Annotated in this window: 38 protein-coding genes and 1 tRNA gene; 7 read left to right on the top strand and 32 right to left on the bottom strand. The window is 63.4% G+C overall.

Annotation, left to right across the window (positions count from 1 at the left end):
- Positions 1-148: 148 nt before the first annotated feature.
- On the bottom strand, positions 149-1,480 hold the full coding sequence (locus ACX80E_RS13675) for a PhoH family protein (RefSeq protein ID WP_459302553.1): 1,332 nt from the start codon (positions 1,478-1,480) through the stop codon (positions 149-151).
- 172 nt (positions 1,481-1,652) lie between these two features.
- Complete coding sequence (locus ACX80E_RS13670) at positions 1,653-2,435, bottom strand: isoprenyl transferase (RefSeq protein WP_459302551.1); 783 nt, start codon at positions 2,433-2,435, stop codon at positions 1,653-1,655.
- A gap of 154 nt (positions 2,436-2,589) precedes the next feature.
- Here ACX80E_RS13670 and trhA point away from each other — a divergent pair, with 154 nt between their 5' ends.
- Positions 2,590-3,237 carry a PAQR family membrane homeostasis protein TrhA gene (trhA, locus tag ACX80E_RS13665; RefSeq protein ID WP_459302550.1) on the top strand — a complete coding sequence of 216 codons (648 nt, stop codon included), beginning with the start codon at positions 2,590-2,592 and terminating at the stop codon, positions 3,235-3,237.
- The gene (locus ACX80E_RS13660; protein WP_459302549.1) at positions 3,230-3,790 is read left to right on the top strand and encodes a GNAT family N-acetyltransferase; all 561 of its coding nucleotides are present in this window, start codon (positions 3,230-3,232) and stop codon (positions 3,788-3,790) included. Before trhA ends, ACX80E_RS13660 begins: the two co-directional genes overlap by 8 nt.
- Here ACX80E_RS13660 and ACX80E_RS13655 read toward each other — a convergent pair.
- The 6 genes from ACX80E_RS13655 to mca all read right to left on the bottom strand — a co-directional run bounded on the left by ACX80E_RS13655 (position 3,787) and on the right by mca (position 10,539).
- Positions 3,787-4,992, bottom strand: a complete 1,206-nt coding sequence (locus ACX80E_RS13655) for an ABC transporter permease (protein ID WP_459302548.1) — start codon at positions 4,990-4,992, stop codon at positions 3,787-3,789. The genes ACX80E_RS13660 and ACX80E_RS13655 overlap by 4 nt on opposite strands.
- Positions 4,989-5,783, bottom strand: coding sequence for an ABC transporter ATP-binding protein (locus ACX80E_RS13650; RefSeq protein WP_459302547.1), 795 nt, complete (start codon positions 5,781-5,783; stop codon positions 4,989-4,991). The genes ACX80E_RS13655 and ACX80E_RS13650 overlap by 4 nt, the downstream gene beginning before the upstream one ends.
- 2 nt (positions 5,784-5,785) lie before the next feature.
- On the bottom strand, positions 5,786-6,847 hold the full coding sequence (locus tag ACX80E_RS13645; RefSeq protein ID WP_459302546.1) for an efflux RND transporter periplasmic adaptor subunit: 1,062 nt from the start codon (positions 6,845-6,847) through the stop codon (positions 5,786-5,788).
- 161 nt (positions 6,848-7,008) lie between these two features.
- A complete protein-coding gene (locus tag ACX80E_RS13640; protein WP_459302545.1) occupies positions 7,009-9,204 on the bottom strand; it encodes a thioredoxin domain-containing protein in 2,196 nt (731 codons plus the stop codon).
- Positions 9,205-9,213: 9 nt separating this feature from the next.
- Positions 9,214-9,573, bottom strand: a complete 360-nt coding sequence (locus ACX80E_RS13635) for a hypothetical protein (protein WP_459302544.1) — start codon at positions 9,571-9,573, stop codon at positions 9,214-9,216.
- Between the two features lie 57 nt (positions 9,574-9,630).
- Positions 9,631-10,539, bottom strand: a complete 909-nt coding sequence (gene mca / locus ACX80E_RS13630; RefSeq protein WP_459302543.1) for a mycothiol conjugate amidase Mca — start codon at positions 10,537-10,539, stop codon at positions 9,631-9,633.
- A gap of 117 nt (positions 10,540-10,656) precedes the next feature.
- Here mca and ACX80E_RS13625 point away from each other — a divergent pair, with 117 nt between their 5' ends.
- Positions 10,657-11,112 (top strand): DUF4307 domain-containing protein, encoded by a 456-nt coding sequence (locus tag ACX80E_RS13625; protein WP_459302542.1) that lies wholly within the window; start codon positions 10,657-10,659, stop codon positions 11,110-11,112.
- 151 nt (positions 11,113-11,263) lie between these two features.
- On the top strand, positions 11,264-11,758 hold the full coding sequence (greA, locus tag ACX80E_RS13620) for a transcription elongation factor GreA (RefSeq protein WP_459302541.1): 495 nt from the start codon (positions 11,264-11,266) through the stop codon (positions 11,756-11,758).
- 134 nt (positions 11,759-11,892) lie between these two features.
- Here greA and ACX80E_RS13615 read toward each other — a convergent pair whose 3' ends face one another.
- From ACX80E_RS13615 to ACX80E_RS13600, 4 genes are all read right to left on the bottom strand, one after another.
- Entirely contained in the window at positions 11,893-13,113 is a 1,221-nt protein-coding gene (locus tag ACX80E_RS13615; RefSeq protein WP_459302540.1) for a hypothetical protein, read from the bottom strand.
- A 240-nt stretch (positions 13,114-13,353) separates the two neighbouring features.
- Complete coding sequence (gene ilvA, locus ACX80E_RS13610) at positions 13,354-14,592, bottom strand: threonine ammonia-lyase (protein ID WP_459302539.1); 1,239 nt, start codon at positions 14,590-14,592, stop codon at positions 13,354-13,356.
- A 72-nt stretch (positions 14,593-14,664) separates the two neighbouring features.
- On the bottom strand, positions 14,665-15,846 hold the full coding sequence (locus ACX80E_RS13605; protein WP_459302538.1) for an AI-2E family transporter: 1,182 nt from the start codon (positions 15,844-15,846) through the stop codon (positions 14,665-14,667).
- Positions 15,847-15,960: 114 nt separating this feature from the next.
- The gene (locus ACX80E_RS13600) at positions 15,961-16,896 is read right to left on the bottom strand and encodes an aldose 1-epimerase family protein (RefSeq protein WP_459302537.1); all 936 of its coding nucleotides are present in this window, start codon (positions 16,894-16,896) and stop codon (positions 15,961-15,963) included.
- 134 nt (positions 16,897-17,030) lie between these two features.
- On the opposite strand from ACX80E_RS13600, the gene ACX80E_RS13595 reads away from it, so the two are divergent.
- From ACX80E_RS13595 to galK, 3 genes are read left to right on the top strand one after another with little or no spacing between them, the layout of a single operon-like run.
- On the top strand, positions 17,031-17,861 hold the full coding sequence (locus tag ACX80E_RS13595; protein ID WP_459302535.1) for a DeoR/GlpR family DNA-binding transcription regulator: 831 nt from the start codon (positions 17,031-17,033) through the stop codon (positions 17,859-17,861).
- A complete protein-coding gene (galT, locus tag ACX80E_RS13590) occupies positions 17,858-18,976 on the top strand; it encodes a galactose-1-phosphate uridylyltransferase (RefSeq protein ID WP_459302534.1) in 1,119 nt (372 codons plus the stop codon). Before ACX80E_RS13595 ends, galT begins: the two co-directional genes overlap by 4 nt.
- Entirely contained in the window at positions 18,973-20,133 is a 1,161-nt protein-coding gene (gene galK / locus ACX80E_RS13585) for a galactokinase (RefSeq protein ID WP_459302533.1), read from the top strand. The genes galT and galK overlap by 4 nt, the downstream gene beginning before the upstream one ends.
- An 87-nt stretch (positions 20,134-20,220) precedes the next feature.
- On the opposite strand, the gene ACX80E_RS13580 is transcribed toward galK, so the two are convergent.
- From ACX80E_RS13580 to ACX80E_RS13485, 20 genes are all read right to left on the bottom strand, one after another.
- Positions 20,221-21,408: a TerC family protein gene (locus ACX80E_RS13580; RefSeq protein ID WP_459302532.1), complete on the bottom strand. Its 1,188-nt coding sequence runs from the start codon at positions 21,406-21,408 to the stop codon at positions 20,221-20,223.
- 123 nt (positions 21,409-21,531) lie between these two features.
- On the bottom strand, positions 21,532-22,377 hold the full coding sequence (locus tag ACX80E_RS13575) for a Bax inhibitor-1/YccA family protein (protein ID WP_459302531.1): 846 nt from the start codon (positions 22,375-22,377) through the stop codon (positions 21,532-21,534).
- 125 nt (positions 22,378-22,502) lie between these two features.
- A tRNA-Leu gene (locus ACX80E_RS13570) sits at positions 22,503-22,575 on the bottom strand.
- A gap of 69 nt (positions 22,576-22,644) precedes the next feature.
- On the bottom strand, positions 22,645-23,145 hold the full coding sequence (locus ACX80E_RS13565; protein ID WP_459302530.1) for a GNAT family N-acetyltransferase: 501 nt from the start codon (positions 23,143-23,145) through the stop codon (positions 22,645-22,647).
- A 155-nt stretch (positions 23,146-23,300) separates the two neighbouring features.
- Positions 23,301-24,737, bottom strand: coding sequence for an NAD(P)/FAD-dependent oxidoreductase (locus tag ACX80E_RS13560; RefSeq protein WP_459302529.1), 1,437 nt, complete (start codon positions 24,735-24,737; stop codon positions 23,301-23,303).
- Positions 24,738-24,955: 218 nt separating this feature from the next.
- On the bottom strand, positions 24,956-26,455 hold the full coding sequence (locus ACX80E_RS13555; protein WP_459302528.1) for a S8 family serine peptidase: 1,500 nt from the start codon (positions 26,453-26,455) through the stop codon (positions 24,956-24,958).
- Between the two features lie 28 nt (positions 26,456-26,483).
- The gene (locus ACX80E_RS13550; protein ID WP_459302527.1) at positions 26,484-27,437 is read right to left on the bottom strand and encodes a Ppx/GppA phosphatase family protein; all 954 of its coding nucleotides are present in this window, start codon (positions 27,435-27,437) and stop codon (positions 26,484-26,486) included.
- 49 nt (positions 27,438-27,486) lie between these two features.
- Complete coding sequence (locus tag ACX80E_RS13545) at positions 27,487-28,134, bottom strand: DUF501 domain-containing protein (protein WP_459302526.1); 648 nt, start codon at positions 28,132-28,134, stop codon at positions 27,487-27,489.
- 135 nt (positions 28,135-28,269) lie between these two features.
- On the bottom strand, positions 28,270-28,956 hold the full coding sequence (locus ACX80E_RS13540; RefSeq protein ID WP_459302525.1) for an FtsB family cell division protein: 687 nt from the start codon (positions 28,954-28,956) through the stop codon (positions 28,270-28,272).
- A gap of 212 nt (positions 28,957-29,168) precedes the next feature.
- Positions 29,169-30,449, bottom strand: a complete 1,281-nt coding sequence (gene eno, locus ACX80E_RS13535; RefSeq protein ID WP_459302524.1) for a phosphopyruvate hydratase — start codon at positions 30,447-30,449, stop codon at positions 29,169-29,171.
- Between the two features lie 267 nt (positions 30,450-30,716).
- Positions 30,717-31,448: a MazG nucleotide pyrophosphohydrolase domain-containing protein gene (locus tag ACX80E_RS13530; protein ID WP_459302523.1), complete on the bottom strand. Its 732-nt coding sequence runs from the start codon at positions 31,446-31,448 to the stop codon at positions 30,717-30,719.
- Entirely contained in the window at positions 31,438-32,664 is a 1,227-nt protein-coding gene (locus ACX80E_RS13525; protein WP_459302522.1) for an adenosine deaminase, read from the bottom strand. Before ACX80E_RS13525 ends, ACX80E_RS13530 begins: the two co-directional genes overlap by 11 nt.
- Positions 32,665-32,697: 33 nt before the next feature.
- Positions 32,698-33,642 (bottom strand): DedA family protein, encoded by a 945-nt coding sequence (locus tag ACX80E_RS13520; protein ID WP_459302552.1) that lies wholly within the window; start codon positions 33,640-33,642, stop codon positions 32,698-32,700.
- 175 nt (positions 33,643-33,817) lie between these two features.
- A complete protein-coding gene (locus ACX80E_RS13515; protein ID WP_459302521.1) occupies positions 33,818-35,134 on the bottom strand; it encodes a thymidine phosphorylase in 1,317 nt (438 codons plus the stop codon).
- Positions 35,131-35,541, bottom strand: coding sequence for a cytidine deaminase (locus ACX80E_RS13510; protein ID WP_459302520.1), 411 nt, complete (start codon positions 35,539-35,541; stop codon positions 35,131-35,133). Before ACX80E_RS13510 ends, ACX80E_RS13515 begins: the two co-directional genes overlap by 4 nt.
- A gap of 4 nt (positions 35,542-35,545) precedes the next feature.
- Complete coding sequence (locus ACX80E_RS13505) at positions 35,546-36,841, bottom strand: ABC transporter permease (protein WP_459302519.1); 1,296 nt, start codon at positions 36,839-36,841, stop codon at positions 35,546-35,548.
- Complete coding sequence (locus ACX80E_RS13500) at positions 36,838-38,082, bottom strand: ABC transporter permease (RefSeq protein ID WP_459302518.1); 1,245 nt, start codon at positions 38,080-38,082, stop codon at positions 36,838-36,840. Before ACX80E_RS13500 ends, ACX80E_RS13505 begins: the two co-directional genes overlap by 4 nt.
- Positions 38,079-39,659: an ABC transporter ATP-binding protein gene (locus ACX80E_RS13495; RefSeq protein ID WP_459302517.1), complete on the bottom strand. Its 1,581-nt coding sequence runs from the start codon at positions 39,657-39,659 to the stop codon at positions 38,079-38,081. Before ACX80E_RS13495 ends, ACX80E_RS13500 begins: the two co-directional genes overlap by 4 nt.
- A gap of 176 nt (positions 39,660-39,835) precedes the next feature.
- A complete protein-coding gene (locus ACX80E_RS13490) occupies positions 39,836-40,945 on the bottom strand; it encodes a BMP family lipoprotein (RefSeq protein ID WP_459302516.1) in 1,110 nt (369 codons plus the stop codon).
- Positions 40,946-41,272: 327 nt separating this feature from the next.
- Positions 41,273-42,481, bottom strand: coding sequence for an amidohydrolase (locus ACX80E_RS13485; protein ID WP_459302514.1), 1,209 nt, complete (start codon positions 42,479-42,481; stop codon positions 41,273-41,275).
- Between the last annotated feature and the right edge of the window lie 278 nt (positions 42,482-42,759).

The raw sequence follows: 42,759 nt of genomic DNA, 5'->3' as shown, positions 1-42,759 counted from the left end.
TCAACGCACGCCCCCGCAAGTCACTCGGCTGGAAAACACCAGCCGAAGTATTCCGTGATCTACTGATACCAAGCTAACCACCCAGTGTTGCAACCACCCCTAAAATTCAAGTTCCGGTCCAACAACTGCCACACAGATGAAGAGGGGGTTAGATTTCGGCCCGCTCCAACATTTCGGTGACGAGTGCCGCAATGGGGGATCGTTCCGAGCGGGTCAGGGTGACGTGGCCAAAGAGCGGGTGGCCCTTGAGCGTTTCCACAACGGCCACGACGCCGTCGTGCCGGCCGACGCGCAGATTATCACGCTGCGCCACGTCGTGGGTGAGCACTATCTTGGAGCGCTGGCCGATGCGGCTCATGACAGTCAACAACACGTTCTTCTCCAGTGACTGTGCCTCGTCAACAATGACGAAGGAATCATGCAGGGACCGGCCACGAATATGGGTCAGCGGCAGCACCTCCAGCAGGCCCCTGGCCATGATCTCGTCCATGACGGTTTCGGAGACCACCGAACCGAGCGTGTCAAAGACCGCCTGCGCCCACGGGTTCATCTTCTCGCCTTCGGAACCGGGCAGGAAGCCCAACTCCTGGCCACCCACCGCGTACAGGGGCCTAAAGACGACAACCTTCTTGTGTTCGTTGCGTTCCAGGACCGCTTCCAGCCCGGCACACAGTGCCAACGCGCTCTTGCCCGTACCGGCCCGCCCGCCGAGGGACACGATGCCCACCTCCGGGTCCATGAGCAGATCCAGGGCGAGGCGCTGTTCGGCCGAGCGGCCGTGCAGGCCAAAGACGTCCCTGTCCCCACGCACCAGGCGCACGTTCTGGTCGGCGCCAACCCTGCCCAGCGCCGATCCCCTGTTGCTGGTGATGACCAGGGAGGTGTTCACCGGCAGGGCCGCCGCCTCGGGAATGGCCACCGCCTCGTGGTTGTACAGGGCAGCCATCTCGAAGTCCGTGGCATGAATTTCGTCAACACCTGTCCACCCCGAATCGTGGACCAGCTCGTTGCGGTACTCCTCCGCGGCCAGGCCCATGGCTGACGCCTTCACACGCATGGGGACATCCTTGGACACCACTGTGACGTTGTGGCCCTCATTGGCAAGGTTCTTGGCCACGGCCAGGATGCGCGAATCATTGTCACCGCCGCGCATGCCCGCCGGAAGCACCTCCAGCGACACGTGGTTGAGCTCCACCCGGAAGGTCCCGCCGTCGTGCCCCAAGGGAACAGGCTCACTCAAGCCGCCGTTCTGGGTGCTCAGATCATCGAGCAGGCGCAGGGCTGTGCGGGCAAAGTAGCCCAGTTCGGGGTCGTGGCGTTTGGCTTCCAGCTCCGAAATGACAACAATCGGCACAATCACCTGATGTTCGGCAAAACGCGTGATGGCTCGCGGATCTGCCAACAAAACTGAGGTGTCAATGACGTAACTGCGCAGTTTCGCCGCTACTGGCGCGCTTGCTGAATGCTGCTCAAGGTTCAATGCTTCAACCACGTCGACTCCAGCCCTCCGGAGCGTCACAAGGCGTCCGGATTCTATTCGGTACGGCGAGCGGAGTTGCCCTCCGTTATGCCTAAACTACGCCGCCAAACGGTCTTGTGGTGGCGGCGCGCCGACCCTGCGGATTAACGCTTGGCAAACTGTTCGCGCAACCCTAACTGCCAAATCGGCGGCTGCGGCCGGCGTAGTCGCGCAGGGCGCGCAAGAAGTCGATTTTTCGAAACGCCGGCCAGAGGGCCTCGCAGAAGTAAAACTCGCTGTAGGCGCTTTGCCACATCAAAAAACCCGAAAGGCGCTGCTCCCCGGACGTGCGGATCACCAGGTCCGGGTCGGGCTGGCCGCGGGTGTACAGGAACCTGGAAATGTCATCCACTGTCAGCGACTGGGCAACCTCCGCCATGGCACGGCCCTGGGCGTCGGCGTCAAGGAGCAGTTCACGGACGGCGTCAACAATTTCGCGCCGGCCGCCGTAGCCGATGGCCATGTTGACGTGGATGCGTTCCTTCGCCGGCGTGCGTGCTGTCAGGGAGGAGAGCCGTGCGGCCAGATAGTCCGGAAGGAGTTCGGGGGCGCCCATGGCGTGCACGCTGATGTCCACGTCGGCGTCGAGCAGGTCCAAGGTGTTGGCGATGATGCCCATGAGCTCATCAAGCTCTTCCTGGGAGCGGTTCATATTGTCGGTGGAGAGCATGTAGAGCGTGACAACTTTGATGCCCAAGTCCTGGCACCAGCCCAGGAATTCCAGAATCTTGTCGGCGCCGGCCTGATGGCCCTCACCGGTGGGTGCGTTGAATTGCTTGGCCCACCGGCGGTTGCCGTCAACCATGACACCAATGTGTCCGGGCACGCTGTTGGCATCGAGGGACTTGGCCAAGCGCCGCTCGTAGTAGTTGTACAGCAGCTTGGGCATCCGCACCGAATCGGTAAACAGTCGCATGAGTGTGCACCGGGCCTTTGCGAATAGTGGCCCTGCGGCCTGCGAATCTTGCTAGCTCTAGATTACCTGCAGGTGCCGCCAATTCTCACCAGGCGCAGCCAACGCTCATGTTACTGGCTAGTAACCACGGCGGGGGCTGCGATATGCTTTTTTCATGATTCCCGTTGCTGGCGAAGACCTCAAACCGTCCTGGCGGGGCTGGCTTCACGCCGGAACCGCTCCAGTGGTATTCCTGGCCGGGATCACCCTGGTGCTGTTGGCGCCCAGCCGGCCCGCCCAGCTTGCCTGCGCAATCTACGTGGCATCCGGCGTCATGCTTTTTGGCACAAGCGCGCTATATCATCGGGGGAATTGGTCACCAAAAACCAGGGCCCTGCTCAAACGCTTGGACCACAGCAACATCATGATAGTCATTGCCGGTTCCTACACACCGTTGTCGGCGTTGATGCTGCCACGACCCACCGCCACTGTGCTGCTCTGGATGATCTGGCTCGGCGCCATCGCGGGCGTCTTGTTCCGCGTGGTGTGGGTCAACGCCCCGCGCTGGTTGTACGTTCCCATCTACGTTCTGCTGGGCATCACGGCACTGTTCTTCCTCCCGCAGTTCTGGGCGGCCGGGCCCGTCCCGACCCTGTTGATCTGCCTCGGTGGCGCCCTGTACATTGCCGGTGCAGTGATTTACGGGATCAAGCGGCCCAACTTCAGCCACCGGCACTTTGGCTTCCACGAGCTCTTCCACTCCCTCACCGTGGCAGCGTTTGCCACGCACTTTGTGGCTGTGGTCCTCGTTGTTTTTGACTAGCAGTTTCGCCGGCCACGCCCCACCCGCCCTGTGGGCGGAGGTGTCCATGCTCTTTAGCGCAACCTTTTCTGCGGATCCCTACCTTGAGGACCCGGCGGAGTTGGTCACCATCACCGGCTGGGGTCCAGTTCAACTGGCCCAGCCGGGCGGGCGGCTGGTAGTGGTCCACAGCGATGGCATCCTGGCAGCCTTCGCCTTGTCCCACGGGCTGGCGGAGGATGCCCCGTGGCAGCAAATAGTGGCTGATGCCGTGACGCCAGACTCCCAGTACCGGACAGCCTGCCCGGAAAACATTGTGGTGATCCAGGAGCTGGCTGTGGCCGCCCCGCACCGCGGCAGGGGCCTGGCCAGGGAGTGCGTGCGCAGGCTCCTGGCCAACAGGCCCGAAACCCACGTGATGCTGGGCGTCTACGACCAGGCCACCCCGGCCCGCGCCCTGTACAGGAAGTGGGGCTTCGAGGAGCTCGGCACAACAACCGCTGCCGGATCCCCCATCACGCTGCGGGTTCTGGGCCATCCGTTACCGTGGCCGGCCCAGAACCCTGTGAGCTAGAACCTGATGGCGTCAATGACCTTGACCCGGATCGCCACAAGGGCCGGTATGGCGCCTGCGAGCGCGCCCACCAGCACTGCCGAGCCCAGCCCCAACAGGGCAGCTTCCACCGGAAAAGCCGGATAGGCATCCAGGCCCGGCGCCACTTTCGACTCCACAAACGGGTTCTTAACCACTGCCACCGCCAGCATGACACCGACGGCGCCGGCCACTGTGGTGCCCACCACCGACTCCATCATGACGCCCGTGAAGATGCGTCCCGAGGTGGCCCCGAAGCTGCGCCGGATGCCGATTTCGCGCACCCTGTAGCGCACCGTGACCATGGAGATGTTCAGCAGCCCCACGGCTCCGAGCACCAGGATTAAGGCAGCAATGCCGGAGACCATGAGCTGCACCATGGCGAACGGGTCGCCTTGGGCGGCGTAGTCGCTGCGGTTCACGATCACTTCCGCCCCGGGGAGCTGCTGCGCCAAGTCGGCGTTCAACGCCGGTGCCAGCTCCTCAGCCATGCCGGCAGGCACCCAGATCCTCAGTTCCTGCCCCATGCCGCCTTGGTCCTGTGCCGCACCGATGGCCTGCGCCGCCGACGTCAGCATGAACGCTTGCGGCGCTTCCTCGGGGTACTGATTGGGCATCACGCCGATGATCACCGCCGTTGCGCTGTTCGAACCCAGCACAGTGATTTGCGGAGCAGTGGTGAGGTTGGGCGCTCCGGCGGCTGCATAAAACGCTTCATTGACGACGACGGCGGGAGCCAACCTTTCGGCGTCGTCCGCGGCAAACCAGCCTCCCTGGGCAACCTCGACCCGGTGAATAGCCCCGTACTGCGGGTCAACCACTGTCAGCTGCACACTCTGGACCCCGGTGGGGAACTGAAATCTGCCCTCCGTCTGCGTGAGGCGGGAGGCATGCGTGAAGCCATAGCGTTCCACAGTTGCGTCCAAAACCTTCGCCGTCCTGTCCGCATCCGGCGCCTGGGCCGTGGCCGGGTCCGCATAGATGGACACGCTTAGGGTTGCTTCCCGGCCGCCGTAGCGCTCGGAATCGAGCCGCATGCCTTCCCGGGCCAGATTGCCCACGCCCACCACAGTGGTCAGGACGGCAACGGACAGGGCAACACCAACCAGGGCCAACAGCACCCGCGTCTTGTGGATCCGCAGCTCTGACCAGGCTTCCACCATGGCCGAAATCAGTGCAGTCATGCGCCGGCCCCCAGAAGGACATCTGCCGTGGCAATACCCTCGGTGACCGTGAGGACACCGGCGTCCAGCCGGTACCTGGTGCGGGCCCGTGCGGCGACGTTGAGGTCGTGGGTGATGGTCACCAGGGCTGCCCCGGATTCGGTGGCAATGGTGTCCAGCAAATCCATGACGGCCTGGCCTGTCTCCACATCCAGGGCACCCGTTGGCTCATCCGCCAGGATCAGCCGGGGCCGGCGCACCAGGGCACGGGCAATGGCCACACGTTGTTGTTCACCACCGGAGAGCATGTGCGGTTGTGTGCCGGCCCGCGCGGCGAGCCCCACCCTGTCCAGCATCTCCAGCCCGAGTGTGTTGCGGCGCCAGAATTCCTTCCGGCCGGCATACATCAGCGGTGTCACCACGTTCTCCAACGCCGTGCGTCCGGGCAGCAGGTTGAACTGTTGGAAGACAAAACCGATGCTGGAACCACGCAGTTTTGCCCGGGTGTTGTTGCGCAGTCTTTCCACAGGGGTCCCATCAAAGAGCATCTGGCCGCTGCTGGGCACATCGAGCAGGCCAAGAATGTTCAGCAGGGTTGATTTTCCACAGCCTGAGCGTCCCACTATGGCTGTATGGTCACCCACCCGGACTTGCAAGTCAACGCCGCGCAGAATATGCAGCTGTTCGTCGTCGGGCAACACCACGCTGCGCGTGACTTTGCGCAAGTCCACCAGCGGTGCGCTGGCGTCACGGCTGGTTTTTGCACCGTCTGGGGCGGCACTGTCATCGCCAGGAGGGAAGATGATCGTCATCGTCAGCCGCCCATCTGGCCGAAACCGGCCATCTGCCCGGCCGGGACCACGGCGTCGGCCCCCGGCACAAACTCCAGCACGTGGTCGCCGTCGACCAGTCCGGAGCTGATCTCCACCTTGTCCCCGTCGTTGAGCCCCAACACCACCTTGCGCTCCTCCGGTTCCCCGCTTCCGTCCACCGTGGGAACCCAGACCACGCCGTTTTGGACACTGCCCTTGACGGCAGTCAGCGGCAAAGTCAGCACGTCCTTCGCTTCACCGGCCGTGAGGGTGATGGTTGCCCCGAGCCCGGGGAAAACGGTCGTCGCGGCAGGCACGGCACAACTGACCTGCCCGGTGCTGCCGTCTGTTGGCGGGGCGGCCTCCTGTGCACCGGGCACGGCCGCAGCGTCGGCAGGGGCGTCATCGTCAGCGGGTTTGTTGCTCATGTGAACGTTGTTGCACGTGAACGGTGCCGGGCCGTTGGTGATGGTGCCGGTGGCGGAACTTGGCTTGCCCAGGAGGCGGAATTGTTGCGCAGTGGTCAGGGACGCAGTGATGGAGAATGTGCCCGGGCTGACGGAGCCAGTGTTGTCCCCAACACTGATTTCCTGGTTCAACAACACTGAGAGCGTGTCCAAGGTGCCGGCCACCGGGGCCAGCACCTTGGTGAAGGCATAGACAGGTGCCGTCGGGGCCTGCGCAGTGTCCGCCGATTCGTCGTCGTCCGCGGGAGCCACAGCGGTGTCGGGATCGGGCACTACCTCGCTGCGAACCTGAAAGACTCGATCCCCTGCGGCCAGCTGCGCACCCTTCTCAACGAAGAGGAACACCACCTTGCCCGCCGCCGTGGAGCGTACCGGCGTGGCAGCATCACTTTGCACCGTGCCGGCCACTTCGACGGTGTTGGTCACCGTGGCCCGGTTGACGGCAATGACGGGTGCTGCAACCTGGGCTTGGGGCACCGGCTGCTCTCCGTCGTCCTTGAGCCCGTCAATGAAGGCCAGTTTGACCAAAGCCACGGCTATGACCGCGAAAACCAACACCCACACAATTGGAAAAATGACACGGCGCAGTACACGCATTTTTGTTTCCTTCTTCGAATCTCCCCACAGATCCCCGGACGGAGACGTGTTCGAGAACAATCTAGCCGAGCCCAGCGGATTGCGTGAAATGACTCTCAGAAACAGCAAAAACACGTGGGCGCGGCCATCGGCAAGCCGCCGCCATCGCCGCCGCCGCCGCTTCAGGACAGCAGGTGTTGGAGTTCCTGCGGTGTTTCCACGGGCCGCGCACACACCATGTTCTTGCAGACGTAGGCCAGCGGCACCACCGAAGCAGCGCCCATCCCGCCAGCTTGGGCACGCTCGCCGAGGGCACGCTCGCCGAGGGAGCGGCCGGCCATGAGCGGCACGGGCACCGGACCCAGGCCGTCCCACACTGCTATGGCCGCACCCGGGGCGTTGGCCAACCAGGCCTGCCGCACCAAGGCAGCGCGTGCCTCACCGGCCGGCCCCACCACGGCAATCTCCAGTGGCCCGGCTGCACACGCCAGTGCGGCAGCCAAAACCCCACCCACCGACCGTGGCGCCCTGCGCGCCAGTTCGGGCACCGTTGCCAACAGATTCTCAACGATCCGCCTATGCCGCTCCGACCCCGTGTAGCAGGCCCAGGCGGTGAAGGCTTCGGCGAGCATGGCCACACCGCTTGCCGTGGCATTGTCGAAGGGATCGGCAAAGCGTGATCCGTACCGGGCGCCCCGCGTTCCACTCCGGGTGCCCTGGTTGAACACCACCGAATCTGCAATGAAGTCCTGCTCGAGGGCAGCAATGAGTTGGCCGGCAAACTCAAACCAGCGCCTGTCCCCCGTGGCCGCATACAGTGTCAGGTACGCCTTGGCGCAGGCGGCATAGTCCTCGAGTAGTCCCTGGATGCCCCGTGCCTGACCGGCGTGGGAAACCCTCGACAGCTGCCCATCCCAGTGCACTGCCCGCAAGTACTCGCCCAGTTGCACAGCGCGCCTCAGGTGGGCGGGCTCCCCCAGCACCATGGCCGCCTCCGCCAGCGCCCCCATGAGCATGGCATTCCACGCCGCCACCACTTTCTCATCCCGGGCCGGCAGGGTGCGCAGTTGGCGCTGGCGCACCAGGGCGGGGCGGATCAAGCCCCAGGCGTGACGCTCGCCGGGCCCCAGGGGGCGGCCCGGATGGAAAGGTGCCTTTCCGGTGCCGGGGATGTTCATGAACCCTGCAACGAAGGATGCGAGTTTCTCGGCCTCATCACTGCCGGTCAATGCGCCCGTTGCCTCCGCGGCTGCCGCGTTCAGCTCAGCCATGCCCCACTGGTAGCTGGCTCCCTCGTGGTGCACGCCGTCTATCACTGTGTCGGCATCCAGGGATGAGGCGAAGGCGCCGCCGGGCAGCCGCAATTCTTCCACGAGCCAGGAAATCGTCGCGTCCGCAGCGGCGCGGGCATCCTCAACACTGAGCGCTTGCCCTTCTTGCTGACCGGCCCCTGGCTGCGCCTGGGCCAATCTGATCCAATGCACCAATGCCTGCAGCAGGCCAGCGTTGTCGTACAGCATTTTCTCGTAGTGCGGCTCTGACCAGTCTGCGCTGACGCTGTACCGGGCAAAGCCGCCGGCCACTTGGTCAAAAAGGGCCGAGTTGACCAGTGCGCCGAGGGTTCGCCCGGCAAGGCCTTGCGCGTCCCTGCCCGTGCCAGCCGCGTCACCGGCGGCACAACGGATCAGGAATTCCAGGGCCGGGGTGGGTGGAAACTTTGGGGCCGTGCCAAATCCGCCGTGCTCGGGATCCTCGGCACCGGCCATCGCGGCGACGGCGTCCCGCGCCGCAGCACCCCAATCTGTTGTTGGCGCCGGAGAAAGTTCGACGGCGGATGACTCACCCGCCGCAGCTGGCCTGCCCGCCGCACGGATCTGCCACAGCGGCTGCGACAGAGCCTGCGCGAGGTCGTTGGCGCTCTGCTCCACCGCGTCCCGGCGTTCACTCCACGCCTCCTGGACTGCTGCAAGGAGCTGCCGGAAGGAGGGCCGCCCCGGGCTTGGTTGGGGCGGAAAATAGGTCCCGGCATGAAAAGCGCGCCCGTCGGGGGTCAGAAACACGCTCATGGGCCAGCCCCCTTGGCCGCTCAGAGCTTGAGTGGCCGCCATGTAGGCGTCGTCCACGTCGGGGCGTTCCTCGCGGTCCACCTTGATGGCGACAAAGTGCTGGTTCAGATACGCACCCACTACGGGGTCCTCAAAGGACTCCCCCGCCATGACATGACACCAGTGGCACGCGGCGTAGCCCACCGACAAGAAAATGGGTACATCACGTGCCAGCGCTTCGGCAAAGGCGGCGTCGTCAAACGGCTGCCAGGCCACAGGATTGTGGGCGTGCTGGCGAAGGTAAGCACTTGGTTCATCCGCCAGCCTGTTCATGGCTAAAGGCTACTTCGCATCCGTTTCGGGTGCGGTGGTGGCGTCTGCTTCCTTGACCACAGCGGAATCGGGGGCGGGCGCTGGGACACTAGTCCCGGCGTCGTCCCTCATGATGGGGATGCCCATGAATTCGGCATCCGGGCCATGGGAGCCGCCGGCCCGGCCTTCCTCAACCTGGGCCCGGTACCGGACGCGGCGAATGCGCTTGACCATGTCGCGGATCAGGAAGAACATGATGATCACGATGCTGAAGGTCACAACGAACCCCAGCAGGCCGGGGGTGATCTGGTCCTCGGTCAGCCCGGGGCGCAGGCCGCCGGGCGTGGGAACTGCGGGGTCAGTGGTGGCAAGCAAAATCAAAGTGTGCACTATCCGTCTTTCGTTTCATCCCCGGCAGGCGTGGTGCCAGCGGGAAACGTCCACTATCTATCGTAGGCCAGCGAAGAGGTCGTTTTCGGGCACAGTGGTGGGTACGCGGGAGCTAATCAAGGAATAGTCCTCCCACGGCCACACTTTTCGCTGCATGGCCGGGCTGACGGCAAAGAAGAAACCGCCCGGATCCACCTGGGTTGCGTGCGCGCGCAAGGCGTCGTCGCGGCTTTCAAAAAAGTCGCCGCAGTCGATTTGCGTGGTGGTGGGGTGCTTGCTGACGGGCATGGTGTGGCCCTCGGAGTCGGCTTCAAGCCAGGCGGCGAGCCGTTCGGCGTACGGCGAGGTCAGCCCCGCCTCCTCCAAGGCGAAGTGCAGGGCCCGGAAGCGTTGCGGGTTGAAGGCCAAATCGTAGTAGAGCTTGGACGGCTCCCATGCCTGCCCGGTGCCAGGGTAGCGTTCGGGGTCCCCGGCCGCGGTGAACGCCTCCACGGCGATTTTGTGCGCCATGATGTGGTCCGGGTGGGGGTAGCCGCCGTTCTCGTCGTAGGAGATGATGACGTGCGGGCGGAAACGGCGCACCAGCCGAATCAGCGGCGCCGCCGCGATCTCCAGGGGTTTGAGCGCGAAGCTATTGGCCGGCAGCTCCGGCAGGGGGTCCCCTTCGGGCAGGCCGGAGTCAGTGAATCCCAGCCATTGCTGGGAGATGCCCAGGATCGTGGCCGCCTTGGCCATTTCCAGCCTGCGCGCACCACCCATGTCACGGTCGGAATGGGGGTCACCGATCAGGGCCGGGTTTTGAATGTCACCGCGCTCCCCACCTGTGCAGGTGGCAACCATGACCTCAACCCCGGCAGCAGCATAGGAGGCCATCGTGGCGGCACCCTTGCTCGCCTCGTCGTCGGGGTGGGCATGAACTGCCAAAAGTCGCAGCGGCTGCGCAACTGTGCTCTCATTACCGTTCATGGGGCTACCTTCAATCCTGTGAAAACTATGGGACAAAATTCTTGGGCTCAAATAAACGCTAAACTTATCTGAGTCCAACGCCTTCATCGACTGTGGGCGGCCAGGCCACGGAACCCCGTGGAACAGACACAAGTGGATGCAGTGACAAACTCAGATTCTCCAGCAGCTACAAGCCTAACCAATCGTTACGGCACACCCAAGCGGGCCCTGTCCAAGCGAAACAAACTCGTTCTGCTCATCATGGCAGGCGTGCTCGCCCTGACGTGGATTCTGTGGGTTGTTATTGGCGGAAACACTGGAGTTTCCCAAAAAATCCTCAGCTACAACGTCGCCGACGGCACCATGACGACTGTGGACCTGGCTGTGAGCAAGGACCCCTCCGCGACAGCCCGCTGCGCGCTGAAGGCCATGAATGACAGCTACGCGGTGGTGGGCTGGAATGTTGTCACGGTGGGCCCCAACGGCGAGGATGTTGGTGCCGAAAATGGCCGCACCACCACCGTGCGTGGTGAGATTAGAACCGATTCACTGGCCGTCACCGGCGTGGTGGAAAACTGTTGGATCGTGAAGTAGCCGTAACACGCACCGCCTCGATTCTTGGGTTTATCTCCCTTTTTGACTAAACTAGTCCCTATTACCTTCTGCCCCGCTTGGTGAACCAGTGATTTTTTCGCTGCCGCGCCTGCTGCGGGGCCTTTGCTTTTGTACATTCAAGGAGAACTTCGTGGCTACTACTAACAGCGCGCCCCCCTCTGCATGGCTGACCCAGGAAGCTTTTGACCGCCTCCAGGGCGAGCTGGCTCAGCTCTCCGGCCCCGGCCGCGCGGAGATCGTCAGCAAGATCGAACAAGCTCGCCAGGAAGGCGACCTAAAGGAAAACGGCGGCTACCACGCAGCCAAGGACGAACAGGGCAAGATCGAAGCCCGCATCCGCCAGCTCAGCGAAATGCTGCGCTACGCCCGCGTGGGCCAGGCGCCTGCCGACGACGGCATCGTGGAGCAGGGCATGGTGGTGGTTGCCACCATCGCCGGGGATGAAACCACTTTCCTGCTGGGCAGCCGTGAGGTGGGTGCCGGGGACCTTGACGTGTTCAGTGAACGCTCAGCCCTGGGCGAAGCCATCGTGGGCAAGAAGATCGGTGACAAGGTCACCTACATCGCCCCCAACGGCAAGAGCATTGATGTGGAAATCCTCTCCGCCAAGCCGTACGTGGGCTAATCGCCGCGCCGTCGCAACTGACCCGCAGAAAACGCCGAAAAAGTCACGGAAACCGTGAATTTTCGGCGTTTTCTGCGGGTCAGTTACTTAAGCGGCGGACTCGAAACGCTGGGCTTGCCGTGAGAGTACAGTTCTCATCCGCGCAGACGACGCCGGAACGTGAGCCCCAGCGCCCCGGCGCCAAGCAACAGTCCACCAATGGCGCCGGGAAGGGCTATGCCGGCACCCGTTTCCGCCAGCACTAGCGCTGTCTTGGGCTTCACCTCCGCGACAGGTGCCGCCATGATGGTGGCGGCCGCGGACCCAGTGGCGGAAGCTGTTGCCGTGGACGTTTGTGCCACCTCCGTGGCGGCAACCGTGACCTCGATGCCAGCGCCCCGGCTCACTCCGCCGTCCATCAGGCTCCTCTGGACAGGAGTGAGCGTGTGCTTGCCGGCACCCAGTGGCCTCACGGCCGTGCAGGCAAACATCCCATGGTCCCCGGTCGTGGCCGTGCACACTGTGCTGCCGGTGCCGTCGAGGATGTCCACGTTTGTGTAGAGCCCCGCGGTTCCTTCAATCACTGTCTTTGCCGCGACCAAGCTCCCGTTGACGGGGCTGGTAATGGCCGGTGTGACAGCAACGGTGATGGTGACGGCTTCGCCCGTGACCTGGCCTCCACGGTTTTTCGACAGGGCGGGAACAAAGCTCTTCGTCCCCACCGACAGTAGGCGAAGCGGTGTGCAGCTGTAGCTCCCGTCAGCTGCAACCGTGGCGGAACATATTGATAGGCCGCTCTGCCCACCGAGGATATCAATATCCGCACCCGGTTCGCCCCTGCCGGTAAACACCGGCAAGTCGTCCACCACGGCGCCGGACAGTGGGCTCGCCACTGTAGGCCGGGCGGTGACAGTGAAATGGTAGGGCCCGGTGGTCTCCACCGTTCCGTCGCTGCTGGTGAGTTCGGCAGTAACTGTCAGGGGCCCAAGGTCAAAAGGCGCTTGCGGCGCGCAGGAAAGTATCCAGTCCTCATCCGTTGCTGCGGAACAGACAAGTGTGCCGTCCTGGTGGAGTATCTTCATGACCTGTCCCGCGAAGCCTCCGCCGCTAAACATCTGCTGCGCTGTAATCACGTCCCCGTCGAGGGGATACGCGAATGGGACCCTCGCCGCGGGGGCAACACCGTCCGAGGTTTCAACCGCGGCCGGGCTGCCGCTTGGACTGTCGGAGCCGGGGGCGGCCTGCGCCGGGAGCCCGGACAGTCCAACCATGCCCAGCACCACAACGAAGGCGCCAATGCCCGCCACCATCCGCCACAGGCGCCCACTATTTTCCACAAGACCGCCCACGGCAATGTCCCCCACGTTTGTAGACACTTATTATGGTTCACCTCTGAACCAAGAGAAGTATTCACCAGTTTGGCTGGAAATGGAACAACCCTCCCCTTCATGACGCGAGGGGCCGCAAATCTCACGCGCACCGGCACCACGCAACCACGCAACCTACGCAACCTACGCACCTATGCATCTGACCCGCAGAAAACGCCCGAAATTAGCGTTTTTGACGTGATTTTCGGCGTTTTCTGCGGGTCAGGTGCGCAAAGGCGGGTGTGGGGTCTAGTGGACCACTATCGGCTGGAAGCCTTCTGCCCGCAGGGCCGTCAACACCAGCTCGCAGTGTTCGTGCCCCTTCGTCTCCAGGTTCACGGTGATGGAGACATCACCCATGGAGATGGAACCACCCACGCGGGTGTGGTCCACTCCCGTGACGTTGGCGTCGTTTTCGGCGATGATGCGCGAGATGGTGGCGAGCGAGCCCGGCCTGTCGTTGAGCATGATGCGCACCGTCAGGAAACGCCCGGCGGCTGCCAGACCGCGCTGGATGACCTTGAGCATGAGCATTGGGTCAATGTTGCCGCCGGAGAGGATGATGACAGTGGTGCCGGGGTTCTCGATCTTGCCTTCCATGAGCGCGGCAACACCCACGGCGCCAGCCGGCTCCACCACCATTTTGGAGCGCTCCAACAAGAAGATCAAGGCCCGTGCCAGGGCGTCCTCACTGACGGTGACGACGTCGTCCACGAGTTCGCGGATGATCGAGAACGGCAGCTGACCTGGCCGGCCCACGGCAATGCCGTCGGCCATGGTGGAGACCTTCTTCAAGGGCACCAGGGCATCGGCGGCGAGCGACGGCGGGTACGCGGCAGCATTCTCCGCCTGGACGCCAATGACACGGATTTCCCTGCCGAGTTCCTTGGCCCGGGCCTTCACAGCCACGGCAACGCCGGCCAGCAACCCGCCGCCACCAACACCCATGATGATGGTGTCCACGTTCGGCACTTGGTCAAGGATTTCCAAGCCGATGGTGCCTTGTCCGGCCACCACATCAACATTGTTGAACGGGTGTACAAACACCGCGCCAGTCTCATTGGCGAAGCGTTCAGCCTCGGCCAGGGACTCGTCGACGTTGAAGCCGTGCAGCACCACCTCAGCACCGTGTCCGCGGGTTGCGGCAAGTTTGGGCAGGGCCACGCCCACAGGCATGTAGATCCGGGCCTTGATGCCCAGCGCCTTGGCCGCCACAGCAACGCCTTGTGCGTGATTTCCGGCCGAGGCCGCAACTACACCGCGCGCCCGTTCCTCCGGCGACAACCGTGCCATGCGGACGTAGGCGCCCCGGACCTTGAAGGACCCGGCACGTTGGAGATTCTCGCACTTGAAAAACACCTCGGAGCCGGTCAACCGGCCCAGAGCCCGCGAACTTTCAATGGGTGTGAGCGCAGTAATCTCCGCCAACAACTCCCTTGCCTGTTCTATCTGTGCCAGGGTGACGGGAAGATCGCTGGGTGCGTTCACGGTTCTTTTCTCTTTCTCTGCGGAAATTCGATGGTGCAAAAGCGTGGTGCGCGCCGGGGCCACCGGCGGCGCCTATGGTTTGACTGGGCCGTTCTCGGCCTCGGGTGAGTCGGCAGGTCCCGCCGGGACGGGGGTGAGCCCGTAAATATCGGGCAGCAGGGGATCGTTCTCCCAACCTCTTTCGGCAACGTAGCGGATAAAGGAATTGGTCACTGCCAGGAGCGGGACGGCGAACAGTGCGCCCAAGATCCCGCCAACACCGGCACCTGCAGCAACAGCCAAGATCACAGCCACCGGGTGCAAGGACACTGCCCTGCCCATAATGAACGGTTGCAGGAGATGGCTTTCCAACTGCTGAACGGCCAACACAATGCCGAGCATGATCAAGGCGTTCACCCAGCCATTGGCCACCAGTGCCAGCAACACGGCCACGGCCCCCGTCACCAGGGCGCCCACGACGGGAATGAACGAGCCCACAAACACCAGCACGCCCAGGGGCAGGGCCAGCGGGACTTGGATGATGGCGGCACCAACACCAATGCCGACGGCGTCAACGGCTGCCACAAGTATTTGCACCCGCGCATAGTTGCCCAGCGAGCGCCAGCCACGACGGCCAGCACCATCAACGGCGGGGCGGGCACGGCGCGGAAAGAACTTCACAATGAAGGCCCAAATATCCGGGCCCTCCAAAAGGAAGAACAGCAAGATGAACAGTGTCAGGAGCAGTCCGGCAGCGAAATGGCCGAAGCTGCTGCCAACGCCCAGGGCGCTGGAGAGAATGACGCTGGTATTGTTTTGCACCGCCTCAAGGGCCTCGTTGAGGTATTTGTTGATCTGATCATTGCTGATGCCCAGCGGACCGGACGTCAACCATTCCTGGATCTGAATCACGCCCGTGATGGCTTGCTCGCTCAAGGCGGAGAAACCAGCCACCATCTGACGGCCCACCAGAAACAACCCGCCCAAGACAATGACGATCATGCCCACTTCGGCGATGGCCACACTCAGGCCTTGTGGGACACCTACTTTCTTTAAACCATTGACCACCGGTCGCAACAATGCTGCAAGGATTGCTGCCAGCATGACGGGGACAATCAAGATGGTGATTTGACCAAGCAACCACACGAGCATGGCCGAGACAAGCAGGACAGCGCCCACCCGCCAGGACCAGGCACCGGCCACCCGCATGCCAAAGGGGACCACCGAAGCGTCCTGTTGTGAGTAGCGCTCTTGTTCGTGCTGTGAGGGCGTCATAAACCAATAATTCCCTATGGGGCAAAAATTCGTTAAACGGTGTCCATTGTCAGCGTGGCGCGGCGCCAGTGCCGGGCGCCTAAACGGGGATGAAACGGGCGCCTAAGCGGGCGGCTAAACGGCCAGCTGGGAGTCAATCCCCCAGTTCATGGTGAAGGACTCCCCGGCCGCCAGCCATCTCAGGCCGTCGCCGGAATTAAACGCATTGGCCGGCCCGGACATCGGCTCCATGGCCACCGCGAGTGAGCGCCCCGGGAAGTTGTCGGTGATGTACACATGCACGTGGGTGACGGTGCCGTCGTGGAACAAACTTACGCTGCGACCGTCCGCAGCGCTCAGCGTGTGCCGGGCAACGCCGTCGTCAGTCACCAACTCCGTGAAGCACGTGTCCATCATCGAAACCGGGACTGCCTTGCCGGCACGCAGATCATAACGCCCGGTGACCTGCGCGGTGCCGGTGGGAATCATGCGGCTGTTGGCGCTCAGGTAGCTGGCCGCTTTGACGGTGATGCTCAACTGCTCCGGAGCCACCGTGCCAAGGGTGAGATACGGGTGGGCGCCCAGAACACAGGGTGCCGGCCTGGCGGAATCGTTGATGAGCGTCTGGGCAACACGGAGTTCCCCGGCCCCGCCCAGCTCATAGCGGACCTGGTGCCGGGCCAGGAACGGGTAGCCGTGCTGGGGGTGGATGGTGGCTTCCAGGAGCACATGCGTCGGGGTGTGCTCCAACGCCGTGTAGCCCATGTTGCGCAACAACCCGTGAATGGCGTTGTTGCGCGGAACCTCGGTGATGTCCAGCTGCTGTGCCACGCCGTCGAGCTCCCACAGCCCGCCATCCACCCGATTCGCGAACGGCGCCAACGTGATTCCGGCGGCACCGGGCGCTATGGCATCGAGCGGATAGCTCTCCACCAGAGCCACCCCACCCTTGTCATAGTGGCGCAGTCCGGCCGCCAGGGAGGTAATAATGGCCGTAGCATCACCACGCACCAAGGTGAACTGTGATCCTGTGGCCGCCCGGAGTCCCGTGGTTTGAATGGGAGTTGTCATGGGGAATAGATTACCGCCTCGGCCGCGGAGAACTTACCGGATTTCTTGCCGGGTGACTGCACAAACAACCCACGCTAATGTAAGATTTTGTTTGAAAACTACTTATTTTGATCACTTTTATCGGGAGGTCTCCTATGCTGGCACCGGAACGTCAGGCACGCATCCTGAAGGAGCTGCAACTTCATGAGGCTGTGCGCGTTGCAGATATTGCGGCAACGCTCAACGTGAGTGAGATGACCATCCGGCGCGACATCGAGGCCCTGGATCAGAACGGACTGGCCCGCAAGATTCACGGCGGAGCCATGCGCCTGGCCCGCCTGAGCGCACTGGAGCCCGGCTTTCTGCTCAACGTTGACAAGCAGCTTGAGGGCAAGCTGGCCATCGCCACGCAGGCGTTGGCCCTCATCCAGCCCGGCATGACCTTGGCCATGACCGGCGGCACCACCACGTACCAGCTGTCCGTGCTGCTGGGCCACGAACTGGAACGGCTGCGTACTCTCACAGTGGTCACCAACTCCTTGAAAGTTGCCGATCTTCTATACCGCCAACAAGGCACCTCGGATTTGAAGGTCATTGTCACAGGCGGTGAGCGTACGCCGTCGGAGGCGCTCGTGGGCCCCGTGGCCCGCCTGGCGCTGGGCAGCCTGAACACAGATATTTGCTTCATGGGCGTGCACGGTCTGGATGCCGATCGTGGCCTGAGCAGCCCCAACTGGTTGGAGGCGGAGACCAATGCGGCGTTCATCGACGGCGCCGCGCGTTTGGTCATTCTGGCCGACAGCACCAAATTCCACGTCCGTTCCCTTGCTGCCATAGCGCCCCTGAGTGCCGTGGACACCATCATCACCGACGACGCCGTCAACGCACTGACCGCCGAGCAGTTCACCCCGCTCGTACAACACTTCATCAAGGCCCCGCCAGCGGCGGCGCAGCCCGCCACCGCTCCCCTCAGGAAGTCCTCATGACCATTGCCACCACCACGCTTCTCGCCGATGGCCGGGAGCTCATTTACTTCGACGACGGCGGATTGGCCAAGGAGCATGTTGGCGTCGACAGCCGTCCACTGGATGCCCGTTCGCAGGAGAACACGGGCGAGCTGCGTTTCGACGCCCTCACCGGCGACTGGGTGGCCATTGCCGCACACCGCCAGACCCGCACCTACCTGCCCCCTGCCGACCAGTGCCCGCTCTGCCCCACCACGGGGGCAAACCTCTCCGAGATCCCGGACTCGGCGTATGACGTGGCAGTGTTTGAGAACCGTTTCCCGTCCCTGGGTCCGGCCGTTGGTGCCATACCGGCCAGCCCCGGCTGGGGAACCACGGGACGGGCCTTTGGCCGGTGCGAGGTGGTTGCGTTCACCCCTGAGCACACGGGCTCCTTTGGCGGACTGTCCGCCGAGCGTGCCCGCACAGTCATCGACGCGTGGGCGCACAGGACGGAGGCACTCAGTGCACTCCCCGGTGTCAAGCAAGTTTTCCCCTTTGAAAACCGCGGCCAGGACATTGGTGTGACCTTGCACCACCCGCACGGCCAAATCTACGCGTACTCCTATGTGCCGCCGCGCAGCGAGGTCATGGCCACGGCGGCCCGGACGTTCTTTGACGCGCACAACGGCCGGGCCACCTTGCTCGGTGACATTGTGGCCAAGGAGTCCGAATCCGGTGAGCGGATGATCGCCCAGGGCGAGCACTTCAGCGCCTACGTGCCCTTTGCCGCGCACATGCCCCTGGAAATCCACCTGACCCCGCACCGCCACGTCCCGGACTTTACCGCCCTCAGCGACGCCGAACGGGACGAATTGGCGCTCATGTACCTTGACGTGCTGCGGCGCCTGGACAACCTGTACGACACGCCCACCCCGTACATTGCCGCCTGGCACCAGGCACCCTTGGACGCACAACTGCGCCCCGCCGGCCGGTTCCATCTGGAGCTCACCTCACCGCGCCGGGCAGCTGACAAGCTGAAGTTCCTGGCCGGCTCCGAGGCCGCCATGGGCGCCTTCATCAACGACACCACACCGGAGCAAACCGCCGCAGTACTGCGCAACACCTCCACAGCAACGAAAGCAGGAGTGGCATGAGTGCCTCGATCGACGCGGCCCAGGTGGCTCAGGCCTTCCAGGACACGTTTGGCGCGGCCCCAGACGGAGTTTGGGCGGCGCCCGGCCGGGTCAATCTCATTGGCGAGCACACCGACTACAACGAAGGTTTTGTGCTCCCCTTCGCCATTGACCGTGCCGCGGTAGTGGCCATCCGTTTGCGTGATGACAACGTTGCCCGGCTGCGGTCCAGCATTGGTGAGCAGATAACCATCAGCGTTGACTTGAACGCCCTGTCGCACGACACCATGAGCGGCTGGACGGCATACCCGCTGGGCGTGGTGTGGGTCATGCGCCAGATGGGCATCGCGATTGGCGGCTTTGACCTGTACCTGCATTCATCGGTGCCCTCCGGGGCCGGCCTGTCCTCCTCGGCGGCCATCGAGTGCGCGGTTGCCACCGCGTTCAACGAGCTTGAGTCGGCGGGGCTGAGCCCCAATGAGCTGGTGCTGGTGGGCCAGCGTGCCGAGAACGAGGTGGTGGGTGCCCCGACAGGCATCCTTGACCAGTCGGCGTCGTTGTTATCCACCGACGGCCATGCCGTGTTCCTGGACTGCCGCACGCAGGAATCCACGCTGGTGCCGCTGGACTTGGCTGCCGCCGGGCTGCTCATCCTGGTGGTGGATACCCGGGTCAGCCACGCGCACGCAACAGGCGGCTATGCTGCCCGCCGCGCCTCCTGCGAGCTGGGCGCGCAGGTGCTCGGCGTTGCCGCCCTGCGCGACGTTGTTGCGGCCGACCTGCCCGAGGCCGCGGGGCTTTTGGACGACGAGACGTACAGGCGAATCCGCCACATCATCACGGAGAACCAGCGCGTGTTGGACACTGTTGAGGTATTGGACGACGCCGGTCCGGCCGCCATTGGTGCGCTGCTCACCGCCAGTCATGTGTCGATGCGCGATGACTTTGAGATCTCCTGCCCGGAGCTGGATCTTGCCGTGGACACTGCCCTGGCCCAAGGCGCCCTCGGGGCACGCATGACCGGCGGCGGCTTTGGCGGATCCGCCATCGCGCTGATCCCGGCCACGGCGGAGGCCACGGTCCGCGCCAATGTGGGGCAGGCCTTTGCCGACGCTGGTTTCACCGCACCGGACATCTTTGCCGTCTCCCCGGCCCCCGGGGCACGCCGGGTCCGCTAACCACAACTGGCCCGCAGTAAACGGCGAAAATTCACGAATTCGTGGGTATTTTCGCCGTTTTCTGCGGGCCAGTTGTTTAAGCGGGGGCTACTTGCCCAGGAAGTCCTGGTGCAGCTCGTGCGTTTTGGCGATCTGCTCGAGGATCTCTTCGGAGTCCTTGTGCTTGTCGCGGTACTTCGGCTCCATGGTCTGGATGGTCTTTTCCTCGACCATGAGCAGGCTGTACACGCGCTCACGCTCGGCCGGATCAGCCGTGTATTCCAGGTTCGAGTAGCTTTCAGCATGGCGACGGGCGTTGTTGAGGACCGTCTGGGCCTTGCCGGACTTGCTCACCAGGGAAGCCACCACCGTGACGACCAGGACCCCGATGATGACCGTCAGGGAAAGGCTCGTGGAGATCTCAAAGACGTTTACGTGCTCGCCGTTGTTGATGAACGGCAAGTTGTTCTCGTGCAAGGCGTGCAGCACCAGCTTCACACCGATGAAGGCCAGAATAGCGGCCAGGCCGTAGGAGAGGTAGATCAAGCGATCCAGCAATCCATCCAGCAGGAAGTACAGCTGGCGCAGACCCATCAGGGAGAACGCCGTTGCCGTGAAGACAATGTAAACGTTCTGGGTCAGCCCGAAGATGGCCGGAATGGAGTCCAGGGCGAAGAGCAGGTCGGTGCCACCAATGGCGACCATGACCAGCAGCATCGGGGTAAGGACCTTCTTGCCATCGATCTTGGTGACGAGCTTGTCGCCATCGTAGTGCTCGGAGGTATTGAAGAGGCGCTTAGCCAACTTGATGATGAAGTTATCGGCGCCTTCATCGCTGCCGTCTTCTTCCTTGAGCAGGTTGCCTGCCGTGATGAGCAAGATGATGCCAAAGATGTAGAACATCCAGGACCAGGTGTTGATCAACGCGGCACCGGCAAAGATGAAACCGGTGCGTGCGATCAGGGCGAAGACAATGCCGAAGAGCAGAACCTTCTGCTGATCCTCGCGGGGAACCTTGAAGCTGGCCATGATGACCAAGAAGACAAACAGGTTGTCAACGCTCAATGCCTTTTCGGTGATATAGCCGGCAAAGTACTCGCCACCCATGGTGGCGCCACCGAAGACAAACACAGCGATGCCGAAAACAACGGCAAGGCCAACGTAGATGGAGGACCAGATGGCTGCTTCGCGCAGGGTGGGAATATGCGCCTTGCGGATGTGGAAGAAGTAGTCAAAGGCCAATAGGGCCAAAATGACCACAATGGTAATGCCCCAAATCAGGGGTGAAACAGTCATGAGGTACTTTCGCTAGTGACGTGGGGCAAGTTCTGCCATATTCCTGAAAAAATTTGAACAGTGCCCGGCCCCTGCAGCCAGGGGTCGGGCAACTGCCGGTGTTATGAAGGGCCTGGGCCGGATTTAGTCGTTGCCTCGCAGGATGGCCAGCAGGCGCAGGATCTCCACGTACAGCCACACAAGAGTCACTGTCAGGCCAAAGGCTGCCGTCCAGGAGTATTTAGAAGGCAAGCCGTTTTGGACACCCTTTTCGATGGACGTGAAGTCCACGATGAGCGAGAAGGCAGCCAGACCAATGGCCAGCAGGCCAATCACCACACCGAAGGGGATGTTGGTGCCGGGAATGTCCATGCCGTTCATGCCCCACGGGGTGGTGGTGACATTGAACATCATGAGGAAGAAGTTGACCAGCGAGAACAGCGCGTAGCCAGCCATGGCGATGATGAAGAAACGCATCATCTTCGGAGTGGCGCGGACCTTGGCGTTGCGGAACAGCACCAGGGTCACCAGGAACACGCTGAGCGTGCCCAGCAGGGCCTGAATGGCAATACCGGGGAATTGTGCTTCAAGCACACCGGTCAGGGCGCCCAGGAACATGCCCTCGAACACGGCATAGCCCAGAATCAGGGCCGGTGATGGTTCCTTCTTGAAGGCGTTCACCAATCCCAACACCAGGCCAACGATCATGCCCGGCCACATCAGCACCGGCACCATCCAGCCCAAGGCTGCGCCAACCAGCACCAGGCCAAGGGTGAGGACTGTCTTCATGATGACGTCGTCATAGCTCATGCGACCCGTTTGCGAGGCATTCGCGGCAGGCTTGTTATACATGTCTTGCAACTGTTCAGCGGAGAACTGCGCCTGCGCGGCCATGGTGTCGGCCCCGCCGTTGACGTAGCCGCGCTGTCCCGACGGCGTGTCCTTGAAGTTCTTGTTGTTGGCAAAAACCGGATTTCCACCAAGTGCCATTGTTCTGATTCCTTACGAATGAGTGGTCAAAAAACGTTCTCTAGCAGTACTTAGTAATACGTTCGAACTACCGTTTTTGTTCCCGGATTCCTGTGGAAACCACCATGGACGGCGTGGTGTGTAGGTACCCCAGGTCGGACTCGAACCGACACTGAACAGATTTTAAGTCTGGTGCCTCTGCCATTGGGCTACTGGGGCCTAGCTGGTCTGGACGCTCCAGCTGCTATCAACATTACTGGATGGGCCGCCCGCTAAAGAAACTGGGGCTCAAAGGGCGTTGAAGGGCTTTGCGTATTTGAAGTGTCCATGCAAACCGGCTGTGAAAGCATTCAGCGCCAGGGCCATGAAGTGTGATCCCCACGATGGGTCCGGGGAGATGATGCCCAGGGAATCTGCGGGCACGAAACCAAAGCGGGGATAGTAGTCCGTGCTGCCCAGCAGTACCAGGGTCGATTCCCCCATGGTGTTTGCTTGGGCGATGGTGGCGTTCATCAAGGCCGATCCGATTCCTTGACCCTGATACGCCGGCAGCACCGCTATGGGACCCAAACCCAGCGACGGCGCCGCCCCAATCCAGCCACGGGTGGTGATCACGTGACCTAGAACCTCACCCCTGTCCGACTCCGCCACGAGCGATAAGTCCGGGATGTACTCCCGTGCGGCAAACAGCTCGCGGAGCAGCTTGGCCTCGACAGGTTCGGGAAAGGCGGCCTCGACCAGGGCCAAGATTTCGGGCCTGTCCCCGGCATGCTCGCGTCTGATGATCATCAAAGCAGTCTAGTGCCCCCGCCTGAGCGAGAACCGGGACGTCAGAGCGTCACGGGCCGGTGAGCACACGAAAACGGCCCGCCCCGCAGCTGTGGTGCAAGCTGTGGTGCGGGCCGCCGCGGTGCCCGGGCCATGACTGGCCCGGGCGGTGTTTGCTACTTGGCGGCAGTAGCCTCTTCCTTGACCGGCTCGGCTACCGGGGCCGTCTCGGCCGGCTTGGCGGCAGGCTTCGGGGCCGGGTTGGCTGCCGTGACGAAGGCGCGGCGCGGGTTGTCCAAGAATTCGAGCTGGGCCAGGTCGCGGCCGGCGAAGAACGCAACGAACCAGTCCATGATCACGCGGAACTTGCGCTCAAACGTGGGCATGGCCAGGCCGTGGTAGCCGCGGTGCGCCAACCAGGCCAGGGGGCCCTTGAGCTGGATGCCCATGATCTTGGCAACACCCTTCCACTCGCCGAAGCCGGCCACGGCACCAAGGTTCTTGTGCTTGTAGCCGGTCAGCGGCTTGTTGAAACGGCTCGCCCACAGGTTCTTTGCAAGGCGCTTGGCCTGGCGCAGGGCGTGCTGGGCGTTGGGGACACAGGTGCCATCGGGCAGGCCGCCTGTGACGTCCGGCACTGCAGCAACGTCGCCGGCAGCCCAGGCGTTCGGGATGACACCGAATTCGCCGGTGATCTGCAGGTTGACGTTGACCGAAACGCGGCCGCGAGGCTCGATCGGGAAGTCAGTGGAGCGCACCATGGGGTTGGCCATGACGCCTGCCGTCCAGATGAGCGTGTCGGCATCAAATTCCTGGGCGATGGACTTGTCCGGCAGGTTGATGAGCTTGAGGTTGTTGTTCTCAGCGTTGTCCAGCGAGGTGTTCAACAGAACCTCAACGCCGCGGCTGCGCAAGTGCTCCACAACCCACAGGGCCTGGGACTCGGTGACCTCGGGCATGATCCGGCCCATGGCCTCAACCAGCACAAAGCGCAGCTCGGACAGCTCAACGCGGTTGTTCAGCTTGACGGCCGCGCGGGCCATGTCCTCGAGCTCGGCGATGGTTTCAATGCCGGCGAAGCCGCCACCCACCACAACGAACGTCAGATGACGCTTACGCAGCTCGGGATCAGTTTCCGTGGAAGCCTGTTCGATGAGGGAGAGTACCTGGTTGCGCAGGGCAACAGCTTCTTCAATGGTCTTCAAGCCAATGCCCGACTCGGCCAGGCCCTTGATCGGGAAGGTGCGGGTGACGGCACCGGCTGCAATGACCACGTCGTGGTAGGGCAGTTCGAACGGGGTGGCACCGTCAACCGGAGCAATGACTGCTGTGCGGTTCTCGTGGTCGATGCTGGTCACGGAGCCCTGGATGAGCTCGGTTTCCTTCAGGTGCATGCGGTGGGACACCACCGCGTGGCGGGCCTCAATGTTGCCGCCGGCCACCTCGGGCAGGAACGGCTGGTACGTCATGTAGGGCAGCGGATCAACGAGGGTGACAATGCCACCGGACTTCGCGATCTTCTTCTGCAGGTTGAGCGCCGCGTAAAGGCCGACGTAGCCGCCGCCAACTACGAGGACGCGCGGACGTGCTGAAAAGGTGGGTGTGATTGCCATAGAACCATAATAGCGCTGTTTGTGAAAATATTCACTAACCCGCTTCACGACGGCGTAACGGACTCGTGCCCGGACCGGGGAGTGTGCCACAATCCCACCCCGTGAACGTACAGATAATGCTGATGTTGAGAGCAAACATCAGCATCTACTGTACGTTCACGGGGCAGGAGCAGGAGCAGGTGAAGGCGAAGGGGAAGGAGCAAGCACGAGCAGGCGGGCTAGTGTTTGTGGCCCGTTCGGACGTCTCGTCTATGAGGCAAGGATTCACCGTGGGCGGCCTGTGCGCCCGCGCCCGCACCGGAATCGTCGGAATCGTCGGAATCGTGGGCGTGGGCGCCCCAGGCACCCGCGCCGGAATCGGCACCCCCGGCAGCCTGGGCCACCGTCAGCCGACGCCGGGCCAGGAACAGATGGGTGCCACCGGCTGCCGCAATGACGACGAACAGGCCCAGAGAACCCAGCACCAAGACCCGTGGCGCAGCACTTGAAAGCTCCGCGGCAGGGAGGGCAACTGGAGCGTTGTGCTCGGACAACGTTGGCTTGGGCTGGGGCACCGAGGTGGCTGGGTGACCGTTGGTGGGTTGCACCACCGCGCCACGCCGGTGCACACGAATCCACTCGGCAAGGCTGCCCAGCGGGTTCTTCTCCACCACGGGCACCTCCTCGCTCAGGGCGGCCTTCGCATCAAGAATCCCGTAACCGTAGATGGCGTTAGGCAGGCCCTCGCCCTTGGGCTTGGCGGTGGTGATGATGCGGTTGATGACTTGGGCTGCTGACATGTCAGGGTACTTTGCCCTGATCAAGGCGGCCACACCCGAGACTATGGGCGCAGCACCGCTGGTGCCGTTCCAGTGCGCGTAGCCGCCGCCCGGCAGCCCACCCACCAGGTCCTCGGCCGGAGCGCTGACACCGATGCTGATGCCTTGTGAGGACGAATCGATACTGGCCGTGCCGTCCTTGTCCAAACCGCCCACAGCCAGGATCCCGGGAATGGTGGCCGGAGCCCCCACCTGTTCGCTGCCGGATTTGCGGTTGCCGGCCGCCGCCACAATGACAACGTCCTTGGCTTCGGCGTAGGCAAACGCCTCATCCCAGCTTTGCGGCCAGGATGTTGAGGTGCTGCCCAGGGACATGTTGATGACCTTGGCACCTTGGTCTACAGCCCACCGGACTGCTGCCGGAATCTGGTCGTCAATGGTCTTTCCGGAGGGGTTTTCGCTGCCCAACCAGACAGATACGCTGAGCAGTTCGGCCTGGGGCGCCACACCAATCACCCCGTCGGGGCCTGCACCCACCGCGTCCTTAGCCGGTGCCGTGCTGCTCGGTTTGGCGCCCTTGCTGGGCTTGGCCGAGGCGGTGCTGGAACTGTGGCCACGCCCGGCCAGCATGCTGGCCACCAGTGTGCCGTGCTCGGGCTCGGCACCCACGCCCTTGCTGCCGTCGGCGGATCCTGCCCCGGAAATGTCCGTGCCGCCCACCACAGCCCCCGCAAGGTCTTTGTGGGATTTGTCGATGCCGCTGTCGATGATGGCAATTTTCACTCCCGCGCCCTGGGATACCTCCCAGGCCTTCTTCACCCCTGACTGTGCCAACCAGTATTGCCGGTTGCGAATGTCATCAGCCGATGCTGCCGGGGCCGCCATGAGCGCCAAGGAACCAGCCAAGGCAAGGGTCATGAGCGCGGCAGTAACGGTCCGTAACCGGGGGGCAGACTCCATGAATACTCGATTCCTGTAAGGGGAGGGGTCAGTTTTTAGCAGCACCCAGGGCAATTCCGTCAAGAATATCGTGTTCGCTGGTGGTTACCGATTCCAGCCGCCCGGCGTTGAGCGCTGCCACCCTGCGCAGCACGGTGCGCCAAATGAGCGCGCCGGCCCCAATGACGTCCACCCGGCCCGGATGCATGAAGCCAAGCTCAGCCCGCTGGGCGCGTGTCATGGCGAGCAACTCCGAGGCTGCGGCGTCGATCCTCTCAAGAGGTACGACGGCGGCATGAATCACCTCGCTCTGGTAGCTCGCCAACCCGAGCGCGTGGGCCGTGATGGTGGTGATGGACCCTGCCACTCCCACCACCTCATCGACCTGGTCGAGGGCGATGGCGGCGATCACCTCATCAAGTTTTTCTTCGATGGCGTGCTGCGCCGCAGCGATTTGGGTGGCCGTGGGCGGGTCGCTTTGCAGGTACCTTTCGGTGAAACGCACGCAGCCCATGTCTGTGCTGAGTGCGCCGCCGACACCTGCTGAGTTGCCAATGACGAACTCGGTGCTGCCACCGCCAAGGTCCACCACAAGAATGTTCCGGTTCGCCGCAGTCGGCAGGACACTGGCTGCCCCGGCAAAGGACAGGCCCGCCTCCTCGGCGCCGCTGACAACTTCCGGAGCCACACCCAGCCGGGTCTGGATCCCGGCCGTAAAAACGTCCCTGTTGCCGGCGTCACGCGTGGCACTGGTTGCCACGAAACGCACCCGTTCCACGGCATTGGCGGCAATCAAGGCGGCGTAATCTTCAGTCGCCGCGAAGGTGCGCTCCAGCGCTTCCTCGGCAAGCATGCCGCTCACATCCACGCCCTGGCCGAGCCGGACCACGCGCATTTCACGGTGCACATCATCGAGCACCACACCGCCGTGGTTATCCGGGACAACGTCTGCAATGAGCAGGCGGATGGAGTTGGTTCCGCAGTCAATGGCGGCAACACGCATGGAATGGCCTTTCAGGGGTTTGTCACGGACGGCTTCGATGCTGCCGGCCCTACCGCTCAGTGGTGCTGGCGTTGACCGCGTCGTTCTTGAGCTGATTCAAGTGCTTGACGTGCCGGCTCAGGTCCTTGTGCGGCACGGGCGCCTGGTGGTCCCAGGCACCGTCGCAGTAGCAGCGCTCAGCCGTCCACCATTCCGCAACAGCGGCAAGGACTTCATCGCCCAGGGGGTTCACGCCGGGACCGGCAGCCAGCGCGTGCCCAATCAACACGTGCAGGCATTTCACGCGGGTCGGCATGCCGCCGGCGGAAATTCCCGCCGTCTCCGGGACCGGGCCGGTGCCGGCGCGTTCGCCGATGGCTTCGCGGGCGGCAAGGTACGCCTCATGGGCGTGCTGGTAGGCGGCAGCCAACTCCGTGTCGACGGCCAGCCTTTCGGTCATTTCATTCATCAGCCCGGCGGCTTCCAACCGGGAGGCCGCCGCCGTGAGCACCGGGTGCGTGAGGTAAAAAGTGGTGGGGAACGGGATGCCGTTGCTCAGCCGCGGCGCAGTGGCGGCCACCAACGGGTTGCCGCACACGCAGCGGGCCGGGATCTCCACGACGTCGCGCACAGGCCTGTTGAGTTGGCGGCTAAGGGTGTCCAGATCCTGGGCAGTGGGGACGCGCCCGTCCGTGGCGGAGCTTTCTGATGCGGGCACGATTTGGCCTTTCATGGAACTGTTTCAATGCTGGCGGCAGTGGTTGACACGTGCGCGCCGAACGTCGTGGTGCGGTGGGGTTCAACCATCCACTTTAGCGTGAAGGAGTCCACGCCATAGTATTTGCCAAAACACTCACGGCGTCGGCTTGGCGGCGGGGGCCACGGCCTTGGGTGCTTGGACTTCCGCTGACTTTTGCACAGCCCCCCACAAGGCATCCACCCACGGTTCGACAGTGACCTCCGTGGCCTTCTTGGCTGTGGTGGCTTGTACGGCTGCAGCCTTGGCGGCGTCCACCGAATCCTGGGTGGCTGCAACACCGTTGGCACCGTAAACCCAGTACCCCGTCTCCCCCGGCATCAGCATGCTCACCCGGTCCCGGGCCTGCTGCTTGATGTAGGCGGGGTCGTCCCAGCGCAGCAATTCGGCGCTATAGGCGCCCTGCTGGGCTTCCTTGGCCGCAATGTCAGCGCGCAGCGCCGAAATCTCGGCCCGTTGCTGCAGGTAGGTGTGCACATTGGGGGCCAGGAGCACCGTGACAACACCCATGGTCAGGCCCAGCACCAACAGCCGACCGGAGAATCTGCGCGCAGGCACCGGGCTGTTGCCGGCCGTGTAGATGACACCGTCCCGGCGGTTGCGGCTGTTCGGTGCTGAGGCGCGTTGCCGGGTGTGGGGCTCACTTGAACCGGGCGCCCGCGTGGCCGGTGACTCGGCCGGGCCGGAGTCCTGGGCAGCCACGGGCGTGGCCGTCGGTTCCGGGGTACCGCCCATACCGGCGGTGAACTGTGCGTTAGGCACTGAGGGCCGTCGCGTGGCCATGCTTCTCCTAAACGTCGCCCAATCATGAACTGCTGCACCCCAGTCTAAGCGCTGCAGACAGCCAGTGCGGGAAGCCACCGCCGTGCGGTGGGGACGGCGCCGGGGATGGTGCCGGGATGGTGCCGGGGACGGCGCCGGAGACAGCAAAGCCGCGGTGGCCGCTGCGGGAAAGGGTTCTTTCCGTCAGCGGCCACCGCGGCCGGTGCAGCTAGTTAGCCCTTGAAACGCGGGAACGCGCTGCGGCCTGCGTAGCGTGCCGCGTCATCGAGTTCTTCTTCGATGCGCAGGAGCTGGTTGTACTTGGCAACGCGCTCGGAGCGGGCCGGGGCACCTGTCTTGATCTGACCGGCGTTGGTGGCAACGCAAATGTCGGCAATGGTGGTGTCCTCGGTTTCGCCTGAGCGGTGCGAGGTGATGGTGGTGTAGCCGGCGCGCTGGGCCATGGACACAGCGTCCAGGGTTTCCGTCAGGGAACCGATCTGGTTGACCTTGACCAGCAGCGAGTTGGCCGTCTTGGTCTCGATGCCGCGGGAGAGGCGTTCGGGGTTGGTGACGAACAAGTCATCGCCAACAATCTGCACCTTCTCGCCAATAGCGTCGGTCAGCGTCTTCCAGCCTTCCCAGTCGTCCTCATCCAGGGGATCCTCGATGGAAACGAGCGGGTAGTCGGCGACGAGCTCGGCGTAGTAGGCGCTCATCTGGGCGGCAGTCAGGGCCTTGCCCTCGAACTGGTAGGCACCCTCCTTGTAAAACTCGGAGGAGGCAACGTCCAGGGCCAGGCCAATGTCGGTTCCTGCCTCGTAGCCTGCACGCTTGATCGCTTCCAGGATCAAGTCAAGGGCTGCACGGTTGGAGGGCAGGTTCGGCGCGAAGCCACCCTCGTCACCCAAACCGGTGGAGAGGCCCTTTTCCTGCAGCACAGCCTTGAGGTTGTGGTAGACCTCAACACCCCAGCGCAGACCCTCGGAGAACGTGGCTGCACCCAGGGGCACAATCATGAATTCCTGGATGTCCACATCGGAGTCGGCGTGTGAGCCGCCGTTGAGGATGTTCATCAACGGAACAGGCAGTACGTGCGCGTTGGGGCCGCCCAGGTAGCGGTACAGCGGCAGGCCGGCGGACTCGGCTGCGGCGCTGGCCACGGCCAGGGAAACACCCAAGATGGCGTTGGCGCCAAGCTTGCCCTTGTTGTCGGTGCCGTCAAGTTCCAACATCATGGAGTCGATCAGGCGCTGATCGGTGGCATCGATGCCCTCAAGTTCCGGGGCGATGACCTCCAAAACAGCCTCGACTGCCTGAAGAACACCCTTGCCCTGGTAACGGCCCTTGTCGCCGTCACGGAGCTCCACTGCCTCGAAGGCGCCGGTGGAGGCACCGGAGGGAACACCGGCACGGCCCATCGCGCCGTCGGTGAGGAGAACCTCAACCTCGACTGTGGGGTTTCCCCGGGAATCCAAAATTTCGCGTGCATGAATGGCTTCAATAAGTGCCACGTATTGCTCCTAAAAGTCAGCTTTGTACAGTACCGGTTCGACCACGCTGTCGCCTCAATCGTAGCCGACGGCGTGACGGGGCACTCTTTGCTACGCTCACGGCGGCACTGAGGCGGTGAAATCCTCACGAATTTGGGCCCCGCAGCACCAACCGCCACTTCACTTTGCTTCAGCGCACCGTCAGCGCCGTAGCTTGCGCCAGTGTCACACTGGCGCAGCCCACGGCCGCCAACGCAGCGCAGAAGTCGAAGTCAGCAAGGATGCTGGCTAGTTTTCTTCCTGAAAAGCTCGTACGGCACGCCGCAACGCCCGTTCGGCGTCCAATCCGCGCTCTTGGGCTGCCTGCACGACGCCGAACAGCACCTTCCCGAGCTCCTCCTCAGTGTCAATGTGCTCACCCGGGTTCATAGCCGATGGCACAACGCCACGTCCGGCCCGAGCAGCCCGTTCCAGCGACTTCTGCGCCATGGCCAGCGCCGGCAACGACCGCGGAATCCCGGCGAAGGGCCCGGCAGCTTCGGCCGAAGTCGCCGATGTCGCCAAAATCGCCGCTCCAGCGTCACCGGCGCCGGCCCGTTCTTCGGCCTTGACCCGCTCCCAGCTAGCCTCGATTTCGGCGAGGCCGGCCGGAAAAGTACTCTGCAGGGTGCCGTCGGCGTGGAAGACGTGCGGGCTGCGGCGGATCATTTTGTCGCTGAGCCCGCGGGCAACGTCGGCCAGCTCAAACTGCCCGGCCTCCTGGGCCAGCCGGGCATGGAGCACCACCTGGAGCAGAATGTCCCCGAGTTCGCCGGATATTTGATCGCTGTGGCCGGTTTCAATGGCCTCGATGAGTTCGTACGACTCCTCCAGCAGGTACGTGGTGAGCGCATCGTGGGTCAGCGCGGCCGTCCAGGGGCAATGCTCGCGCAGGGCGGCAATCACGCCAACAAGGCGGGCCATTTCCAGCTGGGTGGAGGCGGCCCGCCTGTCAGCAGTGGGAGCGGAACTAGTCGTCAATCTCGTCATCGTCCGCTTCGAATCCCTCGGACCCGTCGAAGCCCTCGAAGTCGTCGGAGTCCTCAAAGTCCGCCATCTCATCCATGGCGTCCTCGTAGTGCTCGATGATGAAATCTGCCAGTTGTTCGCGGGCCTCAATGGGCAAGAACGTTGCGTGCACGGCGTTCAACGTCAACTCCAGCACCGTGTCCAGTCCGTAGCCGAACGTCTCCACCAGGAGCCCAAATTCGGCTGTCAGGGAGGTGCCGCCCATGAGCCTGTTGTCGGTGTTGACGGTGATGTTGAAGCCCAGCTGGTGCAGCAGGTCGATCGGGTGTTCGGCGATGGTGGTGCCAAAGGCTGCGATGGCGCCTGTCTGCAGGTTCGAGGACGGGCACAGTTCCAGCGGGATCTGCCGGTCACGCACCCACTGCGCCAAATCGCCCAAGGTGACGGTGCCGACGTCGTGCCCGTCCTCCTGTTGGACGTCCAGGTGAATGTCCTCGGCAATGCGCACGCCGTGGCCCAGGCGCAGGGCGCGGCCGTGGACCAGCGCGTCCTGGATGCTGACCAGGCCGGCGCCCTCACCGGCGTGGACGGTGACGGGGAAGTTGTTCTCGGCCAAATAAGTGAAAGCGTCGGCGAAGCGTGAGGCCAGGAACCCGTCCTCGGCGCCGGCAATGTCAAAACCCACCACGCCGTTGTCACGGTGGCGGACGGCGAGCTGGGCAATTTCGGCGCCCCTGTCGGCGTGGCGCATGGCTGTGACGATCTGGCCCACCTCAATGTAGCCACCGGCCTCGTCCACGGCATCCATGCCCTCTTCCAGGCCAACCTGGACGGCCTCGACGGCCTCATCAAGGCTCAACCCGGCCCGCAGGTGCTGCTCAGGAGCCCAGCGCACCTCCCCGTACACGACGCCGTCCTCGGCCAGGTCTTCAACAAATTCCCGGGCCACCCGGACCAGGGCGGAGTGAGTCTGCATGAGCGCAACAGTGTGCTCAAACGTTTCAAGGTAGCTTTCCAGGGAACCGGTGCTGGCCTGACGCACAAACCAGTCGCGTAGTTCCGCCGGGTCAGTGGCTGGCAGCGTATGACCCACGTGGGCTGCTAGCTCAATGATGGTCTCCGGGCGCAGACCGCCGTCCAGATGATCGTGCAGGGACACCTTTGGCAACGATTTGAGGTCCACAACGGGGATGGGCTGGGCTGCTTGCTCTGAAGTTGAGTTAGTCACAATCCCCACTCTAGGGATGAGACGGGCGCTGCGCTAGTTGGGGCCGTCGCCGGATGCGTCGGCCACAGCACCGACGGTGACGTCCCGGCTGGCGAGAACTCGCGGCTGCACCACGTGCCCGGCAGCCCGAGCCCGCGTGTCCGGGATGTCAGCTTCAGTCTCCGCCTCCGTTGCCGGCTCGGTTGCCGGCTCGGCAACCGGCGCTGCCGCAGGCTCGGTGGCAGGCGCTGCCGCAGGCTCCTCTGCCGGTTCGGCTGCTTCGGAAACGTGCGCTTCAAGCTGGGCTTGGGCTTCCGCCAGCGCCTGGACACGCTGCGCGTGCTGGGCTGCGGCCAGGCCGGGCTCCGGGCGAGGCGCCACTTTTCCGCGCTTTTCCAGGACGTGGTGAAGATACTTCATGGCGTGGTCCACCACGAACCCGATGACGACGGCGAAGGTGATGGCAATGCCCACCCCCAGCAGCGGGTTGTCATGGACCCAGCCACCGGCAAACGTCCCGACGGCCACTGAGTAGCCCGCCCACGTCACCACGGCAATGCTGTCCAGCAACGCGAAGCGGCGCCACGGGAAGTAGGTGGCCCCGGCGGTGAAATTCACGGCAATTCTGCCCACCGGAATGTAGCGGGCGGTGAAAATCAAGATGGCGCCACGCTTTTCCAGTTCCTTGCCGGCCCAGGCAAACGCCCTGGCCCCGCGCGGCCGGCGCATCCAATTGAAGCGTGTGGTGCCGAGCTTGCGGCCCAGGAAATACGCAATGTTGTCGCCAATGATGGCGCCAATGGACGCACCAAGCATCAACAACCAAATATTGGGGTACCCGGTTTTGGCCGAAACGGAGGCGAGTGCCACAATGGCAGTCTCGCTGGGTAAGAAGAGGAAGAATCCGTCGATGAGGCAAAACAAGCTCACTAGCGGGATCACCCACCATTGGGCTGCCGAATGATCGATCACATTGTTGATCTGCCCCACGACGTGCATGAAATCCACAGCGAATGGTTCCTCTCCTGTGGTAGTTGTCTGCCCTAAGTTTGCCACGACCGCGTCCGCTCTGGTATCCACCCGAAGGACTAGATCTGACCGCGATGCTCACACCATGGGACTACAGACCATGAGACAGTTCCGGTCTTGGTGGTGCCCGCCGGGAAGCGTCACCTCAAGCAATCCTGTCAATGATCAGGCTGCCGGGCACGTGGGAATCCGCCGCGGCGATCGTCACGGCGCCCGTCAACGCCTCCTTGGCCCGGTCAAATTTTTCCGGTGTGTCAGTGAGCAGTGTCATCAGCGGCTGGCCCGCCCGCACCTGCGTGCCGGGCTTGGCGTGCAGCCGCACCCCGGCCCCCGCCTGAACAATGTCTTCGCGTCGGCTGCGCCCGGCGCCGAGGCGCCACGCGGCAACACCGACAGCCATGGCGTCCATGCTCTGCACCACACCGCTGGATTCGGCGTACATGACCTCGGATTCCCGGGCCACGGGCAGTGCCGCGTGCGGGTCCCCACCCTGGGCGCGAATCATGCGCCGCCACACGTCCATGGCCCGGCCATCCTTGAGGGCAGCCCCCGGATCGGTGCCCCGAATACCTGCCGCGTCCAGCATTTCCACGGCCAGCTGCACCGTCAGCTGCACGACGTCGTCCGGGCCGCCACCGGCCAACACCTCCACGGCCTCCTGAACTTCGATGGCGTTGCCAGCGGTCAAGCCCAGGGGTGTGCTCATATCGGTCAACAGCGCCACGGTGTTGACGCCCGCATCCTGGCCCAGGGCCACCATGGTCCGGGCCAGTTCCCTGGCCGTTTCGACATTTTTCATGAACGCACCGGAGCCAACCTTGACGTCCAGGACCAGTGCCTGGGTGCCTTCGGCAATCTTCTTGCTCATGATCGAGGAGGCGATGAGCGGGATGGATTCGACAGTGCCCGTGACATCGCGCAGGGCGTACAGCTTTTTGTCGGCCGGGGCCAGCCCGTCACCGGCGGCACAGATCACGGCGCCCACGTCGGAGAGTTGGCGCATCATCTCGGCATTGCTCACACTGGCCCGCCATCCGGGGATGGCCTCCAACTTATCCAACGTGCCGCCGGTGTGCCCCAGGCCCCGCCCGGACAACTGCGGGACGGCTGCACCAAAGACCGCCACCAGGGGCGCCAGCGGCAAGGTGATCTTATCCCCCACCCCACCGGTGGAGTGCTTGTCGGTGGTGCGCAGGCGCTCCCCCGACGGGGTGCGGAGGGCGGAAAAGTCCAGCCGCTCGCCCGAGTCAATCATGGCGGCAGTCCACTGCGAGGTTTCGGTCCTGTCCATGCCGTTGAGCAGGATGGCCATGGTCAGTGCCGCCATTTGTTCCTCGGCGATGGCGCCGCGCGTGTACGCGTCAATGGTCCACGCGATTTGTCCCTGACTCAACGTGCCACCGTCACGCTTGGTGCGAATGACGTCGACAGCGTCAAAAGCCGTTCCCGTGGGCGCGGTCATGGCTTGTGCCCCAGCGTCTCGGGCCCGAACGCGTCCGGAAGCACTTGCTCCATGGTTTGGACGCCGCGGGTGGTCATCAGCACCATCCCGGGGGCACGGAATTCGTAGAGGACCTGCCGGCACCGCCCGCAGGGCATCAAAACACCGCCGTCCGCGTCAACACAGTAAAACGCCCGGATTAGCCCGCCGCCGTCGAGCCGCAGCGCCCCCACCATGGTGGTTTCGGCGCACAGCGTGAGCCCGTAGCTGGCATTTTCAACATTGCAGCCCGTGACGATGGTGCCGGAGTCAAGCAACGCCGCCGCACCCACCCGGAACCCCGAATAGGGGGCGTAGGCGTGCTCAGCGGCGCCTGCCGCAGCGACCTGCAAAACGTCCCAGTCGACGTCGAACATGTCAGTGTTCATCCTGTCACTCCTTGACATAGGGTTGGCCGTCGGCCGCCGGGGCCATGGCTTTGCCCACGAATCCGGACACTGCCAAGATGGTCAGCGCGTACGGCAGCATGGCCAGGAACTGGCCGTCGATGGGGGTCCCGGCCAGCGAGAGAATACTTTGCAGGTTGCCGGCCACACCAAACAGCAGGGCGGCCAGTGCTGCACCGATCGGGTTCCACCGGCCAAAAATGAGTGCGGCGAGGGCGATGAAGCCCAGCCCGCCGGTCATGTCCTTGCTGAAACTGCTGACGGCCACCAGTGTGAAGTACGCGCCACCGACCCCTGCCACGGCGCCGCCGGCGAGCACGTTGATCACGCGGGTGCGGTTGACGTTGATGCCCACGGTGTCGGCCGCCTTGGGGTGTTCGCCCACGGCCCGCACCCGCAGCCCCCACCGGGTGCGGAACAGGCCAAACCACAGGGCCACGACAACTATCAGCATCAGGTAGCCGATGAGTGACTGCCGGAACAAGGTGGGCCCGATGATGGGGATTTCGGACAGCACCGGAATCGGGATGCCCGGCAGCTGGGCCGGCTGATTGTAGACGGTGACCCCGTCCACCTTGGTCGTCATGACCTTTTCAAACAGGAACCCTGTCAGGCCGGACACCAAAACGTTCAGCACCACGCCCACAATGATTTGGTTCACCACGTACTTGATGCTGAACAAGGCCAGCATCGCCGAGACCAGCACACCGGCCACGGCTGCCGCGAACAACCCGGCAAAGGCGTTGTGGGTGATGGAGGAAACCAGCGCCGCCGTGAAGGCACCGGCCAGCAGCTGGCCCTCGATGGCAATGTTCACCACCCCGGCCCGTTCGGACAGGACACCTGACATGGCACCAAACACGAGCGGTGTGGTGATGAGCATGGCGCCGGTGAACAAGCCCACCAGGGTGATGTTCTGTGATGTGGTTCCCCCAATGATCCACACCATCAGACCCACCACGAACACGATGGTGAACGTCATGAGCACCCATTTGGCGATCTTGCCGGTTGCCCGGGTTTGGCTGTAGGCCACATACGCCAGCGCCATGCACACGATCGAAACAATGATGCCCATGGCCTTGGCTGGCAGCACCAGGTCCGGGACCTGCCAGGCGTCGTCGTCCTGGGAAATCCTGAACGTGGCGGTGCCGCTGGGGCCCAGCACCACGAATACGACGACGGCGAACAGGGCCAGGATGCCGAGCAGGATTGGCATCTTCCAGCTGCGGATGGCGACGGCGTCAACCACCTTGGCGGGAGCGCTCATGGCTGCGATGCTCATGCTGCGAGCCTTTCGTGAGGAACAGCCTTGATCCGGAACATGGAGCGAATCAAGGGAGGGGCGGCGATGAACAACACAATCAAGGACTGCACCACGGCAACAATGTCAATGGAAACGTCGGCATTGATGGCCATGGAGGTGCCGCCTGCCTTAAACGCGCCAAACAGCAGGGCCGCAAAGAAGGTGCCCCAGGGTTTGGACCGGCCCAGCAGGGCCACGGTGATGGCATCAAAGCCGATGCTGCCGGCAATATCGGCATCCAGCGTTTTTTCGGTGCCGGCGAGTTGGGTCACCCCGGCCAGTCCGGCCAGTGCACCGGAGATCAGCATGACGGTGATGTAGCCGCGGGAAACCAGCATGCCCGCCGTGCGGGCTGCGCGCGGGTTGGCACCGATGGCACGGTACTCAAAGCCCAGGGTGGACCGGTTCAGCAACCAGGAAACAACAATGACGGCCAGGACTGCCACAATGAGTCCGGCATGCACCCGGTAGTTGGGCCCCAGCAGCAGCGGAAACATGGCTGTTTCGTGCATGGGCGGGCTGATGGGGTTGCTGCTGGAGGGGTCGCGCAGGGGGTTCTTGAGCAAGTACAGCACCAGGGAGACGGCAATGTAGTTGAGCATGATCGTCACGATCACCTCGTGCGCACCGGTTTTCGCTTTCAGGAAGCCGGCAATGCCGCCCCAGAGTGCACCACCGATGGCACCTGCCAGGACCACTGCTATCAGGTGGATGCCCGGCGGCAGTTCGATCATGAAACCAACGACCCCGGCAAAGGTGGCGCCAATGATGATCTGACCCTTGGCACCAATGTTGAACAGGCCAACCCTGAACGCCAGCGTCACGGCCAGCCCGGACAGGATCAGCGGTGTGGCGAACGTCAGTGTTTCAAAGATGCCCAGCCGGCCCTGCCAGGTCCGCGAATTCGGATCGTAGGTGGCACCGCGCCACAGCGCCCCGTAGGCCTCGGAAATCGCCGCCCAAATGGCCTTGAAGGTGGCGCTCGGGTCGCTGAAGAAGTACCCCAGCGCCGTGGTTACCCGGGTATCGGTGAACGCGATGAGAATACCGCCAATGACCAACGCCACCACCACCGCCAGCACGGAGATCATGGCATTGCCGCTGACGATCTCACGCATCAGCTGGCTGCCGGGCCGTTCCTTGGCCGGGGTTGGCTCCTGAGCCACTGTGCCCTTACCGTCCGGTGTTGGTGCCGAAGCTGCCCTCTCAACCCCGCTCATGACTGCACCGCCGTGCCGTTGGAAGTGCCTGTGCCGTCACTGTCATTCTCCTGCGCGTCCATTTGTTCCTGTGCTTCTGCCGCGGTCAACCCGGCCATCATCAGCCCGAGCAACGCCCGGCTGGATTTTCCGGGCACAATGCCCATGAGGCGGCCAGCAAAGAGTACTGCGATCCTATCGGCCAGTTCCAGCACCTCATCGAGTTCCGTCGAGACAATCACCACGGGAGTTCCGGCATCACGCTCGGCCACGATGCGTTTGTGCAGGAACTCGATGGAGCCCACATCCACGCCGCGGGTCGGTTGGGAGGCTATGAACAGTTTCAAGGGGCGGGACAGTTCCCGCGCCAGCACCACTTTCTGCTGGTTTCCGCCGGACAAGGTGTCCGCCGCATCCTGGGATGATTGCGCGCGGACGTCATATTCGGCGACCTTGTCCACGGCGTTTTTCGCCACAGCCGTGCGGTTCATGGTGCCGCGGCGAGAATATGGCGGGTGTTTGTACAGGTCCAGGACCAGGTTCTCGGCGATCGAGAATTCGCCCACCAGGCCGTCGTCCTGACGGTCCTCGGGCACAAAACCCACGCCCGAATCGAGGATCTGGCGGACGCTTTTGCCCACCAATTCCGTCCCGCCCAGGGTGATGGAGCCCAGCACGTGCTTTTGCAGGCCGAGCACAGCTTCTGTCAGTTCGCTCTGGCCGTTGCCCTGCACCCCTGCCACGGCCAGGATCTCGCCCTGGGCCACGATCAAGGTGACGTCATCAAGAAGTCTCTGGCCGGCGTCGTTCATCACCGTGAGGTTGTTGACACTGAAGGTGACATCGCCGGGGGTGGCCGCGGCCTTGTTCAGGGTCAGGTTGACGGTGCGGCCCACCATCATGGCGGCCAGCTCGGTGGTGGGGGTCGACGGCGGCGCGGAGCCCACCACCTTGCCGCGGCGGATGACAGTGATGGTGTCCGAGACGGCCTTGACCTCACGCAGTTTGTGGGAGATGAACACGATGGAGGTGCCGCCGGCCTTCAACTGGGCCATGATGTCCATGAGCTCATCCGTTTCCTGGGGTGTGAGCACGGCTGTGGGCTCATCCAGGATCAGGATTTTGGAGTTGCGCACCAGCGCCTTGATGATTTCCACGCGCTGCTGGACGCCCACGGGGAGCTCCTCCACCAGCGCGTCGGGGTCAACGTCGAAGCCGAACCTTGCCGAGATCTCACGGATCTTTTGGCGCGTGTCCGCCAGGTTCAGGACGCCGCCGAAGGTGGTCGATTCGGCACCCAGGGCCACGTTTTCGGCCACCGTGAACACCGGCACGAGCATGAAGTGCTGGTGCACCATCCCGATGCCGGCCGCCATGGCGTCCGCCGGGCCGGAGAACCGTACCGGCACGTCGTCGATGAGGATCTCCCCGGCGGAGGGTTCGTACAGGCCATACAAGACGTTCATCAGGGTCGATTTCCCGGCCCCGTTTTCGCCCAGCAGGCTGTGGATCTCGCCGGATTCCACCACCAAGTCGATGTGGTCGTTCGCCACGAAGGAGCCAAATCTCTTGGTGATTCCCCGAAGTTCTAGTTTCAACGTTCATGCCCGTCTGCGGTTTGTTGGATGGTCACTGGTGCAGGGTCAAGGGTGCCAGCAGCACGTCCGCGCCGGCACGTCCGGATCCCTCCGGTGTGTCGGCGCGGACGCCAGCTGTTCTGCGCGGGATGTCAGCGCCCGTGGTGGGCTGCCCTCTGCCATCCGCGGCGGTGGGGCTACTTCGGGCTGGCCTTGGATTCGACCTTGATGGAGCCGTCGATGATGCCCTTCTTGATTTCCTCGAGCTGGGCCTTGGTGTCGGCGCTGACGGCCGTGTCAAGAGCGTGGAACGGGGCCAGTCCCACGCCACCGTTATCCAGGGTGCCAATGTACGGCGTCGGGTCGAACCTGCCGTTCACATCATCTTCGATGATCGATTCCACTGCTTCGCCCATGGTCTTGATGACCGAGGTCAACAGGATGGACTTGTAGGTGGGTGCCGTCAGGAAGCCGTCGGAGTCAACCCACACCAGCTTGACGTCCTTGCCGCCCTTGTTGGCCGCCAAGATGGCGTCCCCTGCACCCTTGCCGAGCGGACCGGCCACGGGCATGACAACATCGGCACCCTCGGAGATCAGGTTGTTGGTGATCTTGGTGCCCTCCTGGATGATCTCAAAGGTGTTGGCGAAGGAACCCTGCTGGGTGGCGGCGTTCCAGCCCAGGAGTTTGACGTCCTTGCCCTGCTTTTCGTTGAAGTACTCCACCCCGGCGGCGAAGCCGTCCATGAAGATGGTGACGGTGGGGATGTTGATGCCACCAAAGGTGCCCACCTTGCCCGTCTTGGACACGGCAGCTGAGGCGTACCCGGCCAGGAACGCGGCCTGGGCGGTGTCATACACCACCGGCTTGACGTTGTCAGCCTTGATGGTGTTGTCATCGACGATCGCATAGTGCAGATCGGGGTTGTTCTTGGCCGCATCCTTGGTGGCTTTTGCCAACAGGAAGCCGACAGTGACTGTCATGTTGCAGCCGGCGCTGGCCATTTGGCTCAAGTTCGGCGCAAAGTCCGCTGTGCTGGCGGACTGGGCTTCCTTCATCTTGATGCCCAGATTCTTGACGGAGCTCTTCATGCCCTCGTAGGAGGACTGGTTGAATGACTGGTCGTCGAATCCGCCGGAGTCCGAGACGATGCAGCCCAGGAAATTGGCCGCAGCCGCATTCTCCGTGCCGCCGCCGGGTGCCGGCGGGGCCTCCCCGCAGCCGGTGAGCAGCAGCGCAACGGCGCTGACTGCAACAGTTCCGACAAGGGCCCCGCGCTTGGCAGTGTTCAGAAGCAGGTTTTTCAAGATTCCTCCGTGGTGTGTAGGGCCGCAGTGGAGGACGGGCGCCCAACATAGTCACGGGTCCGCTCCAGCGCAACCGGAGCCATGGAGGTCCAGCAGGTGGAGCCAACCCGCGCAGCTCGACGCACCCCAGCCTTGCGGTGCTGCTCATCACACTAGTGTTCCGGGACCGCAAGCTGATAGGGCTCCGGGGGCTGCGCGGGGCATCGTTGGTGAACCGTTATACAAGGGCAGAATTAACCTGAAAAAGGTCGCAAGACTCGGTCCACGTCAAGCGCTTCAAGCCACTGTTTGCGCTATACTTCCGAACCGGCCAGCGTGCCCGGCTGACTACAGTTCGGAAGGGGCCCGCAAGGTGCGCAGGGCCGCCGCGCACAGCACCCGGATCCCCACCGACAGGGCGCGTTCATCCACAATGTAGTCCCCCCGGTGCAGGTCATATTCTTCCCCGCCCGGCACGTGGGTCCCCAAGCGCATCAGGGAACCCGGAATGCCCTGCAGGAACCAGGCAAAATCTTCCCCACCCATGGACTGCGGCGCCAACACGACGGAGTCCTCACCCAATTCGGCGCGGGCGGCTGCTTCAATCACTGCCGTCTCGTGTTCGGAGTTGACCACCGGCGGCACTCCGCGGGTGTGTTCTAGGTGCACATCAACACCAAACGGGGCAGCTACCTGCTGAACGACGTCGTCCAGGAGTTCCCCGGCCGAATGCCAGGCCTCACGGTCAAGGCAGCGCATGGTGCCGCTCATGACACCGCTCCCGGGGATGGCGTTGGGTGCCGAGCCGGCATGGATCTGCCCCCACACCACGGAGACGCCGCTGCGCACATCGACGCGGCGCGACAGCACCGCGGGGACACTGATGGCAATTTGTGCTAACGCAAACACCAGGTCCTCCGTCAGGTGCGGGCGGGAGGTGTGACCGCCGCGGCCGGAGAGTTCAATCTTGATGGTGTCGGAGGCACTGGTGATGGGGCCGATGCGCGTCCCAATCTTGCCCACCTCAACGCGCGGGTCACAGTGCAAGGCCAGAATCCGCGGCACCCCGTCAAGGGCGCCCTGATCGATGCAGGACAACGCGCCGCCGGGCATGGTCTCTTCGGCCGGCTGGAAAATGATCCGCACCCGCCCACCCAACGGGGTGTGCTGGTGCATTGTGGCTAAGACCAGGGCCACACCCAGCATGGACGCCGTGTGGAAGTCGTGGCCGCAGCCGTGGGTTACGCCATGGTTGCGGGAGGCAAACGGCAGCCCCGTCTCCTCCACAATGGGCAGGGCGTCAATGTCCCCGCGCAGCGCCGTCGTAATGGGCCCTTCGCCCACATCGACTATGACCCCGGTACCGTCAAGGCGGCGCGGAGAAAGCCCGGCCGCCACCAGACGGTCGTAGATTTTGCCCGTGGTGCGGAACTCCTGAAAGGACAGCTCGGGGTGGGCGTGGAGGTCCCGTCGGAAGTCGATGACTTCGTCAAGAAGAGGTTCCAGCCAGGGGCCTACCAGCTCCGTCGGTTCTGTTTCCAGCGAGTAATTGCGCACAGTTCAAACTCTATCCATGTCGGTGCCCGGGTGCGGCATTAACTGCTCAGCATGACACAATGCCACCAAAATCGGGTGGCCATTTGCGTACGGGCCCGCCGCCATCTATGACACCCTCGATCCGTGTCGCACTTACCGGCCGATCTGTGTGGCAGTTGTTGCAACGATCGGCGAGTTACAGGGATCGTTGCAACACTCCATACCTTTTGGAGTTGCGATACCGATGGAGTCTTCATCAATTAATGAAGCTTTTTTAGAGAAAATGTCATCACCGGAAG

The organism is Arthrobacter sp. TMN-49 (genome assembly GCF_054511095.1).
Note: the sequence above shows the minus strand (reverse complement) of the source record. Positions and strands in the feature narration are given on the sequence as shown.

Coding starts and splice junctions, on each gene's coding strand:
- ACX80E_RS13515 (WP_459302521.1), bottom strand. CDS start 35,134: ATGACCGCGCCCACGGGAACGGCTTTTGACGCTGTCGACGTCATTCGC.
- ACX80E_RS13575 (WP_459302531.1), bottom strand. CDS start 22,377: ATGGCACTTGGTGGAAATCCGGTTTTTGCCAACAACAAGAACTTCAAG.
- ACX80E_RS13655 (WP_459302548.1), bottom strand. CDS start 4,992: ATGACTGCACTGATTTCGGCCATGGTGGAAGCCTGGTCAGAGCTGCGG.
- ACX80E_RS13650 (WP_459302547.1), bottom strand. CDS start 5,783: ATGACGATCATCTTCCCTCCTGGCGATGACAGTGCCGCCCCAGACGGT.
- ACX80E_RS13565 (WP_459302530.1), bottom strand. CDS start 23,145: ATGATCATCAGACGCGAGCATGCCGGGGACAGGCCCGAAATCTTGGCC.
- galK (WP_459302533.1), top strand. CDS start 18,973: ATGAGTGCCTCGATCGACGCGGCCCAGGTGGCTCAGGCCTTCCAGGAC.
- ACX80E_RS13595 (WP_459302535.1), top strand. CDS start 17,031: ATGCTGGCACCGGAACGTCAGGCACGCATCCTGAAGGAGCTGCAACTT.
- ACX80E_RS13605 (WP_459302538.1), bottom strand. CDS start 15,846: ATGACGCCCTCACAGCACGAACAAGAGCGCTACTCACAACAGGACGCT.
- trhA (WP_459302550.1), top strand. CDS start 2,590: ATGATTCCCGTTGCTGGCGAAGACCTCAAACCGTCCTGGCGGGGCTGG.
- ACX80E_RS13520 (WP_459302552.1), bottom strand. CDS start 33,642: ATGCACGTCGTGGGGCAGATCAACAATGTGATCGATCATTCGGCAGCC.
- mca (WP_459302543.1), bottom strand. CDS start 10,539: ATGAACGGTAATGAGAGCACAGTTGCGCAGCCGCTGCGACTTTTGGCA.
- ACX80E_RS13580 (WP_459302532.1), bottom strand. CDS start 21,408: ATGACTGTTTCACCCCTGATTTGGGGCATTACCATTGTGGTCATTTTG.
- ACX80E_RS13670 (WP_459302551.1), bottom strand. CDS start 2,435: ATGCGACTGTTTACCGATTCGGTGCGGATGCCCAAGCTGCTGTACAAC.
- ACX80E_RS13645 (WP_459302546.1), bottom strand. CDS start 6,847: ATGCGTGTACTGCGCCGTGTCATTTTTCCAATTGTGTGGGTGTTGGTT.
- ACX80E_RS13505 (WP_459302519.1), bottom strand. CDS start 36,841: ATGAGCATCGCAGCCATGAGCGCTCCCGCCAAGGTGGTTGACGCCGTC.
- ACX80E_RS13550 (WP_459302527.1), bottom strand. CDS start 27,437: ATGCGTGTTGCCGCCATTGACTGCGGAACCAACTCCATCCGCCTGCTC.
- galT (WP_459302534.1), top strand. CDS start 17,858: ATGACCATTGCCACCACCACGCTTCTCGCCGATGGCCGGGAGCTCATT.
- ACX80E_RS13510 (WP_459302520.1), bottom strand. CDS start 35,541: ATGAACACTGACATGTTCGACGTCGACTGGGACGTTTTGCAGGTCGCT.
- ACX80E_RS13600 (WP_459302537.1), bottom strand. CDS start 16,896: ATGACAACTCCCATTCAAACCACGGGACTCCGGGCGGCCACAGGATCA.
- ACX80E_RS13540 (WP_459302525.1), bottom strand. CDS start 28,956: ATGGCCACGCGACGGCCCTCAGTGCCTAACGCACAGTTCACCGCCGGT.
- ACX80E_RS13560 (WP_459302529.1), bottom strand. CDS start 24,737: ATGGCAATCACACCCACCTTTTCAGCACGTCCGCGCGTCCTCGTAGTT.
- ACX80E_RS13500 (WP_459302518.1), bottom strand. CDS start 38,082: ATGAGCGGGGTTGAGAGGGCAGCTTCGGCACCAACACCGGACGGTAAG.
- ACX80E_RS13555 (WP_459302528.1), bottom strand. CDS start 26,455: ATGGAGTCTGCCCCCCGGTTACGGACCGTTACTGCCGCGCTCATGACC.
- ACX80E_RS13640 (WP_459302545.1), bottom strand. CDS start 9,204: ATGAACAGGCTGGCGGATGAACCAAGTGCTTACCTTCGCCAGCACGCC.